The 43,510-nt window shown below is 59.0% G+C and carries 41 protein-coding genes; 23 read left to right on the top strand and 18 right to left on the bottom strand.

Annotated elements, in window-relative coordinates; genetic code table 11:
• Positions 1-860: 860 nt before the first annotated feature.
• From ABVS03_RS09610 to uidA, 5 genes are all read right to left on the bottom strand, one after another.
• A complete protein-coding gene (locus tag ABVS03_RS09610; protein WP_368018932.1) occupies positions 861-2,177 on the bottom strand; it encodes an ATP-binding protein in 1,317 nt (438 codons plus the stop codon).
• Positions 2,178-2,457: 280 nt separating this feature from the next.
• Positions 2,458-3,474: a LacI family DNA-binding transcriptional regulator gene (locus ABVS03_RS09605; RefSeq protein ID WP_368018931.1), complete on the bottom strand. Its 1,017-nt coding sequence runs from the start codon at positions 3,472-3,474 to the stop codon at positions 2,458-2,460.
• Between the two features lie 102 nt (positions 3,475-3,576).
• Entirely contained in the window at positions 3,577-4,215 is a 639-nt protein-coding gene (locus tag ABVS03_RS09600) for an RpiB/LacA/LacB family sugar-phosphate isomerase (RefSeq protein WP_368018930.1), read from the bottom strand.
• A 79-nt stretch (positions 4,216-4,294) separates the two neighbouring features.
• Positions 4,295-5,113 carry a gluconate 5-dehydrogenase gene (locus ABVS03_RS09595; protein WP_330972058.1) on the bottom strand — a complete coding sequence of 273 codons (819 nt, stop codon included), beginning with the start codon at positions 5,111-5,113 and terminating at the stop codon, positions 4,295-4,297.
• Positions 5,114-5,430: 317 nt separating this feature from the next.
• Positions 5,431-7,281 (bottom strand): beta-glucuronidase, encoded by a 1,851-nt coding sequence (gene uidA, locus ABVS03_RS09590; RefSeq protein ID WP_368018929.1) that lies wholly within the window; start codon positions 7,279-7,281, stop codon positions 5,431-5,433.
• A 177-nt stretch (positions 7,282-7,458) separates the two neighbouring features.
• On the opposite strand from uidA, the gene ABVS03_RS09585 reads away from it, so the two are divergent.
• Positions 7,459-8,469 carry an AraC family transcriptional regulator gene (locus ABVS03_RS09585; protein ID WP_368018928.1) on the top strand — a complete coding sequence of 337 codons (1,011 nt, stop codon included), beginning with the start codon at positions 7,459-7,461 and terminating at the stop codon, positions 8,467-8,469.
• Positions 8,470-8,521: 52 nt separating this feature from the next.
• Here ABVS03_RS09585 and ABVS03_RS09580 read toward each other — a convergent pair whose 3' ends face one another.
• Positions 8,522-9,910: a PTS transporter subunit EIIC gene (locus ABVS03_RS09580; RefSeq protein WP_368018927.1), complete on the bottom strand. Its 1,389-nt coding sequence runs from the start codon at positions 9,908-9,910 to the stop codon at positions 8,522-8,524.
• Positions 9,911-10,638: 728 nt separating this feature from the next.
• On the opposite strand from ABVS03_RS09580, the gene ABVS03_RS09575 reads away from it, so the two are divergent.
• The 4 genes from ABVS03_RS09575 (at position 10,639) to ABVS03_RS09560 (ending at position 18,061) form a co-directional block, all read left to right on the top strand.
• Positions 10,639-14,295 carry a Cna B-type domain-containing protein gene (locus ABVS03_RS09575; RefSeq protein ID WP_368018926.1) on the top strand — a complete coding sequence of 1,219 codons (3,657 nt, stop codon included), beginning with the start codon at positions 10,639-10,641 and terminating at the stop codon, positions 14,293-14,295.
• Positions 14,296-14,403: 108 nt separating this feature from the next.
• The gene (locus ABVS03_RS09570) at positions 14,404-15,903 is read left to right on the top strand and encodes an isopeptide-forming domain-containing fimbrial protein (protein ID WP_368018925.1); all 1,500 of its coding nucleotides are present in this window, start codon (positions 14,404-14,406) and stop codon (positions 15,901-15,903) included.
• A 107-nt stretch (positions 15,904-16,010) separates the two neighbouring features.
• Positions 16,011-16,895, top strand: coding sequence for a class C sortase (locus ABVS03_RS09565; protein ID WP_368018924.1), 885 nt, complete (start codon positions 16,011-16,013; stop codon positions 16,893-16,895).
• A gap of 1,013 nt (positions 16,896-17,908) precedes the next feature.
• Entirely contained in the window at positions 17,909-18,061 is a 153-nt protein-coding gene (locus ABVS03_RS09560; protein ID WP_368018923.1) for an LPXTG cell wall anchor domain-containing protein, read from the top strand.
• A 114-nt stretch (positions 18,062-18,175) separates the two neighbouring features.
• On the opposite strand, the gene ABVS03_RS09555 is transcribed toward ABVS03_RS09560, so the two are convergent.
• The gene (locus tag ABVS03_RS09555) at positions 18,176-19,036 is read right to left on the bottom strand and encodes a pirin family protein (RefSeq protein ID WP_368018922.1); all 861 of its coding nucleotides are present in this window, start codon (positions 19,034-19,036) and stop codon (positions 18,176-18,178) included.
• A gap of 286 nt (positions 19,037-19,322) precedes the next feature.
• On the opposite strand from ABVS03_RS09555, the gene ABVS03_RS09550 reads away from it, so the two are divergent.
• From ABVS03_RS09550 to ABVS03_RS09525, 6 genes are all read left to right on the top strand, one after another.
• Complete coding sequence (locus ABVS03_RS09550; RefSeq protein ID WP_368018921.1) at positions 19,323-20,153, top strand: ABC transporter permease; 831 nt, start codon at positions 19,323-19,325, stop codon at positions 20,151-20,153.
• Positions 20,154-20,247: 94 nt separating this feature from the next.
• Positions 20,248-21,243, top strand: a complete 996-nt coding sequence (locus ABVS03_RS09545; protein WP_368018933.1) for an ABC transporter ATP-binding protein — start codon at positions 20,248-20,250, stop codon at positions 21,241-21,243.
• 52 nt (positions 21,244-21,295) lie between these two features.
• Positions 21,296-22,426: an ABC transporter substrate-binding protein gene (locus tag ABVS03_RS09540; RefSeq protein WP_368018920.1), complete on the top strand. Its 1,131-nt coding sequence runs from the start codon at positions 21,296-21,298 to the stop codon at positions 22,424-22,426.
• A 69-nt stretch (positions 22,427-22,495) separates the two neighbouring features.
• Positions 22,496-23,284, top strand: coding sequence for an ABC transporter permease (locus ABVS03_RS09535; protein ID WP_330972066.1), 789 nt, complete (start codon positions 22,496-22,498; stop codon positions 23,282-23,284).
• 10 nt (positions 23,285-23,294) lie between these two features.
• Positions 23,295-25,037 carry an adenine deaminase C-terminal domain-containing protein gene (locus tag ABVS03_RS09530; RefSeq protein WP_368018919.1) on the top strand — a complete coding sequence of 581 codons (1,743 nt, stop codon included), beginning with the start codon at positions 23,295-23,297 and terminating at the stop codon, positions 25,035-25,037.
• Positions 25,034-25,960, top strand: coding sequence for a nucleoside hydrolase (locus ABVS03_RS09525; protein ID WP_368018918.1), 927 nt, complete (start codon positions 25,034-25,036; stop codon positions 25,958-25,960). The genes ABVS03_RS09530 and ABVS03_RS09525 overlap by 4 nt, the downstream gene beginning before the upstream one ends.
• A gap of 127 nt (positions 25,961-26,087) precedes the next feature.
• On the opposite strand, the gene ABVS03_RS09520 is transcribed toward ABVS03_RS09525, so the two are convergent.
• Positions 26,088-26,459, bottom strand: coding sequence for a thioredoxin family protein (locus ABVS03_RS09520; RefSeq protein ID WP_368018917.1), 372 nt, complete (start codon positions 26,457-26,459; stop codon positions 26,088-26,090).
• Between the two features lie 7 nt (positions 26,460-26,466).
• A complete protein-coding gene (trxA, locus tag ABVS03_RS09515) occupies positions 26,467-26,784 on the bottom strand; it encodes a thioredoxin (protein WP_330972070.1) in 318 nt (105 codons plus the stop codon).
• A 126-nt stretch (positions 26,785-26,910) separates the two neighbouring features.
• On the opposite strand from trxA, the gene ABVS03_RS09510 reads away from it, so the two are divergent.
• Positions 26,911-27,288, top strand: a complete 378-nt coding sequence (locus ABVS03_RS09510) for a winged helix-turn-helix transcriptional regulator (protein ID WP_368018916.1) — start codon at positions 26,911-26,913, stop codon at positions 27,286-27,288.
• Here the strand turns inward: ABVS03_RS09510 and ABVS03_RS09505 are convergent, their stop codons facing one another.
• The 3 genes from ABVS03_RS09505 to amrA form a co-directional block, all read right to left on the bottom strand.
• Positions 27,289-27,534 carry a hypothetical protein gene (locus ABVS03_RS09505; RefSeq protein WP_330972072.1) on the bottom strand — a complete coding sequence of 82 codons (246 nt, stop codon included), beginning with the start codon at positions 27,532-27,534 and terminating at the stop codon, positions 27,289-27,291.
• Between the two features lie 97 nt (positions 27,535-27,631).
• Positions 27,632-28,498, bottom strand: coding sequence for an AmmeMemoRadiSam system radical SAM enzyme (amrS, locus tag ABVS03_RS09500; protein ID WP_368018915.1), 867 nt, complete (start codon positions 28,496-28,498; stop codon positions 27,632-27,634).
• Entirely contained in the window at positions 28,498-29,895 is a 1,398-nt protein-coding gene (amrA, locus tag ABVS03_RS09495; RefSeq protein ID WP_368018914.1) for an AmmeMemoRadiSam system protein A, read from the bottom strand. Before amrA ends, amrS begins: the two co-directional genes overlap by 1 nt.
• Before the next feature lie 209 nt (positions 29,896-30,104).
• Between amrA and ABVS03_RS09490 the strand changes: the two genes are divergently transcribed.
• The 3 genes from ABVS03_RS09490 to ABVS03_RS09480 all read left to right on the top strand — a co-directional run bounded on the left by ABVS03_RS09490 (position 30,105) and on the right by ABVS03_RS09480 (position 31,826).
• Entirely contained in the window at positions 30,105-30,350 is a 246-nt protein-coding gene (locus ABVS03_RS09490) for a hypothetical protein (protein ID WP_330972075.1), read from the top strand.
• 80 nt (positions 30,351-30,430) lie between these two features.
• The gene (locus ABVS03_RS09485) at positions 30,431-30,883 is read left to right on the top strand and encodes a PTS sugar transporter subunit IIA (RefSeq protein ID WP_368018913.1); all 453 of its coding nucleotides are present in this window, start codon (positions 30,431-30,433) and stop codon (positions 30,881-30,883) included.
• A gap of 151 nt (positions 30,884-31,034) precedes the next feature.
• Positions 31,035-31,826, top strand: coding sequence for a hypothetical protein (locus ABVS03_RS09480; RefSeq protein ID WP_368018912.1), 792 nt, complete (start codon positions 31,035-31,037; stop codon positions 31,824-31,826).
• A gap of 64 nt (positions 31,827-31,890) precedes the next feature.
• Here ABVS03_RS09480 and ABVS03_RS09475 read toward each other — a convergent pair whose 3' ends face one another.
• Positions 31,891-32,358 (bottom strand): hypothetical protein, encoded by a 468-nt coding sequence (locus ABVS03_RS09475; RefSeq protein ID WP_368018911.1) that lies wholly within the window; start codon positions 32,356-32,358, stop codon positions 31,891-31,893.
• 212 nt (positions 32,359-32,570) lie between these two features.
• On the opposite strand from ABVS03_RS09475, the gene ABVS03_RS09470 reads away from it, so the two are divergent.
• The gene (locus ABVS03_RS09470) at positions 32,571-33,590 is read left to right on the top strand and encodes a glycoside hydrolase family 25 protein (RefSeq protein WP_368018910.1); all 1,020 of its coding nucleotides are present in this window, start codon (positions 32,571-32,573) and stop codon (positions 33,588-33,590) included.
• Between the two features lie 3 nt (positions 33,591-33,593).
• On the opposite strand, the gene ABVS03_RS09465 is transcribed toward ABVS03_RS09470, so the two are convergent.
• Both ABVS03_RS09465 and ABVS03_RS09460 read right to left on the bottom strand, forming a co-directional pair.
• Positions 33,594-34,037, bottom strand: a complete 444-nt coding sequence (locus ABVS03_RS09465) for a hypothetical protein (protein WP_368018909.1) — start codon at positions 34,035-34,037, stop codon at positions 33,594-33,596.
• Between the two features lie 15 nt (positions 34,038-34,052).
• Positions 34,053-35,252 carry an MFS transporter gene (locus ABVS03_RS09460; protein ID WP_368018908.1) on the bottom strand — a complete coding sequence of 400 codons (1,200 nt, stop codon included), beginning with the start codon at positions 35,250-35,252 and terminating at the stop codon, positions 34,053-34,055.
• A 190-nt stretch (positions 35,253-35,442) separates the two neighbouring features.
• On the opposite strand from ABVS03_RS09460, the gene ABVS03_RS09455 reads away from it, so the two are divergent.
• The 3 genes from ABVS03_RS09455 to dcm all read left to right on the top strand — a co-directional run bounded on the left by ABVS03_RS09455 (position 35,443) and on the right by dcm (position 38,306).
• A complete protein-coding gene (locus tag ABVS03_RS09455) occupies positions 35,443-36,660 on the top strand; it encodes an MFS transporter (RefSeq protein ID WP_368018907.1) in 1,218 nt (405 codons plus the stop codon).
• A 252-nt stretch (positions 36,661-36,912) separates the two neighbouring features.
• Positions 36,913-37,137 carry a hypothetical protein gene (locus ABVS03_RS09450; RefSeq protein ID WP_368018906.1) on the top strand — a complete coding sequence of 75 codons (225 nt, stop codon included), beginning with the start codon at positions 36,913-36,915 and terminating at the stop codon, positions 37,135-37,137.
• Between the two features lie 206 nt (positions 37,138-37,343).
• Complete coding sequence (dcm, locus tag ABVS03_RS09445) at positions 37,344-38,306, top strand: DNA (cytosine-5-)-methyltransferase (RefSeq protein WP_368018905.1); 963 nt, start codon at positions 37,344-37,346, stop codon at positions 38,304-38,306.
• Between the two features lie 232 nt (positions 38,307-38,538).
• On the opposite strand, the gene ABVS03_RS09440 is transcribed toward dcm, so the two are convergent.
• A complete protein-coding gene (locus ABVS03_RS09440; protein WP_368018904.1) occupies positions 38,539-39,192 on the bottom strand; it encodes an amino acid ABC transporter permease in 654 nt (217 codons plus the stop codon).
• Positions 39,193-39,207: 15 nt separating this feature from the next.
• A complete protein-coding gene (locus ABVS03_RS09435; RefSeq protein WP_368018903.1) occupies positions 39,208-40,134 on the bottom strand; it encodes a substrate-binding periplasmic protein in 927 nt (308 codons plus the stop codon).
• 379 nt (positions 40,135-40,513) lie between these two features.
• Here ABVS03_RS09435 and ABVS03_RS09430 point away from each other — a divergent pair, with 379 nt between their 5' ends.
• From ABVS03_RS09430 to ABVS03_RS09415, 4 genes are all read left to right on the top strand, one after another.
• Complete coding sequence (locus ABVS03_RS09430; protein ID WP_368018902.1) at positions 40,514-41,323, top strand: transporter substrate-binding domain-containing protein; 810 nt, start codon at positions 40,514-40,516, stop codon at positions 41,321-41,323.
• A 102-nt stretch (positions 41,324-41,425) separates the two neighbouring features.
• Positions 41,426-42,103 carry an amino acid ABC transporter permease gene (locus tag ABVS03_RS09425; protein ID WP_368018901.1) on the top strand — a complete coding sequence of 226 codons (678 nt, stop codon included), beginning with the start codon at positions 41,426-41,428 and terminating at the stop codon, positions 42,101-42,103.
• Complete coding sequence (locus ABVS03_RS09420; RefSeq protein ID WP_368018900.1) at positions 42,103-42,837, top strand: amino acid ABC transporter ATP-binding protein; 735 nt, start codon at positions 42,103-42,105, stop codon at positions 42,835-42,837. The genes ABVS03_RS09425 and ABVS03_RS09420 overlap by 1 nt, the downstream gene beginning before the upstream one ends.
• A gap of 289 nt (positions 42,838-43,126) precedes the next feature.
• The gene (locus ABVS03_RS09415) at positions 43,127-43,255 is read left to right on the top strand and encodes a hypothetical protein (protein ID WP_368018899.1); all 129 of its coding nucleotides are present in this window, start codon (positions 43,127-43,129) and stop codon (positions 43,253-43,255) included.
• Positions 43,256-43,315: 60 nt separating this feature from the next.
• Here ABVS03_RS09415 and ABVS03_RS09410 read toward each other — a convergent pair.
• Positions 43,316-43,510 (bottom strand): hypothetical protein (locus ABVS03_RS09410; protein ID WP_368018898.1); only part of this gene is annotated, 195 nt, incomplete at its 5' end.

The following is a 43,510-nucleotide window of genomic DNA, read 5'->3' as shown; positions in this document are numbered from 1 at the left end:
CCTGCAGGCCTGGTTCACATTATCGGAGCACATCGTTCGTGCGAAGGATGTGTGCTACTTGCACAAAACACGTATGAACAACGCGCGGCATGCACGCGAAACCGAATGAACGATGCATATGCTCTTCCGATGCTGCTCAGGCAGGGAGCTTGCCAGGAGGATATCGACGCGGCCTGCCAGGTTCTGCCATTGAAGTGCGGGGGAGAGCGGCTTTCGATCCATGCGGAGGCAAACACGAGCATCAACCATCCCGAGTCAGTCATTCCGGCGGTCAGGTATCAGGCTGTGGCTGGCGAGAATGTGCTCGTGATTCTGGTTCGCGTGCCATGCAGTAGAATGCAAGGCGTGGAGGCGACTGCTAAGTCCGGAAACGTATGGAATGAAGGTGTTGGCTAAACCTTCATAACATGCAATGCGCTGGTCAGAAGGGCGAGTGCGAAGGCTGGGGCCCATGGCGAGAATGGCAGGATAGGCTGGTACGTTCTTCTGACCGATGTGCTGAACAGATTCGAGATTTCAAATTCCCAGAACTGACACTTTTCCAAGATATTCAGAGGCTCATTTCGTCACTAATCCGAAATTACGTCTGTTGGCAGCTTGGCGCTGCGGCATGAGAATGCCCTGCTTGCAGAGAAGCGAAGCGGGGCATTTGCAGATGCATGAGCGAGTCTATGACTACAGGGTGCTCTGTCCCCATTGCACGGTGCAGGGGAGGACCTGGTGCGGATCTATCTTTCCGGTGCCGCTGATGAGGTCGAGGAGGATCTTTGCTGCCTCAATGTGTCTGTTGGAAGTTTTCCGCCGGAGGTTTGCTTTGCAGCTTTGCGCCAGTTAAAAGATGCGAATAGATTTCATCCCGTTTAGGATTCGTACTGAAGCGCACCGAGAAGGAATATAGGTACATAGAGCACGCTATCTTTCTCGAAGATATTCGATTCTGCAAAGACGTAGGCGTTGTCGATCGAATACTCAGGCACTTCGAGTGCATGGTCAAGCGCCGAATGAGTCATGTACGATCCGCCTTTCTTTATTTCAAGCGCATCGATTCCGCCATCCTGGTGCTCTGCCAGGAAGTCGAGCTCTCCAATTTTCTTGGATGTGAAATAGCGTAGCGAGAATCCATGCGCTGCCAGCTCCTGTACCGCGAATGCTTCATAGGCAGCGCCCATGTTGACAGTTGCCTTCCCATCAAGCAGGCCCTGATAGCTGCTCTTCGGCAATGCTGCAGCAAGCATTCCGGCATCAAGATAGAAGAGCTTGAATTTGTTGCGCTCTTCGTAAGCCAAAAGCGGTGCGGATGGAGCGACGACATTGTAGACTGCCAAGGCGACGCCCGCCTGTACAAGCCAGAGAAACTGATTTTCGACCTGCGTGAATCGTTTGACGCCTTGTATGGAGCCGAAATTGAAACGGCGCGTCTTGGAGAGGGCCTGGCTTGGAATCAGGTCATAGATTTCTCGAATGGTCAGACGCAGTTCGGGCGGTGCATACTTCGTGATATCGAGACGGTAGAGGCCATGCAGGTCCTGCTGTACAGTCCTGACCGAGTCAATATTGTTGGTGGCAAGGAAAGCATTCACGGCATCAGGCATTCCGCCGACCATAAGATAGCGGTGGAAGAGATCGAGCAGCCTTGTGTAGAGGAATTCAGGCAGAGCACGTCTTTCCTCGAAGCATTGGACGGCCTGCTGATATACCGCTTCATTGAGACCATTGGCCCAGCAGAATTCCTCGAAATCGAGAGGATACATCTGCACCTTCGTGACATAGCCGACGGGCAGGGAATATATCGAATCGAGGCGCACGCCGAGGAGGGAACCGGTGAGTATGAACCGATATGTGCCTTTCTGAACCAGATATTTGATATAGGTGACGATATTGGGGCATTCCTGCACCTCGTCGATGATGATGGCAGTCTTGTTCGGCACGAGAGGAGACGTTGCAGCTACGGACATGCGCAGTTCGAGATCGTCCGCACTCTTGGCGGCGGAGAACGAGTCTCGTATATCAGCATTCTCGATTAGGTCGAATTTCACGACATTCTCGAAATGGTCGCTGCAGAAGGCATCAACCAGATAGCTCTTGCCAACCTGGCGTGCACCCATGACAAGAAGCGCTTTCATGGAAGGCGCTTCGAGCCAGCTTTCGAAGAGCCTATAGGCTTTCCTTTTGAGCATCCTGCTTCTCCGCTTCGTAAGACACAAATGCGTAAATTTAAATCTGAGTATATGACAAAAATCCTAAATTTATATCCTCGATAGATTGCAAAAATCCAAGATTTCAAAGATATGCAAGCCAACATCTCTTGCTTTCTGCCGATAGCTGAGCTTGGAAAGGATGGATAAACAACGCTCGTGTGCGCTCGCTGACCTGGCACTCAGAGGCCTCCGAGAAAATGACACAGCCTCCTTTCCTGAAGGGAGAGGAGGCTGTGTCATGGATAATCTGGCAATTGGACTACAAAGTGCTCTGTCCCCATTGCACAGTGCAGGGGAGGACCTGGTGCGGATCGATCTTGCCGGCGCCGCTGATGAGGTCGAGGAGAATCTTTGCCGCCTCGACGCCTTCCTTGAAGGCGGGCTGCGCGATGACAGAGACCGACGGGGAGGCGACTGCTGCCCAGTCAGTGTTGTCGAAGCCGAGAAGACCAATCTCTTTCGGCATGCGTCCATAGAAGTCGCGCATAGCGACATAGATGTCGGGCAGGGCCCAGCAGTTCGGAGCGAAGACGAGCGTCGGCACCGTGCATTCGTCGAGCTGCTCATGCAGCCATGCCGTGAGCCCCTCTTGAGGCACACCCCTGTCGGGAATCACGAAGTGCTCGGAGGGGAGGCCCAGGGCTTCGATCGTATCGGTTGTGCCCTGGAGGCGTTCGGTCCTTGAGCTCAGAAGCTGCGGCTCTGCCGCCACGACGAGCACGCGCTCATAGCCTTTGGCAAGCACCTCGGAGAGGGCCCGCTTCGTGGCTTCGTAATTGTCGGTCTTGACCCAGCTTGCCGTGTAGTCATAGTACTTGGAGTCGAAGAAGACGAGCTTCTTGCCGGAGCTTCCGATCGCCTCTGCCACTTCGCGGAAGCGTGCGGTCGGCTGCACGATGAAGCCATCCACCCCGACCGAGATGAGGCGGTCGATCAGGGCATGCTCGTTGTCGCGGTCGAAGTTTGAGCTCGATATCAGAAGGCGGTATCCTGCCTCGCTTGCCACCGAGTCGATGCCTTTCACAATCTGGTTCGAGAAGTGGTTCGCGATGTCGCCGACGACGACGCCTATCAGATAGGTCTGCTTTGCATTCATGCTGCGCGCCAAGGGGCTCGGCTCATAGCCGGTCTCGCGGATGACCTGGCCGATCCTGTCATGGGTCTCCTTCGACATGCGGTCGGTGTGTCCATTGAGGTAGAAGGAGACCGTCGTCTTCGATGTCCCTGCCAGGCGGGCAATCTCTGTGATCGTGACACGCTTCTTGGTGCTCGGCATCGTGCTTCCTCGGGATGAAGAGGGTTTAGTAAACCAATAATAGCATGGGACACGGAGAAGTCATGCTTCCCGTGTCCCATGGATGATGCTCTGCAGCAGCTGCTAGGCGAGAATCTCCTTGACGGCTGCAATGACCTCGTCATCCGTTGCCTCGGCGAAGAAGTACTCCTGGAAGTGCTCGCCTGCGAAGGCGCCCTTCACGAGGTCGCGGTCGAGGTCGCGCAGGAGCTCCGTGAACGGACGGAAGTTCGTGGCGCGCACCGCATCGAGGATCTTCTTGTTGCGCTGCTCGGGCTCGACGCGCTCTGCCGGATAGCCATTGCCGGAGCCGAAGCCGAAGAGCTTCTCGAACGTGTACTCGAGGTTGAGCTCCTGGCCCCAGCCGTTCTTGAGGGCGAAGGGCATGGCGACAGCGTTGCCGTCATTGATCTGGGCAAAGGTGTAGGCATCGAGCGGATCCTCGACGTGTCCGCAGATGACGCCGGGGAAGGAGTTGAGCGCGAGCATGGCGCCTTCCCCGGTGCCGCAGCCGGTGACCACATAATCTGCTGCCTTGCCGTTCAGAAGCGTTGCGGCAAGGATGCCGTTCTGGACATAGGTGAGCTGGGCAGCGTCGTCTGCGGCATACATGCCGTAGTTGAAGACCTTATGTCCCATCGGCTCTGTGACCTTGCGCAGTGCCTTCTCGATCATGGCATTCTTTGCTGCCTGGCTGTTCTCGTTGATAAGGGCAATTCTCATGATGGTGTGCCTTTCATACTGAAGGGGTATTCTCGGGGGAAGACAGGCGCCAAGGAGAAGAGACGCCTGTCTCTTGGTGCTACTGCGGCTGCTTGCCGATGTAGGCAAGGATGCCGCCATCCACATAGAGGATGTGGCCGTTCACGAAGTTCGAAGCGTCGGAAGCAAGGAAGACGGCCGGGCCCTTGAGGTCCTCGGGCGTGCCCCAGCGTCCTGCCGGCGTCTTTGCGCAGATGAACTGGTCGAAGGGATGGCGGGAGCCATCAGGCTGGATCTCGCGCAGCGGGGCGGTCTGCGGCGTTGCGATGTAGCCCGGCCCGATGCCGTTGCACTGGATGTTCGCGCCGCCGAACTCGGAGCAGATGTTCTTCGTGAGCATCTTGAGGCCGCCCTTGGCTGCCGTGTAGCCGGCAATGGTCTCACGTCCCAGCTCGCTCATCATCGAGCAGATGTTGATGATCTTGCCGTGGCCCTTCTCGATCATGCCCGGGATGCATGCCTTTGCCATGATGAACGGTCCGACAAGGTCGATATCGACGACCTGGCGGTAGTCCTCGACGGACATGTCGAGCATCGGGATGCGCTTGATGATGCCGGCATTGTTCACGAGGATGTCAGGCGTCGTGCCGAAGGTCTCAGAGATCTTGTCCATGAGGCCCTTGACCTGATCCTCGACCGTGACATCGGCCACGAAGCCATGGGCTGTGATGCCGAGCTCCTTATACTTCTTCTCGGCCTCGTCGATGCGCTCCTGACGGCGGTCATTGAAGGCGATCTTGGCGCCAGCCTGTGCAAGTGCCGTCGCGATGGCAAAGCCGATGCCGTAGGTGGCACCGGTGACGAGGGCAAGCTTCCCCTCGAGGGAGAAGCTCTTCTGGGGGTCGAATCTCTCTTCCATCCATATCCTCCTAGAGGTCTCATATCAGCGTTCCTGCTGTGCAACTCTGATAGTAAACCAGTTTTGCAAACTTGCAAGAGAGCAAATGGACGCTCCGGAGAAATTGCCTGGAAAGTTTGGTATCTGCCACACATTATGCAGAATGGATGCTTGTCCGTCTCATCGGGCTAGTGGCAAAACGGTTTATTAAACAGGCAGAGCAGGACACAGGGAGCCTCTGTGCGGGTGCGCAGAGCTCCTGGCCAAGGACAGGACAAGGAGCCCTGCCGGCATGGGCCAGCGGGGCTCCTTGGAAGCATCATGCTGCAGCAGCTCTCTCAGCGCTCGGGGACAAAGCCATCCGAGTAGTCGGGCTTTGCGAGCCAGCGCTTCCTCAGAAGGAAGGCAACGGCCTTGGGCTGGCGGTCGCGGGTGAAGGCGCCCTTCCTGTTGCCGTCGACTCTCATGATGCCCTCGGTGGTCTGGAAGTCGCAGAGATTCCAAGGCTGCTCGCCGCAGATCCAGTCGAAGGAGTCGAAGATCTTGTGCTGGAGCTCGAAGAACTCGAGCTGGTACTCCTCGCTCCACATGACGCTCGGCAGCTTGTGCACTCCCGCCATGGTATCGGTGCCGTACTCGGTGAACATGAAGGGCTTGTCAGGCTCGAGCTCCTCCCACTTGTGGAGCTCCTCTGTAAGGATCTGCTCGGCATCCTGGATGCGCGGGCCGCCCGACACATACCATCCGTCATAGCGGTTGAGCATCATGAAGTCGGCAAGATGGGTGCATTTGTCGATGCCGGCACGGCACCGGGTGACATTCGTGTAGCTGCGCGGGCGCTTCTGCGGGTCGAGCTCGAGGGCCCGGGCAAAGACCTTCTCGGCGTAGGGGACGGCTGCCTCGGAGGAGAAGTCGGGCTCGTTGAAGAGCGACCAGGCACAGACGCTTGCATGGCGCTTGTCGCGCTCGATGAGCTCTTCCACAGCCGCAAGATGTGCCGGCAGGGTCTTTTCCTGAACGGCAGGATCGTCGAAGAAGGTGGCGCCCTGCGCCTTGGTCGTGGCATCGGCGAAGTTCTTGGTCGAGCGCAGCATGCCGACAGCAGCTACCTCGTCGATTACGAAGAAGCCTTCGCGGTCGGCTTCGTAGAGCTGCTCCTCCGCATAGGGGTAGTGGCTCGTGCGGAAGGAGTTTGCGCCCATCCACTTCAGGAGCTCGAAGTCGCGGTGATTCACGACAGGATCCGTGCCCCTGCCGTGGACCGGCGAATCCTCGTGGCGCCCGAAGCCCTTGAGGTAGACCGGGTGGCCATTGACGAGGATCTGGCGGTGCGAGATCTCGACGGTCCTGAGCCCGATCTCGTCGTACCACTCGTCGACGAGCGTGTCCTCGTCCCAGATCTGCACGGAGAACGTATAGAGATAGGAGGCGCGCAGGTTCCAGAGATGGGCAGATTCGATCTCTATCGTGCCAGCAGAGCCCACGGCCGAGGCGACCTCGTCTCCGTCCTCGTCGAGGACATGCACCTCGACGCGGTGGGTGCCTGTCGTGCACACCGTGTAGCTGACACGGGCCGTGGAGCCACCGTCTGCCTGGGGCACGATCTCGGTCGTGACCGCAAAGTCCTCGATGCGCTCTTTTGGGGTGGCAAGCAGGCGTACCGTGCGGTTCAGACCGCTGTAGTTGAAGAAGTCAAAGTAGGGCGCGCAGATCTTCGTGCCATCGCGCAGCGTCGCCGTGCCGCCACAGGGGATGGTTTGCTCGGTGAGCTCGTTGTTGACAAGGACGGCGACCGTATTCCAGTCGTTGAACCTCACGTGTCCATTGAGATGGGCCACGAAGGGCGTGAAGCCCCCTTCGTGGGAGGCGACCTCGTCCCCGTTCACGAAGACCCGTGCACGGTGCGTCGCGGCATCGAAGCGGATGTCGAGCTCCTTGTCCTGCCACTCGCCGGGGATGAAGACCTTCCTGAGATACCAGAAATCGCCGTAGTACTCGCGGCTCGCCTTGTCGGTGAAGATGTCGTTGAAACTGGCAGGCACCGGCATCTCGATCGGGTCGGGAAGGCCTGTGGCCCACCTCTGGGAGACTCCCTGGCGCTCGGGATCGAACTGGAAGTCCCAGACGCCCGAGAGGTCCTCGATGCGGCGGGTGCGCGTGATGCGCGGATAGAGCGATGCAAAAGACATTTCGGAACCTTTCTTGTTGTACAGGCCCTGGTCCGTGGCGTGAGCGGGTGTGGCCTGAGGTAGTATGGGGCAAGTATTGCAGATTGGATCTTGATGGCTTGACGCAGGGCCAGGATATGCGCATTCGGTCATGGCTGTTCCGCATCAGGTCCCTTCTCGGAAAGGTATGGTGGAGCCGTGACGCCCGAAGAGCTCGACAGGCAGCTGAGGACGCTTTCCGACCATGAGCGGCTCTACCGCGAAGGAGCTGTCCCTGCGCCCGAGCAGCGCCGGTTCGTGGACGTTGGAGGCCGGCAGGTCATGCTCTCGCGCTTCCATGCGGGAAAGCCGGGGACTTTCGGCATCCCGTCTGCGTTCATCCGTGCCAAGCGCCACTCCCGTTTCCGGAACTACCCGCTGCACATGCATGACTTCGTCGAGCTTGCCTACATGTATAGCGGGCATTGCCTCGAGGTCGTGAACGACGGGATACTCGACGTGGCGAAAGGGCAGGTACTGCTCGTCGACTCCGACACTGTCCACACGATACAGCCGCTTTCCGAAGACGACATTCTCGTGAATGTACAGATCGACAAGCGCTACTTCGATACGAGCTTCTTCAGCAGGTTCGACTCGGACAGCATCGTGACCTCCTTCTTCGTGCGCTCGATCTCGAAAGGGGCAGCGCACGACAGCTTCATCCTGTTTCCTTCCCAGGAAAGCCGCCGCCTTCCGCTCTTCATGAACGAGCTTCTCTGCGAGGCATTCGATCCCTCGCCGCGGTCGGAGGAGATGGCAGATGCGCTGCTGACGCTCGTGCTTGCGGAGCTCGTGAATGTCTGCGAGCAGAATGCCAGCTCGGGGACAGCGCCGATCGCGAGTCCGGCACTCAATGTGCTGCGCTACATAGAGGCCAACTACCGTACCTGCACGCTTTCCGGGTGTGCCCGCGAGCTCGGCATGAGCACGAGCTATATCACGAAGATGCTCAGATCCGAATGCGGCCAGACCTTCAAGGAGCTGGTCCAGAAGCAGCGCATCATGGTAGCCGAGCGCCTGATTGCAGGAGGCGTGTCCTCCATTGCGGATGTGGCATCGGAAGTCGGCTATCAGAACATGAGCTACTTCTACAAGATTTTCGAGCGCGAGTGCGGCATGCTTCCGGGTGCCTGGCGCCAGCACTGCCTCGAGCAGGCGCAGAACAGATAGCAGAAGCCTGGCAGCAGCGCAGGCTGCTGCCAGGCAGGAAATGGGGGCGAAGCTAGTCCTCGAGCAGTGCCGGATCCGTGATCATCGAATCGTCGAAGCCGAAGAGGTAGGTGCCCACAGCTGCGCCGATAAAGCCGATGGCTGCGCAGATCGGGGCGGCCCAGCCGCCGGGGAAGAAGAACAGCGCCGGCATCGTGATCAGGTTCACGCCGATGAAGGCCGTGCGCTGAAGCCCTGCCACGGCGATGGGGATGGAAGCGGCAGCAGAGGCGATGCAGGCAATGACAAAGGGCTTCTTGAACTTGAGGTTCACGCCGTAGATGGCAGGCTCGGTCACGCCGGCAAGAAGTGCCGTGATCCAGTTCGGGCCGGCAAGCTCCTTGAGCTTGAGGTTCTTGGTCTTCAGGAAGACGCCGAGGCAGGCACCGGCCATTGCGAAGTTGCAGCCCCAGGAGAGCGGGGAGAGCCAGTCATAGCCAAGCGTGGCCATGTTGTTGAGGACAATCGGCGTGAAGGCAGCATGGGCGCCGAAGATGATGAGGATCGGCCAGAGGCCTGCGAAGATCATGCCGGCGATGATCGGGGCGACATTGTAGACAGCCAGGATTGCATCGGCGATGAAGGTGCCGGCAATCTGGAAGATCGGGCCGACGCAGATGAGCTCGACAGGCACCAGGACAATCAGGCAGATCATGTAGCCGAAGAGCGAGAACAGGGTCTGGTTCATGTGGCCCTTGAGGAACTTCTCGAGCTTTGCGAGCAGCCAGGTCATGATGACCGGCGGGATGACGGAAGAGGCATAGGAGACCAAGGTCACCGGGATGCCGAAGAAGTCGAGCGGCGTATGCGCGGCGTAGGCTGCGGTGATCGTGGTGTAGAGCATCGGGAATACGACGGCAAGTGCCACAAACTTGTTCGTCTTGAACTTCTCGGCAGCCGAGACGGCCAGGACGAAGGGAAGGAACTGCATGAAGCCATCAGCACCGGCATACAGGACCGTGTAGGCACCGGTCTGGCTGAAGCCGGGGATGAAGTTGGAGAGCATGATCAGGAGCGCCTTGAGCATGCCGGTCGCGATGAAGCCGCCCATGAAGGGGAAGAAGATGCCGGAGACCGTCTCGGAGAAGCGGTCGAAGACATTGCCCTTCTTCTGGTCATCGTCTGCGGGGACCTCGCCGCCGGCAAAGGCTGAACCGAGCTCGGCGATGGCAGCATCGTATGCATTCTCGACATCGGTGCCGATCACGACCTGGTACTGGTTATTGCCGTGCACGACATCGATCACGCCGGCAATCTTCTTGACGGAAGCATCGTCTGCCTTGGACTCATCCTTGAGGACGAAGCGCAGGCGGGTGACGCAGTGCGTCACGGAGACGATATTGTCCTTTCCGCCGACCTCGTCTATCACAGACGCTGCGAGAGCCTTGTAATCCTTTGCCACGTCGCATCCTTTCTCCCAGAAGGCATCGTGCCTTCCCCTGTGTGCTGACAGCCTTAAGTAGACCGGAATCAAGGAATCGGCACGATAACGTAAAACGGAGGAAAATTGACCAAACTGTTATAACAGTATCGCGGCAAACGGCTGGAAAATAGCCGTGAGTGGTCAGCAATGTCCAGGAAGACTGACCATATTGGGAGCAGATGGGGCATAAACAGATATAACAGATAGCGGAGCGCAGCAGCATGTTCCGTTGTGCATACAGCATGCGTACACCCTTTCCCTGTACGGGACAGCGAAGGGCATGAATCCTCTCGAAGAGAAGCGGCAGGCAGGAGCACTTCTTGTGCCTTCAGCCTCTGCGGTCTTTTGCCGCTGCAGGCGGAACCTCTGATGGATGCTGCCTGCATCCGATGCCTGTCCTGCATTCAGACCTGGTTTGTGGACGCTGGGCAGTTCTATCTGAAAACAGACTGTAAAATCACTTGCTAATACAGCATCTGGTGCCTATTATCTTAATAAAATCTTAAGGGAAGGCCTGATGCTGCACGAGGCAGTTCTCTTGCATCGGTTCTTTCTGGTGACGATGGCACAGCGTGTATGGCTTCTGCTGGAGGTATCGATGCAACTGAGTGAGGCTGGCATTTCTGCCGAAACAGGCACGGGCAGGCCAAGGCCGCGGCTGCTGCAGAAATTGATTCGGGGGGGGGGCTCTCCTAGCAGCCCTTCTCGTGGCATTGGCCACTCCATCGCTTGCAGCTGCGGAGACCGTATCTAACCCGATCGGCTCCACCATGAACGTCTTCGACTACTGGATCGATTTCCAGACCGAAGACGACAGCAAGTGGGATACCACATGGACCAGCCCTGCTAACCGGGGCATCAATGCCAACCACAAGCTCAAGTTCCATCGCTATGACAGGGATGTCAATGCAACAAAGGGCGACCTCAACTCCTACCTGGGAGGAAGCGTCGTCAATCAGGGCATTGTTGCGAATACGCTTGGATCTGACGGCTACCCTGTGCTCTCGCAGAAAAATGGCGGAGAGTCTCTTGCCTATCTGTTCAATCCTGCTGTCCCGCAGAACGGCAAGGCATCCTATACAGACGCTACTTATCTCTTCCAGCAGGACGCCGATGGCTACTACTTCTATGACAGCTCCCAATATTGGGCGAAGCTCGACAAGAACTCGAAGCAGTTCACAGTGTCAGAGCTTCCAGCGGGCGCGAGCCACGATATCTACGGCGCAAATGAGGCCACCTATTATGGCTTCTTCCCGTTCGACCCTGAAATAAAGCCGCAGTACCACAGCACAAGCAGAGGCAATTACCATAACCACTATTTCGGCGTCACTATGACCACGCCGTTCACGCAGCCCTATGGCGGCATGGTGGAGAAGTCTGACGGCACCCTCGAGCCCATGAAGTTCGAGTTCTCGGGTGACGACGACGTGTGGGTCTATATCGACGGCGTCCTTGTAGGCGATCTGGGCGGCATCCATGGTGTCTCGACGCTCGATATCGATTTCAGGACGGGCGAAGTGACGATTGGCGATGTGGGCTCGAAGGGTCAGAAAAGAACCTACACACTGAGGGAACTCTATAGCGCTGCTGGCAAGGAAGGCGCGGTGGCTTGGAATGGCAACACGTTTGCCGACTACTCCAGCCACAAGATGAACTTCTTCTATATGGAGCGCGGCAACCAGCTCTCCAACATGAAGATCAAGTACAACCTTGTGGGCGGTGGCTCGATTTCTGCAAAGAAGACGCTCACGTCGGGCGGGAAATCTGTTGCTCTCCGTCAAGGACAGTTCCAGTACGAGCTGCGCGGCTACTACGACGATAAGGGCTACGACGATAAGGGCAATGCACCAGTCATGCCAATCGGCATCCCGAAGAGCCCTGTTGCGGCAGACGAGACAGGATCTTCCTACACCTCTGCCACGGTAGGATGTGCTGCTGACGGCAGCGTCAACTTCGGTGCCATGCAGCTTGGCGCCAAGAATGCAGGCAAGACCTACCGCTATAGCGTGCGCGAGGTCGTTCCTGCAGATGCCACGGACAACCATGATGGCACCTTCACCCAGGACGGCGTGGTCTACGACGGGCATGTGCATTATCTCGAGGCTTCCGTGAAGCAGGAGACTGATGGCAGCTATACCGTTCAGAAGACCTGGTATAGCGATAGCGGCTTCACAAAGAAGGAGGGAAGCGGCGAGAGCTATGTCCCGGCGTTTGCCAACTCCTATAAGAGCGGCAACAGCATTGACCTTAAGGTCCAGAAGACGCTCGTCGGCGATGCGCTCGAGAAGGATGCGTTCGCCTTCGTGCTCAAGGACTCGGATGGCACCCAGATTGGCACCGCGACGAACGGCGAAGATGGCATCGCGCATTTCAAGGTCTCAGGATTCCATCCTGCAGACTTTGGCTACAAAGATGGCACGATTAAGCGTACCTATACCATCTCCGAACAGGTGCCCGAAGGTGCAAAAGACAATGGGGATGGCACGTACACCAAAGACGGCATCGTCTATGCGTCAAAGCCGGTAACGGTCTACGTGAAAGGCACGTACAGCTCCAAGGCTGCAGGAGACCCCATCACGGTCACGACAAGCTACGACCAGGGGACGCTTTCTGCGGCGTATGAAGGCGGAAGGATCATCGCGTCCACATCCGGCATCACGGGCACGGCGACCATTGAGCCCATCACGGATGGTGCACCGATGTCTTCAAGCGCGAGCGTCCAAATCGGTGCGGATGGCAAAGCAGATTTTGGTACGGTCGACTTCTCGAAGGCAGATGCTGGCAAGTACAAATACCGCGTGAGCGCCGGAAGCCACGTTGCCGAGCTCGCTGTCACGATTGGCTCTCATGAAACTGCAATCGTGCCTTCGTTCGTGCAGGATGAAGGAAGGCCTTCCGGCACGCTGTCCGCAAAGGCGACAGGCCTTGGCGGCACAGCCACAATCAGCGCATCTGAAGGAGCGCCGTTACCGCAGAAGAGCTCTGCCGAGGTAGATGAGAAGGGGAAAGTCAGCTTCGGCACAGTCGATTTCTCTGCTGCAGCTGCAGGCACCTATACCTATACCATCACGGTCGGCGGCAAGACCGCCACAGTGAAGGTCACGGTCAGCAAAGAGACGCAGACGGCAAGCGGCGTCTCGGGGAGCTATGCCCTCACATTTGCAGGAAACGGCAGATACTTCCTCCATGTGACTGCCAATGTGGGCACCGCTTACAATGGACAGACGCTTGCGCTCTCTCCTTCGGACAACATGGGCTGGGCCCGTGCGACAGCAAAGGTGACGAACGGCGTTGCAGACTTCGGCTATGTCGAATGGTGGGATGTTGCAAGCGAATCCCACAGCTTTACCATCCGTACATCGGAGAGCTGGAATTACACGACGCTCGGCTCGTTTACGGTCACAGAACCCAACCATGGTCCAGGCACGAGTGGAAACATCGGCGCACAGGCAACGACAGTCACCAAGCTCACGTCCAAGGCAGATAACTTCTCTGAGACCACGTCTGACATCACCGCGGCAAGTCACGAGATTGCGGTCGCTGCAGATATCCCGACAATCACCAACCGCGCTGTGGTCGAGGTGCATGCGACCAAGGTGTGGAACGATGGCAATGCTGACCCAAAGAATCACCCAGAGGTGACCTTCCATCTTCTGCAGAAGGTCCGCGGCGCCAAACCCACGAGGGTCGAGGGTCAGGACAGGACCATCAAAGCAGGTGCGACAGGAGACGGCCTTACCGTGATATGGAGGAACCTCCCCAAGCGGGATGCTGATGGGAACGTGATTTCCTATTCGGTGGAGGAGGAGACTCTGCCAGGGTATTCTTCCGAGATCAAAGGTTCTGCAAGCGATGGCTTCACGGTCACCAATACGCCGAGCTTCGGATTCTCGCTCCTCAAGAAGGGTGTCGCGGCAGATGGCAGTGCGCAGGAAGGACCGCTTCCTGGTGCGAAGTTCACCATCCAGACTGCTGACAGCTACGTAATGACCGACGGAAGCCTCTCGAAGGACAAGGTCGAACTCACGACGGGCAACGACGGAACGATCTTCATCTCCAACAAGCTGCACCCTGGCACCTATACCATCACGGAGACTGCGGCGCCGCAGGGCTACCAGCTTCCCAAGGGAAAGATGACCCTCGTTATCAAGGGTGACGGATCGGCAGAGTTCACAAGTCTCTCAGGTACGGAGAGCACCATCAAGACCAACGAAAAGGGGCAGTTCTCGATCACCGTCACTGATGTCAAGGCAGTAGGCAGCCTCCCTGTTACAGGAAGCATCGGCGATGGCCCGCTGTTCTTGCTGGGTGTCGCGGCCATAGCGTGGGCAGTCGTACGTATCGGGCTCTGGCACCGTTCCTAGCGGGATGCCATCCCCGAGCCATAGGCAATCCGTCCGCATCTGCGGGCTTGGATAAGCAGATACAGGAAGTTCGTTTGCAGGGCCCTTTGGGCAAGACAAGGAGGAATCATGGATTACCGCTACAGAAGAAGGATTGGGGCGTTTCTGAGCGCTGCTGCACTCATTGCTGCAATGAGCCCAGCCACTGCGTTCGCCAAGACGAGCGACACGGATGTTGACGATTCGACGCTCACGATCACAGGGCTCAATAAGGACGATACCGTCACGGCATATCAGGTTTTCGATGCGGATATCGATAGCGCGAACAATCTGACGTACACCGCGGCGACCGGCCTGCCCGAGGCGTACAACACGCCGGCGAAGCTCTCGGCGCTCACGACCGACGAGCAGAAGAAGAAGGCGGCCGGCGACGCCTACTCCCAGGCGTTCACCAAGAAGGAGAACCCCGCGACTCCCGCCAACAGCCATACGGCTACGGGAACCGCTAACGACAGCGGGGAGGCCACCCTCACACTCGACTCCGGCTATTGGGTCGTCGTCGTGACCTCCACGAGCGGCGAAACCAAGGTGTTCCAGCCGACGACCATCGACGCGAGCCCCGTCGCCGGGGCCGATGGCAAGTACTCCGCCAAGACGCTGGCCAGCCAGGAGGTCAAGAACGAGCCTGTGGACGTCAAAAAGGGCGTCGGCACCGGGTACAAGGAGAAGACCGACCAGTACACCGTTGGGCAGTCGGTTCCCTTCAAGGTCACGACCAACGTGCCCAACTACCCCACGAACTCCAAGGACGCCACCTTCACGGTGAACGACCGGCCGACAGACGGCCTCAAGATTCAGACCAACACCATCAAGGTCACGGTCGGCACTACCACGGTCTGGGAGGGCGGCAAGGCTACTGCGGACGGGGCGAACGCATTCAAGGATGCCACCACCACGCAGACGGAGACGGGCTACACGTTCGACTTCGAAAAGGAGTTCGTGCTCGCGCACCCCGGCCAGGCAGTAGAGATCACGTACGACGCGACCCTGACCTCCGCCGCGTTCTCGCACAGCGCGACCGACGTGACGGGCAACACCGCCACGGTGACCTTCAACCCCAACCCCTACAGTGACTCGACAGTCACCCCGGACAAGACCACGCAGGTCCAGACCTACGGCTACGCCTTCCCCAAGACGGACAAGGACGGCAAAGCGCTCGAGGGCGCGACCTTCACGCTCTATGACGCCAGCGGAGCCAACGAGATCAAGGACGAGAACGGCCACTCCATCACCTCGACCTCGACCATAGTCAACGGCAAGGCCTACGTCTACTTCGAGGACCTGGGTGCCGGCACCTACACCGCGAAGGAGACCAACGTCCCCGCCGGCAAGCAGAAGGCACAGGACTTCCAGTTCACCCTCAACGAGAGAAATGCCAAAGCCGACAACCCCGCAACAGAGGTCACGGAGAACAACTACCTGGTCAGCAATAGCAATGTTGTCGACCCTGACCAGCCCCTGCTGCCGGTGACGGGCGATGCCGGCACGGCCGTCCTCACTATCGGCGGTGTAGCGCTTCTCGGTGCTGCCTGCCTTGTCGCTTCACGCAGCCTCAAGCGCTCCAAGTAAGCAGCTGAGTCTTGTTTCATCTGAGCAGACATAGAGCGAGAAAGCCGGAAGGGGCAGCAGCCTCTTCCGGCTCTTCTGTCGGCACCCGCCATAGCGTGAGGACCTTAGTGGCAGCTATCCTGCTGGCGCTTGCCGGCATAGCGGCCATCCTCTATCCCTACGCAAGCGACTATCTCGCCCGCAAGGAGCAGGCGGCGGTAGGCGTGCGCCAGGAAGACATTGTCGCGCAGGCTCCAGAACAGGATCTCTCGGCGGAATGGGAAGCTGCACGTGCGTTCAACCAGCGGCAGCTTGAAGGACGTGTTGTGGTATCCGATCCTTTTGATCCGAACAATTCCACGCCGTCCGATGAAGAGTATGCAAGCGTCCTCAATATTTCGGGCGATGGTGTCATGGGCCAGCTCATCATTCCTTCCATCGGGGTGAACCTGCCTATCTATCATGGTGTATCCGATGAGGCACTCCTCAAGGGTGTAGGGCATCTTCCCTCCACGTCGCTTCCTGTCGGAGGGCCTTCCACCCACTGTGTCCTTGCCGGCCATACCGGCCTTCCTTCTGCCAAGATTCTGGGTGACATAGACCGTCTCCAGGAAGGCGACTGGTTCATCATCCGTGTTCTGGGAGAGGACCATGCCTACCGCGTGACAGGTTCCGAGGTGGTGCTTCCTGCCGAGACGCAGAGCCTTGTGACACAGGAGGGAAAGGACCTCGTGACGCTTGTCACCTGCACGCCCTACGGCGTGAACACGCACCGGCTCCTTGTCCATGCAGAACGCTGCGACGTGCCGCAGGAGTGGCTCGACATGCAGGACAAGAAGGACGATGTGCCGCTTCTCAGTCCAGCCGACGAAGGTGCGCCTCTGCTGGTGTTCTCCCTGATAGGTGCTGGTATTGGGGCGGGCCTCATCGTCCTGTGCCTGATTGCTGCACGCGCCAAGAAGCGCAGGTCTGTCCCTGCTCCGAAGCATGCGCGGGAAAGCAGGAGAAGCTGATCGCGTCTTCAGGCTTTTCGCGCTATTGATTGCCGGCATCTTCCGGCGGTACAATGCAAGACAGGCGGACGGATTCGCCCCGTCCCCGAATCCCTGACAGAATCGTTAGGGTTCTTTCAAAGCTCCTGCGCTATCTGCGCGGGGGCTTCATCTTTCTCGCCTCCTCACAAGCGGAGGGTCGACAGGACAAGCTGGGCTACAAGAATCAGAATTTCAAGAACATCGTGAACTTCTTTCATCTGTCCGTCTCCTTATCCGGAATTCGGAGACGGTCCGCCGCCTGCCTTGCATCATGCCGCCTCTGCAGCCAGGAGCTTCGGCCTGTTCGTAAAGACGAATACGTGTTCTATACTGCTCTCATAGCGGCTTGATATGACGGAATCAAGAGGGATCCTGGCCATAGCGTGCTGCTGGATATCTCGGAGCGGCTTTGTCCAGTGGTCCGCGGTCTTGCTCTCTTTTGCAGATGGGCTTCCGAGTGATGCATCCTGCAGGAGCGTGGGAGAGCCAGCGAAGCGGTGGCACATGACATTGCTGCGGCAGCGAAGGACAGCTTGTCGTTGGCATCCGTGCTGTCCCTTATGGAACGCCTTCGCTCCAGCACCTCTCTGATTGGCTGTCTGCAAGTCTCGACGCGGCGAAGGCAGGCTCGGAAAGCCCTCGTCAGGAGCCAGGTCATCCCTTCCGGTGGCAGCAGCGTCATTGCTGCTCTGATATCACTGTGCCACGGCATGGCCATACCTGTCCGGATGTATGCGAGAGGCGTCCTGGCGGGGCTCTCTGGTTCTTATGGGAACCTCTTGCGGAAGAGGGGAGAAAGGCGCTGCAATGCAGAGCAGGCGGCACCCGGTTCTGGCGGGAAGAAGGCCGCTCCATTTCTTTCGGAAATGTTGGCAAGTGGCCGTTTCCGCTTATGCGGGGCGGCTATTTGCTTCTTCGGCCTGATCCTGCAATCAGGATTCCGAGCGTGGGAGCGGCAATCAGGACATCTGCAAAACTGAAGAGCGTTCCGTATGTGCCTGCCGCTGCTGCCGGCAGGGGAAACATTGGCGCTTCCCGAGACGGGCGACATGTCCGGCATCGCTTCGGTGGCCAGCCTTGCAGCATCGGGCATTGCAGCCCTTGCCGGAGCTTTTGCGCTCTTGAGGCGGCGTAGCAGCAGATAGTGCATAGCAGAGGGGTTCCGGGTCCTGCAGCCGGCAGCAGCGTGCTGCCGGCTGCAGCCAGAAAAGCTGTGCCATGCCAGAAAAGTCCCTTGGAAAGGCTGCTGCATTGGCAGATCAGTGCTCTAGCTGCTCCTTCTGGAAGGTGCCCTGCTCGATTTCCCGGAAGGCAGCGAGGAGCTCCTCTTCTGTGTTCATGACAATGGGGCCGCCCCAGGCGATTGGCTCATGCAGAGCCACAGAGCTCAGAAAGAGGACATGAGAAGGGGCATCGGGATCTGCTTCGATCTTTACCCTGTCACCCTCCTCGAGCTTGATGGCGGTCTTGGCACCAAGGGGAAGGCCTCCTATGGTGGCGCTGCCTTCGAGCGTGAATGCCATGACGCTCGCATCTTCGTTCACGGGTACGTTAAGCTTGGCCCCCGGATCGAGTGCGATCTCGTAGAAGTCGAGCGGCAGGTGCTGGCCTTCGAAGCCCTTGTGCTGCGTGCCCGCAGGATCTTCGTAGCTGCCGGCAAGAAGCCTCAGCGTCACGCCTTCTGCCGGGCGAACCTCCTCGACGTCTCCTGCGTGGATGGCATGGTAGAAGGGATGTGCCATCTTGTCCCTCTTCGGCAGGTTCAGCCAGAGCTGGATGCCGAGCAGGCGCTTGGCGGGCGGGATCTGCTCATCGTGCTCGATGCCCGAGCCTGCGCACATCCACTGCACCTCGCCGGCGTGAATCGTGTCGGAAAATCCCATCGTATCGCGGTGCTGGATGGCGCCTTCTGCCAGATAGGTCACGGTCTCGATGCCGCGGTGGGGGTGCAGGGGAAATCCTGCCGTATAGGCATCAGGGTCGGTGCTGTCGAAGGAGTCGAGCATGAGGAAGGGGTCGAAGGCTTCTGCAGTCTCGGCTCCGAGCACGCGTACGAGGCTCACGCCGGCGCCGTCCTGGGTGCGGTATCCCTTCACGACATGGGTTCCGTGGCGGAACATGGCATATCCAATCTCTCAAGGAGCGTCTGCTCCGGTGTCTGCTGCAGCAGGTATACCCGGGCGGCGTATATGTATGTGTTCATATGGCATATGCATGGGATGCACACGGAAGCAGAAGATGATGAGGAAACTGTGCCGAAGCGGTGCCCACAATGTTACAAGATCATGACACAGGGCAGATTCAGATGGAGTTTTGTGGCTGCTCTGCCGAAAGCCGCATCTGCGCTCTAGACTGGCATGCGAACGGTTTCATCTTGACTGCGCCTGTCGGCGTCAAGGAGCTCATATGCAGAATAAGCGCCTGTTCGCTTATGCACTCATGCTGCCCTGTGCGGCCTTCATTACGCTCTTCCTGCTCATCCCCATGTTCGCCACCTTCCTGTCGACTGTCACCGGTACGGGTGCCTTCTCGCTGGACGGGTATTGGCAGACGCTTGCCGACACCTATTTCCAGCAGGTCTTCTGGCGCACCATCAGGCTGTCCCTGATCACGGTGGCCATCTGCATCCTGCTCGGCTTTCCGGCAGCCTACTATGTGGCGCGCGTCGCGAAGAAGAAGAGCCTCTTCATTGCGATGACGCTGTTCCCGCTTATGACAAGCCCGGTCGTCCGCTCCTTCAGCTGGATGGTGCTTCTCGGCAAGAAGGGCACAGCCAACACGCTTCTGCAGTCTCTCGGCATCATCTCTTCGCCCATTCCGATGCTCTACAACGAGTTCTCGATTGTCGTCGGCCTGGTGCAGCTTTTCCTTCCGCTGATGATCATCTCGACGGTGGGCGTGATGGAGAACATCGACGAAGACCTGATGCTCGCATCGAACAGCCTCGGTGCAAGCCGTACCACGAGCTTCTGGCGCATCATGTTCCCGCTTTCGGTGCCGGGCCTCATCACGGGCTCTGTGCTCGTCTTCTGCGGCAGCCTCACTGCCTATACGACACCTCAGCTCCTCGGCGGCTCCGATACGCGCATGCTGGCGACGCTGATCTATCAGAACGGCCTCTCGCTCAATGACTGGACCGCAGCCTCTGTGGTCGCAATCATCATGATCGTGATTGCGGTCATCGCAACGCTTCTTATCGGCAAGCTGGCCCGCAAGGTCAATCCGGCAGCAGCCTGATGCTGCAGCTTTCGAAGCAAGATTTTTCGGACGTTTAGGGAGACCCATGGCACTTCTGGAACTCAAGGATGTCACAGCCGGCTACGGCGACAACATGATCTTGAAGCATTACAACATCGCGATCGAGAAGGGAAAGCTCGTTTCCCTGCTGGGCCCTTCGGGCTGCGGCAAGACCACGACGCTGCGCCTGATTGCCGGCTTTTCTGAGCCCCGGTCGGGCGAGGTGCTCTTCGACGGCAAGGACATCACCCGCATCCCTCCCAACAAGCGCAACTTCGGCTTCGTGTTCCAGAGCTATGCGCTCTTTCCGCACATGACGATCTTCGACAATGTGGCCTATGGCCTCAAGATGCGCGGCGTCGGCAAGGCAGAGATTGCCGAGCGCGTTCCCGAGATGCTCAAGACCGTCGATCTCGAAGGGCTCGAGAAGCGCTATCCGCGCGAGCTTTCCGGCGGCCAGCGCCAGCGTGTCGCCCTTGCCCGTGCTCTTGTCATCAAGCCGGACCTGCTTCTGATGGATGAGCCGCTCTCGAACCTCGATGCAAAGCTCCGCGTGAAGATGCGTGTCGAGATTCGCCGCATCCAGCAGGAGCTGGGCATCACGACCATCTACGTGACGCATGACCAGGAGGAGTGCTTCGCTATCTCCGATGAGGTCGCGATCATGAACAACGGCGTCATCGAGCAGATGGACGATCCGCAGCGCATCTACCAGCACCCTAAGACCGAGTTTGTCATGAACTTCGTCGGCTTCGACAACCGCATCGAGCTGGTACGCGAGGATGGGTTCTGGAAGGCCAAGGACGGCACGAAGATCGAGGCCGCAGAGCCGCTCGATGCTCCGGAAGCGCTTGCCTATCTGCGCTCGGACGATGTGGAGCTTGCGTCTTGGGACACGCAGGCCAAGAACTCTGTTCCAGGCACGATCGATGTCAAGACCTACCTGGGCAGGCGCTATCAGTACAACATCACGACGCCGCTTGGCACGCTTGTTGCCCGGGTCGAGGACGGCTCTGGCAAGGTAGGGGACAAGGTGGCGCTTGTGCTGCCGCCTGAACGCATGGCTCTTATCCGGAAGCCGCAGCACTAATAGGGGAGAAGGCTTCCGGTCTGACAAGGGAAACGAAAGGATGCCGCACACAATGAACAGCAACAATCTGAATCCGCAGGTGACCCGTCGCTCGATGCTCGGCCTTGCGGCTCTGGCAGGCTCTGCGCTTGCGCTCTCCGGCTGCGATACGGACTCTGATTCCGATGCCAGCTCGACGGGCACGGATGCCACGATCGAGGGTGCCTACGATTCCAATGGTGCCCAGCTGGTGATCTCTACCTGGGGCTTCAACTCCGACCAGAAGCGCGAGCTTGTCTTCGAGCCGTTCGAGAAGGCCTTCAACTGCACGATCACGGTCGAGGAGGGCAACAACGGCGACCGCCTTGCCAAGATCCAGCAGAAGCCGGAGTCCTACGATATCATCCAGCTCTCCGACTACTACATGCAGCAGGCAATCGATGCCGGCCTCGTTGCCAAGATCTCTCCGAGCGATCTTTCGAACTATGATTCGCTCTACGACAAGGCAAAGACGCCCAACGGCGAAGGCTATGGTCCGGCCTATACCTTCACCCGTCTCGGCATCGTCTATGACAAGTCCGTCATCACCGAGCCGATCACGTCCTGGGCAGATCTGTGGAGGTCCGACCTTGCCGGAAAGCTTACAATTCCCGACTTCTCCACGACGGCAGGCCCGTGGATGCTGAACATCGCGGCCGGCCAGCTTGGCCAGGAGCTCACGGCCGACAACGCCCAGGCTGCCATGGACAAGCTTGCGGAGCTCAAGCCGAACCTCGTGAAGATCTACACCAAGTCCTCCGACGTCGTGAACATGTTCAATCAGGGCGAGGTCTCCTGTGCCGTTATCCTCGACTTCTCGTCGCTGACGATCCAGGAGGCATCCGACGACTTCGTCTGGGTCGATCCGACCGAGGGCACCTGGGGTTCCACGAACGTCACCGATGTCTGCGCAAAGAGCGCCAATGCCGATCTTGCCAAGGCCTTCATCAACTACACCCTCGACAAGGACGAGCAGACCCGCAATGCGCAGACGGGCGACGCGCCGTCGCGTCCGGATGTCGAGCTCACCGAGGACGAGGCCAAGGGCATGACCTACGGCGAGGATGTCGTGAACTCCATCCAGCTGCCGGACCTCGAGCTGCTGATCGAGAACAAGGCGACGTGGCAGAGCATGTGGAACAACCAGCTCAACACGAACGCCTAGCACGCACCGTGCTCCCGGCGCCTCGCAGGGGCGCCGGGAGGTCATTGCACGCCTTTGCAGGGGAGAAGCATGAAGCGCCGCACAAACCATACTCTTGTTGCCATCCTGACCGCTCTGGTCTACCTCTTCCTGGTAGGCCCGCTTGTGGTCATCGCTGTCTCTTCGTTCGGCAAGGAGGAGTACCTGCAGTTCCCGATTACGGGCTTCACGACGAAGTGGTTCTTCCACATGTTCAAGGTGGGAGACTTCGTCCCTGCCTGCGTCATGAGCCTCGAGATTGCAGCGCTTGCGACCGTGCTTGCCCTTGCGATTGGCGTGCCTGCCGCCTATGCCTATAGCCGCCATGAATTCCCGGGCAAGGCTGCCATCAATGTCATCTTCCAGTCGCCTGTTCTTATCCCTGGCATCGTAATGGGCTTTGTCCTCATGCGCTACATCGTGGTCCTCTTCAATCTCCCAATCTTTGCAAGCCTCCTTGTCGGACACACGCTCCTGTGCATCCCCTATGTGATGCGCAATGTCGCCTCTGCCCTCCAGAATGTGGATGTCTCGGTCGAAGAGGCGGCTCTCTCGCTGGGCGCCACAAGGACGCAGATGCTCACCGGCATCGTGCTTCCGAACATCAAGTCGGGCATGCTTGCTGCCTGCATCCTGTCTGTGATCAATTCCTTCAACAATGTCCCATTGTCGGTCTTTCTGTCTGGCCCGGGCACGACGCTTCTTCCCATCGCGATGCTGAACTACGTCGAGTACCACTTCGATCCTACTGTGGCTGCCCTATCGACCGCTCTTATGGGCGTCACCATCATCGTGATGATCGTCGTGGACAAGACGATGGGACTCGACAAGATCGCTTAGGAGCTTACCTATGAAGGCAGATCTTCTGCTGCAGGGCGCACAGGTCTTCGACAGCGCCTACCGCTGCTTCCGCACCGCTTCTGTCGCAATCCTGGATGGCAGGATCCTCTATGCCGGCACAGATGAGGAAGTCTTGAAGCAGATCGAGCCCCAGGAGGTCGCAGACCTTTCCGGACGCTGGGTCATTCCGGGACTCATCGATATCCATATGCATATCGAAAGCTCGATGGTCACGCCTCCGGTGTTCCTCAAGGCCGCCCTGCAGCATGGCACCTCGACCTGCATCGCGGAGCCCCATGAGATTGCCAATGTCTTCGGCACGGAGGGCATCGAGGAGTTCATCCGGCTTGCGCCGGCAGACGATCCGGAACATGCCGAGGTCTTCTTCGGGGCACCGAGCTCCGTTCCCTCGACAGATCTCGAGGATGCCGGCGCTGCTGTCACCCCTGAAGACATCTCTTTCCTTATGAAGAATCCCCGCGTGCGCTGCCTCGGTGAGGTCATGGATTGCCGTACGGTCATCTCCGAACCCCAATCCCGTGCCGCACGTGTCGTGAAGGCGGCCGAAGCATCCCGCACGGTGCCCATCATCGAGGGGCATGTGCCGGCATTTCTGGGCCTCGACCTTGCGCGCATCCTCTATGCCGGCATCGACTCGGACCATTGCGAGCAGACGCCCGAGCGCATGCGCCAGCGCTTCGAGATGGGCATGTTCGTCGAGGTGCAGCTCAAGTCCGTGACAAAGGAAAACATTGCGTATCTGGCAGCGCACCCCGAGCTCACAGGGCTCTGGAGCTTCGTGACCGACGATGTGATGGCAGACCAGCTCCAGCACGATCACCTTGCACGGGTCGTGCGCCAGGCAATCTCGTATGGCCTCGACCCTGCCTCTGCCATCATCGCAGCCACATCGTCTCCTGCAGTACGCATGGACCTGCGCGACAGAGGGCGCATCGCTCCGGGACGCCTGGCAGACCTCGTCGTGCTCGATTCGCTTGAGGGCTTCCATGTGGCTTCTGTCATGCATCGCGGCTGCTGGGTGGACAGAGATTCTGCCGACACCTCGTCCCGCCATGACTTTCCCGAGCGCTACTACGAGAGCATCCATCTGGCGCCACGGACGCTGGACGATTTCGTGCTTTCGGCTCCCAAGGGCGCTGGCGCGGCCGTCAGAGTCCACACGATGGAGATACAGGAGCGGTCGACCTTCACGCCTGATCGGATCCGCGAGCTTCCTGTCGAGGAGGGACATATCGCCTGGAAGAGGTCCGGCGACCTGGCGCTGGCACGCGTCTTCGAGCGCCACCATCACCTGGGCCTTTCGGGCACAGCCCTTCTTTCGGGCGCGTGCCTCAAGGAAGGAGCCGTTGCCTCGACCTGGGTGCACGACCACCACAACCTGCTCGTCGTCGGCGTGGATGAAGAGGACATGGTGCTTGCCGCGAATTCTGTCATCGCACGCCAGGGAGGCCTTGTCGTCGTGCGCGGCGGCAAGATCGTGGCAGAGATGCCGCTTCCGGTAGCAGGCATCCTGACGGAAGATCCGCTTCCTTTGGCAGCAGAAAGGCTTGCAGCCGTGACACGTGCCCTCAGAGACCAGGGGTGGGGCAACAGCAACCCGGTCATGTCGCTCTGCACGATTGCGCTTCCGGTAAGCCCGGCGCTCAAGGTGACCGACCGGGGCCTTGTCGATGTGCGCCAGGCAAAGCTGGTCGATCTTGTCCTGCCGGAAGAAGATGAGGCAAGAGGATGACAAGAAAAGTCCTGATGGATGCCGATCCGGGAAACGACGATGCGCTTGCCCTCATGATGCTTGCGGCGCAGCCTGACATCGATCTGGTGGCGCTTGCGACCGTGGCAGGCAATGTGCCGGCAGACGTGACGGCACGCAATGCCCTCGACCTTGTCGCATACCTCGGCCTCGATATCCCTGTCGCTCAGGGATCTGTACCTCTCCTTGCACCCTATGAGCGGCTCTCTGCAAGCCTCATGGGACCGCGGGGGCTCGGTGCTGCCGAGCTTCCCCACGCAGAAGGCGCGCTCTCGTCTCTGCCGTCTGCCGAGCTCATCTGGCAGATGCTGTGCCGCTACCCGCACGAGCTCGAGATCCTGGCGACAGGGCCGCTCACGAATCTGGCACTGCTCATCCGGCTGCATCCTGAAGCACCCCGTCTCATGAAGCGGCTTGTCCTTATGGGTGGTTCGCGCTTCGGAGGCAATACGTCGCCTGCTGCCGAGTTCAATATCCATACCGACCCCGAAGCGGCACATATCGTGTTCTCTTCGGGCGCACCGCTTTCGATGGTGGGGCTTGAAGTCGGCTATGACCACCGGCTCAGAAGGGAAGACTTTGCCCGTCTGGCCACGTGCGCTCCCTGGATCGGCGCCTTCGCAGGCCAGCTCTTCTTCTATCCCGGAACGCCCGAGCATACGCTCTCCGAGCGCGGGTGGCCGGTCTTCGACTCCCTTGCCGCCGCCGTGCTCATCGACCCTGAGGCTGCCGAGACAGCCGAGTGGTTTGTGGATGTGGAAACAAGAGGCGAGCTCACCTACGGAGAGACGGTGGTCGACGAGAAAGGGCGACTCAAGCAGAAGCCCCAGACAAAGGTGGTCCTCGGCTATCCGCATGACCGCTATCTGGAATTGCTTGCGCAGAGCCTGAAGGCGCTTGACTGAGAGCTGGACCTGGCTGCCTGGCCCGGACGGGCGGCTGCAAGAGCATCCTCTGGAGATGGAAAAGCAGCCCAGAAACGATCTCTGGGCTGCTTCTCTGTTTTTTTGGACAAGCGCCTGCCATGCCGTCCTATCTGGTCTGGGAGGCTGTGCCTTCCTGCAGGAGCTGCTCTGCGCGCTCGGCCCTTGCAAGGAACGCTTCGAGGCTGAAATAGCCTTTTGCCTCTGCCCAGAGCTGGCCTTCTGCGTAGAAGCGAAGCGTCGGGGCTGAGAGCACATCTGCCTGGGCCGCCAGGGCCGGATGCTCGTCGAGCGAGATGTAGACGGCTGCAAGCGGAAGATGCCCCGGTGTCTTTTCGCGTTCGTCAAGCCAGGAATCAATCTTCTGGTGCAGCGCTCCGCAAGGTGCGCAGGATTGTGTCCCGAACTGAAGAAGCGCCAGGGGAGAGCTGGAGATGATATCCTCCAGCTGCTCTCCTGGCGCAAGCTCTCTCAGGTGCATCCTGAACTTAGAGCTGGGCGTCGATGCGGCCCTTGAGCATTGCCTTCGGCATCCCGCCGACCATCTGGTCCACGACCTTGCCATCCTTCAGGATGAAGAAGGCCGGGATGCTCATGACATTGAACTGCTGGGCGAGCTCGGGCTGCTCGTCGGAGTTGACCTTGCCGACCTTGAGGCGGCCCTCATACTCGTTTGCGATATCCTCGACAACTGGCATCATTGCACGGCAGGGGCCGCACCAGTCTGCGTAGAAGTCGACGAGGACGGGCTCCTTGCTGTCGAGAACCTCTTTCTGGAAGTTGTCGGCTGTGAACTGATACTCCATCGTGTCTACCTGCTTTCTTGTCTCATGCACGCTCTGCGTGCTTCGTTTTGTTGATACCCATTCTATGAGGTATAAAATACGGAGCAAGTACGCAGTTTTAATAGATGTGGTAAGGAAAAACTGACCATGGCTACCGGCAAAGACTCTCTGTCGCCCTGCTTCGCAAGTGCCGATGCAAGCATCACGGGATCGGGATGCGCCCTGAGGCGCGTCCTCGACGCGGTGGGCGGCAAGTGGAAGATCCTGCTCCTCGTTGCGCTCTCGCAGTCAGAGGAGCTCCGCTACGGCGAGCTCCGCAAGCTTGTCTTTGGTATCACGAACACGATGCTTGCCTCATCCTTGAAGGAGCTCGAGGCAGACGGCCTTGTGGAGAGGCATCAGTACGACGAGATGCCGGTGCGGGTCGAGTACCGTCTCGCGCCGCGTGCCCGCACCCTCATTCCCATCCTGATGGAGCTCAAAGATTGGGGAGAGGCCCATCTCATGCAGGCAGACGAAGCCTGATCAGGCCCAGCTGCAGCCGCCGTCGATCTCGGACCTGTCGCCGATGCCGAGCTCGTAGCGCTCCGTCGCCTTCATCATGTTGAGCTCGGCGAGCTCGATCTCTCCCTCGATATACGGCTCATAGAACTTGTCGATGCCGCAGGCATCGAGCGAGCAGTCGCCGCAGTCATCTCCCCAGGAGAGGGCTTCTGTGACGATCTGGATGCGCTCCTCGCGCGTGGTATCGGCAATCTTCGTGCTTCTCATAGCGTTCCTTCCGACCAGTCTGTCTCCAGTATGGCACGAAGAGGGAGGGCTGACATATGTTCTGCCAGCCCTCCCTCATGTTCGCTCCTGCCAGATTTTAGACGTTTCCGCACCGGACCCGGTCGAGATAGTTCTTCGCTACATCTGCCAGATGGTAGACGGTCTCCACGGGCGTCGGCTCGTCCGTGTTCATATGCCATCTTGGGAAGAAGCGGGTGATGTGGAGCGTGATGGGATCTCCTTCCGTCGGGATCTCCGAGAGCCACTTCGCGATGCTCTCCACATCCTCGTCCTTGTCATTCATGCCGGGGACGATCAGGGTCGTGACCTCGAGGTGGCAGGTCGGCGTCGCAGCCAGGATCTCGATTGTCTTCTGGACAGTCGCGAAGTCTCCGGCACAGTTGTCGTAGAACTTCTGGTTTGATCCCTTGAGGTCGATGTTCGCCGCATCGATCAGGGGTGCAAGCTCGCGGATGATAGGCTCGTTCGCGCAGCCGTTTGAGACCAGGATGTTCTTGAGGCCGGCCTGATGCGCCAGGACGCCCGTGTCGCGCACATACTCCCAGCTGACAAGCGGCTCGTTGTAGGTATAGGCAATGCCCGAGACGAAGGGACCTTCTTCCCGGAGCCTCTGCGCCGAAGCCACAAGCTCTATCGGCGAGACTTCCTTCCAGGGCACGCCGCCTTCTCCGGTCTGCGAGATCTGCCAGTTCTGGCAGAAGGGGCAGCGCAGGTTGCAGCCGTAGCTGCCGACGGAGAGCACCGTCGTGCCAGGCATGAAGTCGGAGAGCGGCTTCTTCTCTATCGGATCGAGCGCTATGGATGTAAGCCTGCCATAGCTCTCAGAGACGATCTTGCCGTCGCGGCAGACGCGTGCCTGGCAGAAGCCACGCTGCCCTTCCTTGAGCCTGCAGGCATGGGGGCAGACCGGACAGACCGCGGCATTCTCTGGTGTCTTTTCCATCAGCTGTGCCTCACCACTTCGAATCGTTCGAGCTGGACGTCTTCCTCTTTCGGATTGATGCCGCCCTTGCGGGCTGCAATCTTCACCTGCTCCTCTGGCGTATCGATGCCGTCAAGATCGGGCAGCAGGAGCCCGCGCCTGCCGTCGGGCGTCGAGACGATGACGCCGAAGCGCCTTGGGTCGAGCTCAGAGAGGCTGTCGATTGGCTCGGGGTCTCCAAGCACATCGACCGAATAGACAAGCTCGGGAAGCTCCGATTCCTTCACGGCAGAGAAGCGCGGGTCTCTCGTGCCGGCAGAGATAGCGTTGGCGCAGATCTCCTCGGCGAGGTTTGCCCTGGTCGGTGCAATCGTGCCGATGCAGCCTCTGAGCTCGCCGTCCTCCTTCAAGGAGACGAAGCATCCAGCGCGGGGCTCTGTGAGCTCGGCTGGAAGGCTGGCATCAGGAACGATGCGCTTTCCTGTCTTCACATAGGTCTCGAGAGACCTTCTTGCCAGCTGGACGAAGGGGTCCTCATGCTCCTTGCGCTCGTGCATCTTCTCCGTGTGCGCTTCTTCGTACGCTTCGAGGAAGCAGCGGCTCTCGTCGCGCTTGTCGGAGGTCGGCGTGAAGGCGGCAACGCCGTAGCCGACACCGAAAGGGCCTTCGTGGGACAGAAGCTCTGAGGAGACAGGGATGCCGTCAAGCACTCCTGCCATGATCTGGAAGCTCCGAAGACCGCATTCTGCGGCACGGTCTGCGAAGCCCCGGTCCATCGTGAGCAGGCGCAGGAAGTCTCCTGTCTGGAAGATGTCGCAGATCTCCTTGTCGAACTCGGGGCCTTCCTTTGCATATCCATAAGGCCCATCAGCCTTGAGCTTATGGGAGAGGTCGCCCGAGGCGACGAAGACACATTTGCGTCCGAGCTTCTCTGCGGCTGCCTGGATGGCCTGGCCGAGCTCATAGTGGGCAGCAGGGGAGAGGCCAGAGAGGCCGACACGCACATACTTCGCGCCCTTGTAGTGGTGCTCGATGAAATGGACCGGGATCATCGTTGCATGGTCGAGCGAGCTGTCCTGCTCATAGGAGGTGCCGGCAGAAAGGTGGCGCTCCTGCGCAAGCCTGTCGATCTCGTCCGTGAATTCCTCGTCGTAGGCAATCTCGTAGCGTGCTTCCGGTGCTCCGAACTGAGCGAAGGAGCCACGTGCTCCCTTGCCCGGAGAGATGTGGTTGTAGTCCCGGTACATCACGGTATGGGGAGAGGAGATCACTATCGTGTCAGGAGCTATGGCAGCGATGCGCCTGCCCACTTCCTCGTAGGCATCTATCGTCTTCTGGATGCCCTTCTCTTCGCCCCGGCCGACTTCGGGGATGATCAGTGGCGGATGCGGAACCGCGAATGCAGCAGCAATGCCCATGATGTGCCTCCCAAATGCGCATGCACGCGCGACAGAGCCTGCAATGCATTGCTGTATATACCCAGGCATAAACTTTTGAACATGTGTCGGGTTTCATAGACGGCAGGGTTCTGTCCTTGAAAGGACTATGTGCAGCAAAGAAACAGAAAGGCAGAGATAGCTGCTCTTTGGCTATGCTGGATTCGATGCAATGAGGAGGACGGGAGCCGATGGAACAGCGGAGCAGCAGAGGCAGCGTGCGCAGGGCACAGGGGCTTGCCCAGGCAGGAAGGCGTCCGGATGAGAGTCCGGAGGAGTTCCGTGCCTGTGCAAGGAAGCGCCGCTATGCGACGGCTGTCGAGGCGAAGAAGGCTGCAGCCCATGGTGCGCACAAGAAGGACGCGCCGCAGCTCTATGTCTATGCCTGTCCCTATTGCGGAGGCTGGCATCTCACGCACAGAAAGCCGCGCTCTTGAGTGCAGTTTTCGGACAGATGGGCATCCATCTGCCGTATGCTTGTCAGGAAGATGAGTGAAAGCTGCGGGAAGGGGAGCCCATGGACTTCGTATCCGACGATCAGATATTGCTCGGCAGGGAAGCGGAAAGCCGCCATGAGCTGCTCCGCATGCTCTGCGCACAGGCCGAGGCCCTGGGCATCGTGAAAGACGACGAGGCAGCCTATCAGGCCTTCCTGGCAAGGGAAGAGCTCGGTGCAACCGGTCTCACCGAGGGCTTCGCCGTGCCTCATGCCAAGAGCGCCACGATTGTACGCCCTGCGGTCATGGTCTGGAAGAACAAGACCGCCGTACCCTGGCCTTCCTTCGATGAGAAGCCGGTCGATATCGCGGTTGCCCTCTTCGTGCCTGAAGCAAACAGGGAAGAGCATATCCGTCTGCTTTCGAAGACGGCTGTCCTTCTGATGGATTCTGCCTTCCGCACGATGCTCCGGGAGAGCGAGGACGCGCACACAATAGCTTCTGCCATCTCGGATGCACTGGCGCAGGAATAGCTGCCCTGCGTTTCCTGTCCTTTTCCGCCTGCGCCCTTCCAGCATCCGCTGGGAGGGCATCTTCTTGGAGCATTTTGGGGCTTCGGAGATTTTTGGCTACGGGCTCCTTCTTCGGGTAGGTCTTATATGTGCGCGAAGGGAGCGAGAAGAGATGGACAGCATCGAGGAATGGAAAGGGCGTCCAAGCGCAGAGCTTCCGCTCGAGATCGTAGGCGCCTTGGCGAATCCGCATATCACATTGGTGCCTGAGGGGAAGGCAGAGGCTTTGGTGAAAGACTCCGCCCTGGCCCAGGAGACGGGATATAGGCTCGACGACGATGGAGTATGGCAGATTGCCATCTCCTCAAGCCTTCCCGGCGTCACGCCTGACATGCTGCGCTGGCTCTTCTGGTGGTGCCCCAAGGCGGACGAGCGCTTCTGTGCCCTCTATCCTGAATCGCATGAGACGATCCTCTTCCGTGAGTCGGACAGCTCCTATTTCGAGCGCGCCGAGCGTCCCCATTTCCAGGACAACATGGTCTATGTGACGGAGCGCGTAGGCAAAGAGGGTACAGCTTCTGCCATCCGCTTCGTGAAGCCGGAAGAGTGCGCGCTCGATCCGAAGAAGCTCCACCAGGAAGGCGTGCCCTATGCGCTCTGCGCAGAGATCGGCACGAACCGCGGTGCCATGATGCATACGCGCTTCATCGGCCTCTTCCACAAGACAGACGAAGGGCTCCATTTCACAGGCCGCTTCTGGGTTGGCTCCATGCTTCCCTGGAAGTGGATGAGGAAGAGGATGCACTCCGAAGAGGGTGCCCGTGCACTCTGCGAGCATGCCTCCATCGAGGCCAGGAACCTGGCAGAACGCCTGCCTTCGCTCTATGAAGCCTATGGGCCAGGAGATGAGCGCTACAGGCAGGAGCCTGAGCCGAAGAAGCAGAAGAAGCACAGGAAGCGCTGAGAAGAAACGAGGCCAGAAGCGCATGCTTCCGGCCTCGATGCTTTTCCATGCTTTGTGGCAAAGATCACTTCTGCTCGGGCTTGTCTTCCTGTACAGACTGGATGAAGGCGACGGGGTCGATGGCAGGTAGGATGAAGCCATTGAGTGCTGTCTGCGCCGTGAGCGTCACGAAGTTCGAGCGCATGTGCGAGTAGAGCGCCATGACGCCCTGGGTGCGGAGCACCTCTGCCGGATCGGCATCCTTGCCGAGAGCGGACTTCGGGACAGCGACCACGGTGTGGCCTTCAAGCGTCGAGCGCGCATAGACCTTGTCGCGGTTGCCGGTCTCGGTGAGGGCAAGCTTCACCGTCAGGGGCACATCGATGCGCCAGAGCGCCTCGTTGTCCTCTGTGGCCTCCTCGAGCGGCTGCGGGATGGTCGTGAGCGTGAAGCTCGCATCATAGGTATCGGGAATCTCCTCTTCTGCCGTGAACTCGACGCGGGTCAGGCAGAGGACCTCGATGCGGAGCGGCGAAAGAAAATTCTTGCTCATTGAGCGGATCCTTCCAAGCGTGCGGGGCCCGAAGGCCAATCCGGAATCATTCAGACTTCGATGGTAACGCAAATCCGTAGCCTCAGGCCTGGCACATCTGCAAGCGCAGAAAACGGGACAGGGGAGCTCCAAGGTGACCGTATGGCTTTTCAGGTCTGGACTCGTACCTCGGCTATGATGGGATGATGCAGAAGAGCCTGGAAGGGGAGGCAATGGCAGAGAAGAAGAGTGCAGGCACGCATGCAGCAAAGCATGTAGCAAAGGGCAGGAAGGCATCTTCCAAGAGCACTTCTTCTGCCAAGAGCGCCTCTTCCAAGAAGGGCAGCTCTGCCAAGCATGCGAAGAGCGCGAAGGACGGCAAGAGCAAGAAGAAGCTCACGAAGAAGCAGGAGCTCATCCGCCACCGCGTGAAGCTTGTGGCAATCATTGCCGCTATCGTCTGTGCCATCGCCGTCGGCATCCGCCTCTTCATCTTCGAGCCGACGGTTTCGGGCACATTCCATGGGGCAGAGCTTCCGAGTGCCGAAGCTATCGAGACGAGCCCCTATGACTGGAACTTCCTCCTCCGTGGTGTCGATGGCAGGCTCCACTATGTGGTCTCCGGCACAGAGGAGAGCAGGTCTGGCATCGATGTGTCGGCCCATCAGGGAGATATCGACTGGCACAAGGTGCGTGCAGACGGCATCTCGTTTGCAATCATCCGTCTTGGCTACCGCGGCACCGAATCCGGCACGATCCAGCTCGACGAGCGCTTCAGGCAGAACCTCCTCGGCGCCCAGATGGCTGGCCTCAACATCGGCGTCTACTTCTACTCGCAGGCAACGACCGTGGCGGAAGCCGAGGAAGAGGCAGACTTCGTGCTCTCGGAGCTTGGCGCCACGCAGCTTGTGTATCCGGTCGTCTTCGACTTCGAGCCGACAGGATCTGATGGGGCACGCATCTCTGGCATGAGCGCAGACGAGATGTTCGCCGTGGCAAAAGCCTTCTGCGACAGGATTGCCGCCTCAGGCAGGACTGCCATGCTTTATGGCAACTACTACGACCTTCAGGATATGGAGTATACGGGACTCTGGCAGTATGGCTATTGGCTGGCGTCCTATACGGACCTGCCGTCGGCTGACATCCCGTTTGCGATCTGGCAGTACTCGGCAGAGGGTACGGTCTCAGGGATCGATGGGTACGTCGATCTCGATATCGACCTCTCAAAGGTGCTCCAGGCTTCGCTTGCCTAGTCCCTACCAGGGAATGCTGTCATCGAAATCGCAGTTGTAGGGACCGGCATCCTCTGCCGCTCCGTCGTCTTCGCCCTGGGCGAAAGCATCCATCTCTTCCGGATCCCCGTAGAACTCTGCCTCGGTCACCTCGTGCCAGGAGTCATCGGTCCAGTCAACGACCTCGTCTTCCGCACGCGGACGGTTCATGAAGGCCGTGAAGGCAGCCTGGGCCTCCTCGGAGCGCTCCTCCTCGATCCAGCGGCTGCGCTCGGAGACGAGCGTCACGGCCTCGTCTGCTGCCTCCTCGAAGGAATGGGGACGGCAGCGGCGCAGGTATTCTGCCATGCGCTGCATCGTCTTGGGGCCGCGCACGTACTGCGCGAGCGCAAGGCCGAATTCCTTCGGGTAGCCAATCTCCTGCGCTGCCGACACGAGGTCCTGAAGCGCTGCACCATATTCGTCCATCGTGGCTTCCTTTCTTTATGCATGCTTCCTTGCAAGCATAGCTGTCACGCCGGCTGTTGCAGCGGCAAGAACGGAGAGCGCACCTCCCACGAGGCCGAGCATGGAAAGGCCTGAGGCTGTCACGACAGCGCCGCCTACGGCCGTGCCGAAGGAGATGCCGACATTGAAGGACATGGGCTCAAGGGAGCTTGCAAGTGTCAGGGCCTTTGGATGGCGTGTGCGGGCAGCATGCATGAAGAGGGAGACACAGGGAACGGAAGCCAGATACATGAGGAGGGCGAGGGCAAAGATCAGGACAAGGGCAGGGACGGCCGCTCTGCCGACTGCCCAGAGGCCTATGAGGACAGCAGCCTGCGCAAGGAAGGTGACGATCAGGGCGCGCACGCTGAAGCGGGAGTCGATCCAGCCGCCTGCGAGGTTCGAGATGAAGGTCACGGCGCCGTATGCCATGAGCGTCGTGGAAGCGGCAATCGTGTCCATGCCGAGGATGGTCTCGAGGTAGGGCGTCACATAGCCGTAGAACGTGTAGACGGAGCCCTCGCCGAAGACGAAGATCAGCATGGCAGCAATGACCTGGGGCTCCTTGAAGAGGCATGCCTGCTCCCTGAACGTGGCAGGCTCGTCGGTCGCACCCTGGCGCGGAAGGAACCAGAGGCAGAGCGCGCAGGTAAGGATAGCGAGGGCCAGCACGCCGTACATGAAGACATGCCAGTTCACGACATCGGCTATGAACTTGCCGGCAGAGGTTGCGACGACCATTGCGACGGAGTAGGACGCATAGACAAGCGAGAGGGCCCAGGAGCTCTTCTCAGGTGTCGTGAGCTCCGGGATGAACGTGAGGCCCACGGCCAGAAGCGCGCCCGAGACGGAGCCAATCAGGATGCGGGAGACCAGAAGGACAGAGAAGCTGGTGGCAAGGGCGGAGATGATGTTGCCGGCACAGAAGATGAGGCTATAGGCGAGAAGCAGGCTGTATCTCTTGAAGCGTCCGCAGGAGAGTGCAAGCACCGGTGTCATGACCGCATAGGGCAGGGCAAAGAGGCTGATGAGCTGGCCTGCCGTGGCAAGGCTCACATTGAGGTCGGCTGCCAGGTCGGACTCGATGCCGATGACGGAGAACTCGGAGCAGCCGAGGGAAAATCCCAGAAGGACGAGGAGCGCCAGGCAGATACGGGCGCGGACAGGGGAGACGGAAGCTTGGACAGTGCTGGACAAGAGATGTGCCTCACTTTTCTGATCGGATGAGCCCTGTCAGCCTAGCATGCCTGGCATGGGCCAAAACCATCTTCACAGCGGCGCCATCTGCTGTGCTGCCTTGATGCTGTTCTGCAGCTGGCATGTCAGTACACCTTCCTGTCTGCCATGCTGTTTGGGTCTTCAGGAACTGCATGAAAGGTGATTCCCAGTGGCAGAGGAACAGACAGGCACAGAGGCTCCGCTCAAGCGCCGCCAGATGCTCGCGCTCATAGGCCTCGTCGTGGCAGCATTCGTCTTCAATACATCTGAGTTCATGCCGGTAGGCCTCCTTTCCGATATCGCGGCAAGCTTCGCTCTCACCGATGCCCAGGCAGGCTTCATGATCTCGGTCTATGCCGCAGGTGTCGCGGTGCTGTCCTTGCCGCTCATGGCATGGGCATCGCGCTTTGGCTTCAAGGAGCTCCTGCTCTCCGTCGTCCTCATCTTTGCGGCAGGACAGGTGCTCTCGGCCCTGGCACCGACCTATGCCTTCCTGATCTGTGCCCGTCTCGTCGTCGCCGTGGCCCATGCCATCTTCTGGTCGATTGTCATGATCTGTGCCTCGAAGGTGGCAGGTCCTGCCCACGAAGCCCAGGCCATGAGCATCGTGGCGACGGGTTCCTCGATTGCACAGATTGTCGGCATGCCGCTGGGACGTGCGGTCGGCCTCGCTGTGGGCTGGAGGATGACCTTCGGGCTCGTAGGCGTCGTGGCTCTCATCGACCTTGCCTTCCTCTTCCGCGTCTTCCCTTCGCTTCCCAAGGTAGAGCGCTTCACGCTTTCCCGCCTTCCGCATCTGGCAACGTGCGCGCCCCTCATCGTGCTCTTCTGCGTGACCGTGCTTCTTGCGGGAGGGCACTATGTCGCCTATGGATATATCGAGCCGTACCTCAGGGACGTGGCAGCCTTCTCGGCCTCAGGCATCACGGGCGCCCTCATCCTCTTCGGCGTTGCCGGCTTTCTTGCCTCGGTGCTCTTCGGAAAGTTCTATGACGGACACAGGAGAAGCTATCTTGCGGTCTCGACAGCAGCGGTCGCGCTTGCGCTCCTGCTGCTCCTTCCGGCATCCTCATCTGCCATCGGTGAGGCAGCGGACCTCGTGGTCTGGAGCCTCGGCCTTACCTCTTTCGGCATCGCCTTCCAGGCACTCATCATCGAGATTGCAGACCCGAGAGATGCCTCTGTCGCTATGGCTGCCTACTCAGGCCTCTACAATCTCGGCATCGGCGCGGGCACAGCCTTGGGCGGGGTGGCACTCGATGGACTCGGTGCGGCATCGCTCGGCTTTGTCGGAGGAGGCCTTGTGCTTGCAGGCGCCCTTGCCGTTGACTTCCTGTTCCTTCCGCTCTATATGCGGTTCAGAGACGGCGTACGCAAGGCTGCGTAGAGTGCGGGACAAAAACAGACAGGTGTCCATCCATCTGCATCCGTCTGCAGAAAACAGGCCTACGTGCGGTCTGAAGCCGAAAGAGCGGGGTTGAGCACCTCACGTTTCGTGTCGGGTTCAAATAATGTGCCCGGCCACTCTTACTGAAAAGAAGTTCGCGCCGCCGCTTCACCCTTCCATTCTCCAGGCCGAATGGCATGGGGAAGAGTCGCCCGGAGAGCCTGAGATCGTCCGGCTCTTCGGGAAAAGACGATGGGGAAGGAGCGCTTCTCCTTCGTGCGCGCGGAGATTGTGCGCCTTGTACGGGCGGGCTTCGGCATCGAGAAGAGCGAATGCAGAGCCGCAGAGGCCGAAGGAGGCCCTGCCTTCCGGACAAAGCGCTCCCTGCGCCAGGGACCCGAGATGAAAGGGACCCAGAAGCAGGCAGCGCTCAAGAGCCTCAAGAGGGCCGAGGATGTGCGCAGGCATGCTCATTGAAGGCGTGTCCGATTCAGCGTCACAAAAGAAGACGAGAAGCCCTTCTCCCGCTACGAGGCGCTCTCTGCCGTCCCGCTGTCGCTCGAGGACTCATCGAGAGATCTTCGCGCCTAGGAGAAGATGGAGGCGGAGACCGAGGTCTGGCTCCTCGGCACCCATAGGTGCTCGATTTCAGGGACCGGGGAAGAAAGCAAAAGGCCGGCCAGGTGCTCTCCCAGTCGGGCGGCATCGAGGGCAAGAAGGGTGTCCTGTGGTGGGACATCTACCGTTTTCTCAAGGTGCAGCTCGCCATGGATAAGGGCAATGCGCACTACTGCCTCTTCGAGAATGTGGACAGGCTGCTCAAAAGCCCTGCATCGCGGCGTGGCCGTGACTTCGCTATCATCCTGAGCTGCCTTGCATCTCTTGGATACAACGTCGAGTGGCGCGTCGTCAACAGCGCTGCATACGGATTCCCGCAGCGCAGGAAGCGCATCTACATCTATGCAGAGAGGAATGCCTCCTGGGATCTCGAAACAAGGCTCGGCGACAGAATCATGGCAAGGGCATTCCCGATGCGTGAAGCGTCGGAGCGCAGCCATATTCTCATACCGGAAGATCCTTACGATGCCACGCAGCACTTCAATGAGGCAGGCTCCAAGATGTCTCCTTTTATGGAAGCTGGTGTCATGGTCGGACACGAGGTGGTCACCTGCAAGCCCGAAGAAATGTATACGGGCAAACATGCCACACTCGGCGATGTGCTTGTTCCGGAAAGCGAAGTGCCGGAAGAGTTTTACATCCCGGATGAACAGCTCCCGAGATGGGAGTACCTCAAGGGTGCCAAGCGCGAGCCCCGCGTCGACAAGAAGACCGGACATGAATACTTCTACAGCGAAGGGGCCATGGCATTTCCAGACCTTCCGACGAATCCGTCGAGGACCATCTTGACGGGAGAGGGAGGCAAGGGTCCCTCTCGCTTCAAGCACATCATCCAGACCGAAGATGGACGATATCGTCGTCTTGTCCCGGATGAGCTGGAACAGCTTCAAGGCTTCCCAAAGGGGTGGACGAACACCGGCATGACTGACGGAAACAGGGCTTTCTGCATGGGCAATGCACTCGTCGTCGGCATCCCGCATCTCATCGGCATGGAGATAGCCAAGGAAATCGGAAAGTTTGATAGCTAGTACAAATCCATGCCGGCATGCTCCTGCATTGCCGGCATGCACCATGGTCCCTCAAGCGGGATTTCATGAAAAGATTCTGAGGCGCGGCAATCAATCAGCGGCTCTGCGCACCATAAGATGGGACCGGCGTGCGGCTGCTGGCGACAAAAGGGCGAGGCATGAAAGAGGGCAGGAGCGCCTGCTGCAATCCTGCCCTGAGACGACGAAGGGCTCCTCTCTCAGCACAGCAGCCCTAATAGGCTTCCCGGAGCTTCTTCTCGAGCCTCTTTGAGATGCGGACGAGGATCATAACGATTATGTAGTAGATGACAGCGACAAAGATAAAGGGCTCGAAGGCACGGTAGGTGAGCGCCTGCACGGACTCTGCAGCGCGCATCATGTCGGCAAGCCCTATCGTCGCGACGAGAGACGAGCTCTTGAGCACCGTGATGACCTCGTTCACAAGGGCAGGAGCCACGGAGCGCAAAGCCTCCGGCAATATGATCTTGGCCATCATCTTCCCATACGGAAGGCCAAGCGCGCGTGCCGCATCGTATTGTCCCCGGTCGACGCCCTGGATGCCGCCGCGCAGGGTCTCGGATACTGTGGCAGAGCCGTTGAGCCCGAGCGTCAGCACCGACGCGGCAAACATCGTGATCTTGTAGCCTGTGAGCTGCGGCGTCGCGAAGTAGGCGATGAAGAGAAGGACGATGAGGGGAATGCCCCGGAAGATCGAGGTGTAGAAGTCGAGAAGTGCTCTCAGCCACCTGATCGGCAGGACCTTCAGCAGCGCTATCACGGCACCTAGCGCAAAGGCAAGAACAAGGGCGGCCCCTGTCACCTCGACGGTGGTCAGAAGGCCGCTCCAGAACATGGGCATATAGGGATTGAGGACAGAGAAGTTCATGCCTGCGTCCGAGTGCTATTCGCCGGTGCTGTCTCCGACAGTAGAGGTGCCGGCAGCAGCGAAGCCGCCATCGCCCCAGACGAAGTCAGGACCGACATATTTGCTGATGTAGGAATCGATCGTACCATCCTGGAGCATGTCTGCGATGCAGCTGTCGAGTGCCGAGACAAAAGGAGCATCCTTCTGTGCCATGAGACGGTAGACACCGACATAGCTTTCGGTCTCGGAGCGGTCGAGCAGCCCCAGCACGAGGCCGGGATTGGCATCGACCATGGACTGGCCCTCTGCGCCGTCGCAGACATAGGCATCGATCCTGCCGGCGAGGACCTCCTGCAGGCACTGGTCTCCTCCGTCATAGGTATGCACGTCAGCATCAGGCAGGACTGCCGTCACGAACTTGTTCTGGACCGTGCCGGTCGTGCAGGCAATGCTCTTGCCCTTGAGGCCGTCGATGTCTTCGACCTTGTCCCCCATCGTGAGGACGCCGACACGGGGCTCGTAGTAGCCGCGTGTGAAGTCAAAGGTCTCGAGCCTCTCTGCATTCGAGCTCATTGCCATCGTAAACGAGGTGTCGGAGCTCTGGATCGTGGCAAGCGTCGCTGCAAACTCCTGCGGCTCGAAGTCATACGTGAAGCCAAGACGCGATGCCATTTCATCTGCGATTGCGATATCGAGGCCGACGGTCTTCTGGGAGCCGTCTGACTGCATCTCGATGTAGCGGTAGGGCGCAAACGCGTTGTCTCCAACGAAGGTGAGCTTCTTGCCGGAGATGTCATAGCTCGAAGAGCTGTCCGTGGAGGTGCTGGAAGAGCTTGAGCTCTGGGTCTGTCCGCAGGCAGTGAGCGCTACTGGTGCCAGGGCTGCCATACCTGCTGCAAGAGCGAGGAAGCTGCGGCGGCCCATGGGTGCGCTGAAGTTGCTGTGCTGTGTCGTGCTGTTCATGAAACTGCCTCCTGTCGAACAGATTTGGTTCAATCATTGTAGCCTGAAATAATTCCTATTGCATTGCTAGGAAATATGGCGATATGGAATGGAAACGAAATGAGCACGTTAGCCGCACCGAAAAAGTCCCTGTTGCATGCCCCAAGGCTGCTGCCTGCACGGGAACAAACAGGCATTGCATACGAACATATTGTTTCCACTGCCTCCCAAGAAGTTACGTCCTGGTAACCTCGGGAAAACATTTCAACAATCATGAATAAATATTCAATATTTAAGATACGGAACTGAAGGGCGCAGAAATCCTTCAAGGCTCTGTGCATCGGGTTCCCGTTCTTTGTCTGCTCAATGCACAGGGAAATGGTCGTCTGGGAGGTAGGGTATGTCGTATTCAATGTCTCGCCGCCAATTCGTCGGCATCGCTTCGGGCACGCTTGCTGCCACGGGGCTTGCTCTTGCTGGGTGCGGCAGCTCCCAGTCGAGCTCGAGTTCCGATTCCTCTTCCGGCTTCTCGAAGAGCTCCTATACGGTTGCGACCGATACGACCTTTGCTCCCTTCGAGTTCACGGATGCGTCGGGCAACTTTGTCGGTATCGATGTCGATATCCTTGCCAAGGCAGCAGAGCTCACCGGCTTCAAGTATGAGCTGAACTCGCTCGGCTTCGATGCAGCGGTCGCAGCCCTCGAATCCAACCAGGCCGACGCTGTCATCGCCGGCATGTCGATCACCGATGCCCGCAAGCAGAAGTATGACTTCTCTGACCCGTACTATGATTCTTATGTCTGCATGGCCGTCAAGGCGGGCTCCTCGATTTCGGGATACGAGGATCTGAACGGCAAGACCGTCGCTGCCAAGACCGGCACGATGGGCGCGACCTGTGCAGAGTCCCTGGCTCCGAAGTATGGCTTCATGCTGACCTACTTCGATGACTCCTCGATCATGTACCAGGATGTCCTGACCGGCAACTCTGTTGCCTGCTTCGAGGACTACCCGGTCATGTCCTACGGCATCACCCAGGGCAATGGCCTCCAGATCGTGACGGAGGAGAAGGACGACTATTCCACGCCCTATGGCTTCGCTGTCATGAAGGGCAAGAACCAGGACCTGCTGTCTGCCTTCAATGAGGGCCTCTCCAAGATGAAGGATTCCGGAGACTACGACGCGATTGTGAACAAGTACCTGAAGGGCTAGTGCGTGCCGCTTCGGGCAGCCAAGAGATGACATCGTGGGTGCCCGCCTTCGTGCGGGTGCCCCTTTGCTGTCTTGAGCCACAGGGTACAGGGAGGAAGCTTTATGGGTTTTGAATCTCTCGCCGCAACATTCGGCGATGTCTGGCCGATGCTGATGTCAGGCCTGGCAACGACGCTGCAGGTGACCGTCATCTCGCTCGTCATTGCCATGTTCGTCGGCATCCTCGTCTGCCTCATGCACATCTCGCACGTGAAGGTGCTCAGAGGCATCGCAAAGTTCTATATCTGGATCATCCGCGGCACGCCGATGCTCGTGCAGGCCTTCTATCTCTACTTCGCTATGCCGCAGCTGATCCAGTATATGGGCTACTCCGACTTCAGGATTGACGTCGTCACGGCATCCATCCTGACGCTCACGCTCAATGCCGGCGCCTATATCTCGGAGATCTTCAGAGGCTCGATCGAGGCAGTTCCTGCAGGCCAGATGGAGGCATCGCGCTCGCTCGGCGTCTCCTATGCCACCTCGATGCATAAGATCATCCTGCCGCAGGCAGTGCGCATCTGCCTGCCGACGCTCGTGAACCAGTGCATCATCACGCTCAAGGACTCCACGATCCTCTATGCAATCGGCCTGGGCGAGATCATGTACCAGGCACGCATCTATGTCGGGCGTACCATGGAATCGTTCGCGACCTACACGTGGGTCGCTGTGGTATTCCTGCTCATCACGAGCGTTCTCATGCTCGTCTCCCACACCATCGAGAAAAGGATGCATGTCTGATGTCTGAACCCAAGATCAAAGTCACGCAGCTCAAGAAGGCATTCGGCGACAATCTTGTCCTGAACGGCATCGACCTCGAGGTCGAGCCAGGCGAGGTCGTCTGCATCATCGGTCCGTCCGGTTCCGGCAAGTCCACGTTCCTGCGCTGCATCAACAGGCTCGAGGAGCCGACCGGCGGTGACATCTCGATTGACGGCGAGTCCATCACGGCCAAGGGCGCCAATGTCGACCTCATACGCCGCCATGTCGGCATGGTCTTCCAGCAGTTCAACCTCTTCCCGCACTATTCCGTGAAGAGAAATGTCACGTTCGCTCCGGTCGAGCTCAAGCTTAAGACCCAGGAAGAGGCAGACAAGGACGCAGAGCGCCTGCTTTCGCGTGTAGGCCTCGCAGACAAGATCGACGCGATGCCAAGAAGCCTCTCCGGTGGCCAGCAGCAGCGTGTTGCCATTGCCCGCGCACTTGCTATGGATCCCGACATCATGCTCTTCGACGAGCCGACAAGCGCCCTCGACCCTGAGATGGTGCACGAGGTCTTGGACGTGATGCGCGAGCTTGCCGATTCGGGAATGACGATGCTTGTGGTCACGCACGAGATGGGCTTTGCCCACGACGTGGCAGACCGTGTCATCTTCATCGACGGTGGCGTGATCGTAGAGGAGGGCACGCCTGAGGAGGTCATGGACCATCCCCAGAACGAGCGCACGAAGAGCTTCCTCTCGAAGGTGCTGTAATAAGCGTCCTTCATAGAGTGAAATGCAATCAGGGCGGAGCTGTCAGCCAGCTCCGCCCATTTTCTTGGAAACTGCCAGTTTCTGAGCTGCCAAAAAGACGCGGTTGCCTCTGGCGGTGTCTTCGAAAATCAAACAATTATCTATCTGATTCCAAACATATGCATCTAACAGGTAGAATTCAGAAATAGATATTGAACATCTGTTGCAGTCACAGGGCATTCCCTGTCAAGATGGATAGACCAGCGATGTCCGGATGCGGGCGGCGCCTCGATATTTGGAGGTGTTGCCTATGGACGAACTTCATCTGCTCTTGAAGGGAATCCTTGAAGTCCTTCAGGCCCTCGTGCTCGTGGAGGGCCTCATCCGATCCACACTCGACCTCGTCGAGGAGGTGAGGAGACGAAAAAAAGGAGCATAAGCATTGAACGGATAGCGCAGAGACGAAAACGGCCCGGTTGCATCCGGGCCGTCTAGTCAGTTAGTACTGCGCCGCCCGCAGACCTTTTTCACCGAAGATACGGGCATCGCTGGTACTGATTGAAGTATACCCCAGGCGTGCGACTGCCTGCACAGGGTACGGGGAAATGCTGGAGGCGTGCCGCCCTGCTCCGCGCAGCGGTGGATTGAATTTGTAAGCGCAACACTGCAATCCGAAGCGCAACGGTTGCAGCAG

Source organism: Olsenella sp. AGMB03486, from assembly GCF_040884255.1.
GTDB lineage: Bacteria > Actinomycetota > Coriobacteriia > Coriobacteriales > Atopobiaceae > Olsenella_L > Olsenella_L kribbiana.
Note: the sequence above shows the minus strand (reverse complement) of the source record. Positions and strands in the feature narration are given on the sequence as shown.

Bases quoted from the DNA above. Each gene is read 5' to 3' on its own strand.
- ABVS03_RS09610 (WP_368018932.1), bottom strand. From the start codon at position 2,177: ATGCTCAAAAGGAAAGCCTATAGGCTCTTCGAAAGCTGGCTCGAAGCG.
- ABVS03_RS09605 (WP_368018931.1), bottom strand. From the start codon at position 3,474: ATGCCGAGCACCAAGAAGCGTGTCACGATCACAGAGATTGCCCGCCTG.
- ABVS03_RS09600 (WP_368018930.1), bottom strand. From the start codon at position 4,215: ATGAGAATTGCCCTTATCAACGAGAACAGCCAGGCAGCAAAGAATGCC.
- ABVS03_RS09595 (WP_330972058.1), bottom strand. From the start codon at position 5,113: ATGGAAGAGAGATTCGACCCCCAGAAGAGCTTCTCCCTCGAGGGGAAG.
- uidA (WP_368018929.1), bottom strand. From the start codon at position 7,281: ATGTCTTTTGCATCGCTCTATCCGCGCATCACGCGCACCCGCCGCATC.
- ABVS03_RS09570 (WP_368018925.1), top strand. From the start codon at position 14,404: ATGGATTACCGCTACAGAAGAAGGATTGGGGCGTTTCTGAGCGCTGCT.
- ABVS03_RS09560 (WP_368018923.1), top strand. From the start codon at position 17,909: ATGTGCCTGCCGCTGCTGCCGGCAGGGGAAACATTGGCGCTTCCCGAG.
- ABVS03_RS09555 (WP_368018922.1), bottom strand. From the start codon at position 19,036: ATGTTCCGCCACGGAACCCATGTCGTGAAGGGATACCGCACCCAGGAC.
- ABVS03_RS09550 (WP_368018921.1), top strand. From the start codon at position 19,323: ATGCAGAATAAGCGCCTGTTCGCTTATGCACTCATGCTGCCCTGTGCG.
- ABVS03_RS09545 (WP_368018933.1), top strand. From the start codon at position 20,248: ATGATCTTGAAGCATTACAACATCGCGATCGAGAAGGGAAAGCTCGTT.
- ABVS03_RS09540 (WP_368018920.1), top strand. From the start codon at position 21,296: ATGAACAGCAACAATCTGAATCCGCAGGTGACCCGTCGCTCGATGCTC.
- ABVS03_RS09535 (WP_330972066.1), top strand. From the start codon at position 22,496: ATGAAGCGCCGCACAAACCATACTCTTGTTGCCATCCTGACCGCTCTG.
- ABVS03_RS09530 (WP_368018919.1), top strand. From the start codon at position 23,295: ATGAAGGCAGATCTTCTGCTGCAGGGCGCACAGGTCTTCGACAGCGCC.
- ABVS03_RS09525 (WP_368018918.1), top strand. From the start codon at position 25,034: ATGACAAGAAAAGTCCTGATGGATGCCGATCCGGGAAACGACGATGCG.
- ABVS03_RS09520 (WP_368018917.1), bottom strand. From the start codon at position 26,459: ATGCACCTGAGAGAGCTTGCGCCAGGAGAGCAGCTGGAGGATATCATC.
- trxA (WP_330972070.1), bottom strand. From the start codon at position 26,784: ATGGAGTATCAGTTCACAGCCGACAACTTCCAGAAAGAGGTTCTCGAC.
- ABVS03_RS09510 (WP_368018916.1), top strand. From the start codon at position 26,911: ATGGCTACCGGCAAAGACTCTCTGTCGCCCTGCTTCGCAAGTGCCGAT.
- ABVS03_RS09505 (WP_330972072.1), bottom strand. From the start codon at position 27,534: ATGAGAAGCACGAAGATTGCCGATACCACGCGCGAGGAGCGCATCCAG.
- amrS (WP_368018915.1), bottom strand. From the start codon at position 28,498: ATGGAAAAGACACCAGAGAATGCCGCGGTCTGTCCGGTCTGCCCCCAT.
- amrA (WP_368018914.1), bottom strand. From the start codon at position 29,895: ATGGGCATTGCTGCTGCATTCGCGGTTCCGCATCCGCCACTGATCATC.
- ABVS03_RS09490 (WP_330972075.1), top strand. From the start codon at position 30,105: ATGGAACAGCGGAGCAGCAGAGGCAGCGTGCGCAGGGCACAGGGGCTT.
- ABVS03_RS09485 (WP_368018913.1), top strand. From the start codon at position 30,431: ATGGACTTCGTATCCGACGATCAGATATTGCTCGGCAGGGAAGCGGAA.
- ABVS03_RS09480 (WP_368018912.1), top strand. From the start codon at position 31,035: ATGGACAGCATCGAGGAATGGAAAGGGCGTCCAAGCGCAGAGCTTCCG.
- ABVS03_RS09475 (WP_368018911.1), bottom strand. From the start codon at position 32,358: ATGAGCAAGAATTTTCTTTCGCCGCTCCGCATCGAGGTCCTCTGCCTG.
- ABVS03_RS09470 (WP_368018910.1), top strand. From the start codon at position 32,571: ATGGCAGAGAAGAAGAGTGCAGGCACGCATGCAGCAAAGCATGTAGCA.
- ABVS03_RS09465 (WP_368018909.1), bottom strand. From the start codon at position 34,037: ATGGACGAATATGGTGCAGCGCTTCAGGACCTCGTGTCGGCAGCGCAG.
- ABVS03_RS09450 (WP_368018906.1), top strand. From the start codon at position 36,913: ATGGGGAAGGAGCGCTTCTCCTTCGTGCGCGCGGAGATTGTGCGCCTT.
- ABVS03_RS09440 (WP_368018904.1), bottom strand. From the start codon at position 39,192: ATGAACTTCTCTGTCCTCAATCCCTATATGCCCATGTTCTGGAGCGGC.
- ABVS03_RS09435 (WP_368018903.1), bottom strand. From the start codon at position 40,134: ATGAACAGCACGACACAGCACAGCAACTTCAGCGCACCCATGGGCCGC.
- ABVS03_RS09430 (WP_368018902.1), top strand. From the start codon at position 40,514: ATGTCGTATTCAATGTCTCGCCGCCAATTCGTCGGCATCGCTTCGGGC.
- ABVS03_RS09425 (WP_368018901.1), top strand. From the start codon at position 41,426: ATGGGTTTTGAATCTCTCGCCGCAACATTCGGCGATGTCTGGCCGATG.
- ABVS03_RS09420 (WP_368018900.1), top strand. From the start codon at position 42,103: ATGTCTGAACCCAAGATCAAAGTCACGCAGCTCAAGAAGGCATTCGGC.
- ABVS03_RS09415 (WP_368018899.1), top strand. From the start codon at position 43,127: ATGGACGAACTTCATCTGCTCTTGAAGGGAATCCTTGAAGTCCTTCAG.